The sequence below is a fragment of the Hydrogenophaga palleronii NBRC 102513 genome, from assembly GCF_001571225.1.
Lineage (GTDB): Bacteria > Pseudomonadota > Gammaproteobacteria > Burkholderiales > Burkholderiaceae_C > Hydrogenophaga > Hydrogenophaga palleronii.
In genome coordinates this window covers 1-55,223 of record NZ_BCTJ01000003.1, presented here as the reverse complement: position 1 = coordinate 55,223, position 55,223 = coordinate 1, and the positions used below count along the sequence as shown (strand labels likewise).

Annotated in this window: 55 protein-coding genes and 1 tRNA gene (1 of these 56 running past the window's edge); 37 read left to right on the top strand and 19 right to left on the bottom strand. The window is 66.9% G+C overall.

Annotated features, from left to right (window positions below; genetic code table 11):
• The 6 genes from miaB to HPA01S_RS03790 all read right to left on the bottom strand — a co-directional run.
• Window positions 1–1,077: the 5' portion of a tRNA (N6-isopentenyl adenosine(37)-C2)-methylthiotransferase MiaB gene (gene miaB / locus HPA01S_RS03815; RefSeq protein WP_066266893.1), read on the bottom strand. 267 nt of this gene lie to the left of the window's left edge; the window shows 1,077 of its 1,344 coding nt (coding positions 1–1,077); the start codon lies at window positions 1,075–1,077; its stop codon lies beyond the left edge, outside the window.
• A 99-nt stretch (window positions 1,078–1,176) separates the two neighbouring features.
• Complete coding sequence (locus tag HPA01S_RS03810; protein WP_084360444.1) at window positions 1,177–1,614, bottom strand: hypothetical protein; 438 nt, start codon at window positions 1,612–1,614, stop codon at window positions 1,177–1,179.
• 127 nt (window positions 1,615–1,741) lie between these two features.
• The gene (locus HPA01S_RS03805) at window positions 1,742–2,383 is read right to left on the bottom strand and encodes a class I SAM-dependent methyltransferase (RefSeq protein WP_066266886.1); all 642 of its coding nucleotides are present in this window, start codon (window positions 2,381–2,383) and stop codon (window positions 1,742–1,744) included.
• A 6-nt stretch (window positions 2,384–2,389) separates the two neighbouring features.
• Window positions 2,390–2,950 carry a YaeQ family protein gene (locus HPA01S_RS03800; protein WP_066266884.1) on the bottom strand — a complete coding sequence of 187 codons (561 nt, stop codon included), beginning with the start codon at window positions 2,948–2,950 and terminating at the stop codon, window positions 2,390–2,392.
• Window positions 2,951–3,010: 60 nt separating this feature from the next.
• Window positions 3,011–3,087, bottom strand: a tRNA-Met gene (locus HPA01S_RS03795).
• Window positions 3,088–3,128: 41 nt separating this feature from the next.
• Complete coding sequence (locus HPA01S_RS03790) at window positions 3,129–3,920, bottom strand: enoyl-CoA hydratase (RefSeq protein WP_066266881.1); 792 nt, start codon at window positions 3,918–3,920, stop codon at window positions 3,129–3,131.
• A 141-nt stretch (window positions 3,921–4,061) separates the two neighbouring features.
• On the opposite strand from HPA01S_RS03790, the gene HPA01S_RS03785 reads away from it, so the two are divergent.
• Genes HPA01S_RS03785 through paaK form a run of 3 tightly spaced genes read left to right on the top strand, consistent with a single transcriptional unit; the run spans window position 4,062 to window position 6,582 of the window.
• Window positions 4,062–4,856 carry an enoyl-CoA hydratase-related protein gene (locus HPA01S_RS03785; protein ID WP_066266878.1) on the top strand — a complete coding sequence of 265 codons (795 nt, stop codon included), beginning with the start codon at window positions 4,062–4,064 and terminating at the stop codon, window positions 4,854–4,856.
• Window positions 4,856–5,296: a hydroxyphenylacetyl-CoA thioesterase PaaI gene (gene paaI / locus HPA01S_RS03780; RefSeq protein ID WP_066267266.1), complete on the top strand. Its 441-nt coding sequence runs from the start codon at window positions 4,856–4,858 to the stop codon at window positions 5,294–5,296. The genes HPA01S_RS03785 and paaI overlap by 1 nt, the downstream gene beginning before the upstream one ends.
• Window positions 5,293–6,582, top strand: coding sequence for a phenylacetate--CoA ligase PaaK (gene paaK / locus HPA01S_RS03775; protein WP_066266874.1), 1,290 nt, complete (start codon window positions 5,293–5,295; stop codon window positions 6,580–6,582). Before paaI ends, paaK begins: the two co-directional genes overlap by 4 nt.
• Window positions 6,583–6,609: 27 nt before the next feature.
• Here the strand turns inward: paaK and HPA01S_RS03770 are convergent, their stop codons facing one another.
• From HPA01S_RS03770 to HPA01S_RS03760, 3 genes are read right to left on the bottom strand one after another with little or no spacing between them, the layout of a single operon-like run.
• Window positions 6,610–8,481 (bottom strand): M61 family metallopeptidase, encoded by a 1,872-nt coding sequence (locus tag HPA01S_RS03770; protein WP_084360443.1) that lies wholly within the window; start codon window positions 8,479–8,481, stop codon window positions 6,610–6,612.
• Window positions 8,478–9,191: a DsbC family protein gene (locus HPA01S_RS03765; protein ID WP_066266872.1), complete on the bottom strand. Its 714-nt coding sequence runs from the start codon at window positions 9,189–9,191 to the stop codon at window positions 8,478–8,480. Before HPA01S_RS03765 ends, HPA01S_RS03770 begins: the two co-directional genes overlap by 4 nt.
• 32 nt (window positions 9,192–9,223) lie before the next feature.
• On the bottom strand, window positions 9,224–10,393 hold the full coding sequence (locus HPA01S_RS03760) for an FAD-dependent monooxygenase (protein ID WP_066266869.1): 1,170 nt from the start codon (window positions 10,391–10,393) through the stop codon (window positions 9,224–9,226).
• Between the two features lie 138 nt (window positions 10,394–10,531).
• Here HPA01S_RS03760 and HPA01S_RS03755 point away from each other — a divergent pair, with 138 nt between their 5' ends.
• Window positions 10,532–11,428: an MOSC domain-containing protein gene (locus tag HPA01S_RS03755; RefSeq protein ID WP_066266867.1), complete on the top strand. Its 897-nt coding sequence runs from the start codon at window positions 10,532–10,534 to the stop codon at window positions 11,426–11,428.
• A gap of 17 nt (window positions 11,429–11,445) precedes the next feature.
• Here HPA01S_RS03755 and HPA01S_RS03750 read toward each other — a convergent pair whose 3' ends face one another.
• Window positions 11,446–12,180, bottom strand: coding sequence for a GntR family transcriptional regulator (locus HPA01S_RS03750; protein ID WP_066266864.1), 735 nt, complete (start codon window positions 12,178–12,180; stop codon window positions 11,446–11,448).
• Window positions 12,181–12,183: 3 nt separating this feature from the next.
• Window positions 12,184–13,869: a sigma-54-dependent Fis family transcriptional regulator gene (locus HPA01S_RS03745; RefSeq protein ID WP_066266862.1), complete on the bottom strand. Its 1,686-nt coding sequence runs from the start codon at window positions 13,867–13,869 to the stop codon at window positions 12,184–12,186.
• A gap of 263 nt (window positions 13,870–14,132) precedes the next feature.
• Here HPA01S_RS03745 and HPA01S_RS03740 point away from each other — a divergent pair, with 263 nt between their 5' ends.
• The 17 genes from HPA01S_RS03740 to HPA01S_RS03660 all read left to right on the top strand — a co-directional run bounded on the left by HPA01S_RS03740 (window position 14,133) and on the right by HPA01S_RS03660 (window position 27,819).
• Window positions 14,133–14,342 carry a phenol hydroxylase subunit gene (locus HPA01S_RS03740; protein WP_066266861.1) on the top strand — a complete coding sequence of 70 codons (210 nt, stop codon included), beginning with the start codon at window positions 14,133–14,135 and terminating at the stop codon, window positions 14,340–14,342.
• A gap of 55 nt (window positions 14,343–14,397) precedes the next feature.
• Entirely contained in the window at window positions 14,398–15,393 is a 996-nt protein-coding gene (locus HPA01S_RS03735; RefSeq protein WP_066266859.1) for an aromatic/alkene monooxygenase hydroxylase subunit beta, read from the top strand.
• Window positions 15,394–15,422: 29 nt separating this feature from the next.
• A complete protein-coding gene (locus tag HPA01S_RS03730) occupies window positions 15,423–15,692 on the top strand; it encodes an MmoB/DmpM family protein (protein WP_066266857.1) in 270 nt (89 codons plus the stop codon).
• A 29-nt stretch (window positions 15,693–15,721) separates the two neighbouring features.
• Window positions 15,722–17,281, top strand: coding sequence for an aromatic/alkene/methane monooxygenase hydroxylase/oxygenase subunit alpha (locus HPA01S_RS03725; protein WP_066266856.1), 1,560 nt, complete (start codon window positions 15,722–15,724; stop codon window positions 17,279–17,281).
• Window positions 17,278–17,634: a phenol hydroxylase subunit P4 gene (locus tag HPA01S_RS03720; protein WP_066266854.1), complete on the top strand. Its 357-nt coding sequence runs from the start codon at window positions 17,278–17,280 to the stop codon at window positions 17,632–17,634. The genes HPA01S_RS03725 and HPA01S_RS03720 overlap by 4 nt, the downstream gene beginning before the upstream one ends.
• An 18-nt stretch (window positions 17,635–17,652) precedes the next feature.
• Window positions 17,653–18,717 carry an NADH:ubiquinone reductase (Na(+)-transporting) subunit F gene (locus HPA01S_RS03715; RefSeq protein WP_066266852.1) on the top strand — a complete coding sequence of 355 codons (1,065 nt, stop codon included), beginning with the start codon at window positions 17,653–17,655 and terminating at the stop codon, window positions 18,715–18,717.
• A gap of 17 nt (window positions 18,718–18,734) precedes the next feature.
• Window positions 18,735–19,094, top strand: a complete 360-nt coding sequence (locus HPA01S_RS03710; RefSeq protein ID WP_066266850.1) for a 2Fe-2S iron-sulfur cluster-binding protein — start codon at window positions 18,735–18,737, stop codon at window positions 19,092–19,094.
• Between the two features lie 19 nt (window positions 19,095–19,113).
• Window positions 19,114–20,058 carry a catechol 2,3-dioxygenase gene (locus HPA01S_RS03705; RefSeq protein WP_066266847.1) on the top strand — a complete coding sequence of 315 codons (945 nt, stop codon included), beginning with the start codon at window positions 19,114–19,116 and terminating at the stop codon, window positions 20,056–20,058.
• Between the two features lie 70 nt (window positions 20,059–20,128).
• Window positions 20,129–20,563, top strand: a complete 435-nt coding sequence (locus tag HPA01S_RS03700; protein WP_066266844.1) for a GlcG/HbpS family heme-binding protein — start codon at window positions 20,129–20,131, stop codon at window positions 20,561–20,563.
• A gap of 26 nt (window positions 20,564–20,589) precedes the next feature.
• A complete protein-coding gene (locus HPA01S_RS03695) occupies window positions 20,590–21,426 on the top strand; it encodes an alpha/beta fold hydrolase (protein WP_066266841.1) in 837 nt (278 codons plus the stop codon).
• Between the two features lie 13 nt (window positions 21,427–21,439).
• On the top strand, window positions 21,440–22,894 hold the full coding sequence (locus HPA01S_RS03690) for a 2-hydroxymuconic semialdehyde dehydrogenase (protein ID WP_066267262.1): 1,455 nt from the start codon (window positions 21,440–21,442) through the stop codon (window positions 22,892–22,894).
• A 13-nt stretch (window positions 22,895–22,907) separates the two neighbouring features.
• On the top strand, window positions 22,908–23,690 hold the full coding sequence (gene dmpE / locus HPA01S_RS03685) for a 2-oxopent-4-enoate hydratase (protein ID WP_066266840.1): 783 nt from the start codon (window positions 22,908–22,910) through the stop codon (window positions 23,688–23,690).
• Window positions 23,691–23,840: 150 nt separating this feature from the next.
• Entirely contained in the window at window positions 23,841–24,629 is a 789-nt protein-coding gene (gene dmpH / locus HPA01S_RS03680) for a 2-oxo-3-hexenedioate decarboxylase (protein WP_066266839.1), read from the top strand.
• A gap of 14 nt (window positions 24,630–24,643) precedes the next feature.
• A complete protein-coding gene (locus HPA01S_RS03675) occupies window positions 24,644–25,555 on the top strand; it encodes an acetaldehyde dehydrogenase (acetylating) (protein ID WP_066266833.1) in 912 nt (303 codons plus the stop codon).
• A gap of 13 nt (window positions 25,556–25,568) precedes the next feature.
• Entirely contained in the window at window positions 25,569–26,621 is a 1,053-nt protein-coding gene (dmpG, locus tag HPA01S_RS03670; protein ID WP_066266831.1) for a 4-hydroxy-2-oxovalerate aldolase, read from the top strand.
• 10 nt (window positions 26,622–26,631) lie between these two features.
• Window positions 26,632–26,823 (top strand): 2-hydroxymuconate tautomerase, encoded by a 192-nt coding sequence (gene thmT / locus HPA01S_RS03665; protein WP_066266828.1) that lies wholly within the window; start codon window positions 26,632–26,634, stop codon window positions 26,821–26,823.
• 78 nt (window positions 26,824–26,901) lie between these two features.
• Window positions 26,902–27,819 (top strand): type I restriction enzyme endonuclease domain-containing protein, encoded by a 918-nt coding sequence (locus HPA01S_RS03660; RefSeq protein WP_218005321.1) that lies wholly within the window; start codon window positions 26,902–26,904, stop codon window positions 27,817–27,819.
• 21 nt (window positions 27,820–27,840) lie between these two features.
• Here HPA01S_RS03660 and HPA01S_RS03655 read toward each other — a convergent pair whose 3' ends face one another.
• Window positions 27,841–28,200, bottom strand: a complete 360-nt coding sequence (locus HPA01S_RS03655) for an Arm DNA-binding domain-containing protein (protein WP_066266824.1) — start codon at window positions 28,198–28,200, stop codon at window positions 27,841–27,843.
• 42 nt (window positions 28,201–28,242) lie between these two features.
• Complete coding sequence (locus HPA01S_RS22980; RefSeq protein ID WP_157084893.1) at window positions 28,243–28,917, bottom strand: hypothetical protein; 675 nt, start codon at window positions 28,915–28,917, stop codon at window positions 28,243–28,245.
• A gap of 551 nt (window positions 28,918–29,468) precedes the next feature.
• Here HPA01S_RS22980 and ychF point away from each other — a divergent pair.
• Window positions 29,469–30,560, top strand: a complete 1,092-nt coding sequence (ychF, locus tag HPA01S_RS03650) for a redox-regulated ATPase YchF (RefSeq protein WP_066266822.1) — start codon at window positions 29,469–29,471, stop codon at window positions 30,558–30,560.
• 30 nt (window positions 30,561–30,590) lie between these two features.
• On the opposite strand, the gene HPA01S_RS03645 is transcribed toward ychF, so the two are convergent.
• On the bottom strand, window positions 30,591–31,190 hold the full coding sequence (locus HPA01S_RS03645; protein ID WP_066266820.1) for a TetR/AcrR family transcriptional regulator: 600 nt from the start codon (window positions 31,188–31,190) through the stop codon (window positions 30,591–30,593).
• A 115-nt stretch (window positions 31,191–31,305) separates the two neighbouring features.
• Here HPA01S_RS03645 and HPA01S_RS03640 point away from each other — a divergent pair, with 115 nt between their 5' ends.
• Both HPA01S_RS03640 and HPA01S_RS03635 read left to right on the top strand, forming a co-directional pair.
• Entirely contained in the window at window positions 31,306–32,532 is a 1,227-nt protein-coding gene (locus HPA01S_RS03640) for an MFS transporter (protein ID WP_066266818.1), read from the top strand.
• 116 nt (window positions 32,533–32,648) lie between these two features.
• Window positions 32,649–33,422, top strand: coding sequence for an RNA pseudouridine synthase (locus HPA01S_RS03635; protein WP_066266816.1), 774 nt, complete (start codon window positions 32,649–32,651; stop codon window positions 33,420–33,422).
• Here the strand turns inward: HPA01S_RS03635 and HPA01S_RS03630 are convergent.
• Window positions 33,407–34,576 (bottom strand): MFS transporter, encoded by a 1,170-nt coding sequence (locus HPA01S_RS03630; protein WP_066266814.1) that lies wholly within the window; start codon window positions 34,574–34,576, stop codon window positions 33,407–33,409. The genes HPA01S_RS03635 and HPA01S_RS03630 overlap by 16 nt on opposite strands.
• Window positions 34,573–35,055 (bottom strand): YqaA family protein, encoded by a 483-nt coding sequence (locus HPA01S_RS03625; protein WP_066266812.1) that lies wholly within the window; start codon window positions 35,053–35,055, stop codon window positions 34,573–34,575. The genes HPA01S_RS03630 and HPA01S_RS03625 overlap by 4 nt, the downstream gene beginning before the upstream one ends.
• Before the next feature lie 187 nt (window positions 35,056–35,242).
• On the opposite strand from HPA01S_RS03625, the gene dusB reads away from it, so the two are divergent.
• From dusB to purH, 3 genes are all read left to right on the top strand, one after another.
• Window positions 35,243–36,286, top strand: a complete 1,044-nt coding sequence (gene dusB, locus HPA01S_RS03620; RefSeq protein WP_084360442.1) for a tRNA dihydrouridine synthase DusB — start codon at window positions 35,243–35,245, stop codon at window positions 36,284–36,286.
• Window positions 36,283–36,519 carry a helix-turn-helix domain-containing protein gene (locus HPA01S_RS03615; protein ID WP_066266811.1) on the top strand — a complete coding sequence of 79 codons (237 nt, stop codon included), beginning with the start codon at window positions 36,283–36,285 and terminating at the stop codon, window positions 36,517–36,519. Before dusB ends, HPA01S_RS03615 begins: the two co-directional genes overlap by 4 nt.
• 164 nt (window positions 36,520–36,683) lie before the next feature.
• Complete coding sequence (gene purH / locus HPA01S_RS03610; protein ID WP_066266809.1) at window positions 36,684–38,270, top strand: bifunctional phosphoribosylaminoimidazolecarboxamide formyltransferase/IMP cyclohydrolase; 1,587 nt, start codon at window positions 36,684–36,686, stop codon at window positions 38,268–38,270.
• Between the two features lie 69 nt (window positions 38,271–38,339).
• On the opposite strand, the gene hemL is transcribed toward purH, so the two are convergent.
• Window positions 38,340–39,644, bottom strand: a complete 1,305-nt coding sequence (gene hemL / locus HPA01S_RS03605; RefSeq protein WP_066266804.1) for a glutamate-1-semialdehyde 2,1-aminomutase — start codon at window positions 39,642–39,644, stop codon at window positions 38,340–38,342.
• Between the two features lie 114 nt (window positions 39,645–39,758).
• Window positions 39,759–40,706, bottom strand: a complete 948-nt coding sequence (gene thiD / locus HPA01S_RS03600; protein WP_066266802.1) for a bifunctional hydroxymethylpyrimidine kinase/phosphomethylpyrimidine kinase — start codon at window positions 40,704–40,706, stop codon at window positions 39,759–39,761.
• A 157-nt stretch (window positions 40,707–40,863) separates the two neighbouring features.
• On the opposite strand from thiD, the gene HPA01S_RS03595 reads away from it, so the two are divergent.
• The 6 genes from HPA01S_RS03595 to HPA01S_RS03570 all read left to right on the top strand — a co-directional run bounded on the left by HPA01S_RS03595 (window position 40,864) and on the right by HPA01S_RS03570 (window position 50,983).
• Window positions 40,864–41,037, top strand: coding sequence for a rubredoxin (locus HPA01S_RS03595; protein ID WP_066266800.1), 174 nt, complete (start codon window positions 40,864–40,866; stop codon window positions 41,035–41,037).
• 99 nt (window positions 41,038–41,136) lie between these two features.
• Window positions 41,137–41,532 (top strand): response regulator, encoded by a 396-nt coding sequence (locus tag HPA01S_RS03590; protein ID WP_066266798.1) that lies wholly within the window; start codon window positions 41,137–41,139, stop codon window positions 41,530–41,532.
• Entirely contained in the window at window positions 41,532–41,897 is a 366-nt protein-coding gene (locus HPA01S_RS03585) for a response regulator (protein WP_066266796.1), read from the top strand. The genes HPA01S_RS03590 and HPA01S_RS03585 overlap by 1 nt, the downstream gene beginning before the upstream one ends.
• 33 nt (window positions 41,898–41,930) lie before the next feature.
• Window positions 41,931–42,482 carry a chemotaxis protein CheW gene (locus HPA01S_RS03580; RefSeq protein ID WP_066266794.1) on the top strand — a complete coding sequence of 184 codons (552 nt, stop codon included), beginning with the start codon at window positions 41,931–41,933 and terminating at the stop codon, window positions 42,480–42,482.
• 62 nt (window positions 42,483–42,544) lie between these two features.
• Window positions 42,545–44,797, top strand: coding sequence for a methyl-accepting chemotaxis protein (locus tag HPA01S_RS03575; protein ID WP_066266792.1), 2,253 nt, complete (start codon window positions 42,545–42,547; stop codon window positions 44,795–44,797).
• Window positions 44,798–44,833: 36 nt separating this feature from the next.
• Entirely contained in the window at window positions 44,834–50,983 is a 6,150-nt protein-coding gene (locus HPA01S_RS03570) for a hybrid sensor histidine kinase/response regulator (protein WP_066266789.1), read from the top strand.
• Window positions 50,984–51,019: 36 nt separating this feature from the next.
• Here HPA01S_RS03570 and HPA01S_RS03565 read toward each other — a convergent pair whose 3' ends face one another.
• On the bottom strand, window positions 51,020–52,549 hold the full coding sequence (locus HPA01S_RS03565) for a cryptochrome/photolyase family protein (protein WP_066266787.1): 1,530 nt from the start codon (window positions 52,547–52,549) through the stop codon (window positions 51,020–51,022).
• A 65-nt stretch (window positions 52,550–52,614) separates the two neighbouring features.
• Here HPA01S_RS03565 and HPA01S_RS03560 point away from each other — a divergent pair, with 65 nt between their 5' ends.
• The 4 genes from HPA01S_RS03560 to HPA01S_RS03545 are packed head-to-tail and all read left to right on the top strand — an operon-like array spanning window position 52,615 to window position 55,125.
• Complete coding sequence (locus tag HPA01S_RS03560; RefSeq protein WP_066266786.1) at window positions 52,615–53,205, top strand: YqgE/AlgH family protein; 591 nt, start codon at window positions 52,615–52,617, stop codon at window positions 53,203–53,205.
• Entirely contained in the window at window positions 53,202–53,630 is a 429-nt protein-coding gene (gene ruvX / locus HPA01S_RS03555; RefSeq protein WP_066266784.1) for a Holliday junction resolvase RuvX, read from the top strand. The genes HPA01S_RS03560 and ruvX overlap by 4 nt, the downstream gene beginning before the upstream one ends.
• Entirely contained in the window at window positions 53,627–54,166 is a 540-nt protein-coding gene (pyrR, locus tag HPA01S_RS03550; protein ID WP_066266782.1) for a bifunctional pyr operon transcriptional regulator/uracil phosphoribosyltransferase PyrR, read from the top strand. The genes ruvX and pyrR overlap by 4 nt, the downstream gene beginning before the upstream one ends.
• Window positions 54,163–55,125 carry an aspartate carbamoyltransferase catalytic subunit gene (locus HPA01S_RS03545; RefSeq protein WP_066267256.1) on the top strand — a complete coding sequence of 321 codons (963 nt, stop codon included), beginning with the start codon at window positions 54,163–54,165 and terminating at the stop codon, window positions 55,123–55,125. The genes pyrR and HPA01S_RS03545 overlap by 4 nt, the downstream gene beginning before the upstream one ends.
• Window positions 55,126–55,223 lie beyond the last annotated feature (98 nt).

Genomic DNA, 55,223 nt, shown 5'->3' with positions numbered 1-55,223 from the left:
CTTGAGCTTGACCTCGTGCGGCGTGTCGTCCGTGAGGTTGGCCGCCGGCGTGCCGGGGCGCGGGCTGAAGATGAAGCTGAAGCTGGTGTCGAAGCCGACGTCGGTGATGAGCTTCATCATCTTGTCGAAGTCCTCGTCGGTCTCGCCGGGGAAGCCGACGATGAAGTCGCTGCTCATCGCAAGGTCGGGCCGGATCGCGCGCAGCTTGCGCACCGTGCTCTTGTATTCCATGGCGGTGTAGCCACGCTTCATGGCCATCAGGATGCGGTCCGAACCGTGCTGCACCGGCAGGTGCAGGTGGTTCACCAGCTTGGGGATCTTGCCGTAGGCCTCAATGAGGCGCGGCGTGAACTCGTTCGGGTGGCTGGTGGTGTAGCGGATGCGCTCGATGCCCGGGATGTCGGCCACGTATTCCAGCAGCAGCGCGAAGTCGGCGATGTCGGCGGTGTCGCCCATGGTGCCGCGGTAGGCGTTCACGTTCTGGCCCAGCAGCGTCACTTCGCGCACGCCCTGGTCGGCCAGGCCCGCGACTTCCACCAGCACGTCGTCGAACGGCCGGCTCACCTCTTCACCGCGGGTGTAGGGCACGACGCAATAGCTGCAGTACTTGGAGCAGCCTTCCATGATCGAGACGAAGGCCGAGGCGCCTTCGACCTTGGCCGGCGGCAGGTGGTCGAACTTCTCGATTTCGGGGAAGCTGATGTCCACCTGCGGCAGCGCCTGCAAGCGGCGCTGGTTCAGCATGTCGGGCAGGCGGTGCAGGGTCTGCGGGCCGAACACCACGTCCACGTAGGGCGCGCGTTTGATGATCTCGGCACCTTCCTGGCTGGCCACGCAGCCGCCCACGCCGATCAGCACACCCTTCTGCTTCAGGTGCTTGACGCGGCCGAGGTCGCTGAACACCTTCTCCTGCGCCTTCTCGCGCACCGAGCAGGTGTTGAACAGGATCAGGTCGGCCTCTTCCACGTCCTGCGTGGGCTCGTAGCCCTGCGCCGCGCCCAGCACGTCGGCCATCTTGTCCGAGTCGTACTCGTTCATCTGGCAGCCGAAGGTTTTGATAAAGACTTTTTTGCTCATGGGGAAATTCCGGTCGGAGAGGGGGCGGGCATCACGCGGTGCGCGCAAAACGCCATGGGCGCGGCCGCGGCCCGGGGCCGCAGCGCGCCGCGAGAAGGCTCAGTTGCTGTTGCGTGCCGGCGTGCCGGCGGGCGCGGTCTGCTGCGACTCGAAGACGAAGTTGCGCTGCACGCCCATGCCGGGGCGTTTTTCCTTCGCCTCGGCCTCGCTCAGGATCCACACCTGGTGCACCTGGCCGCGCTGGTCGAGTGTGTAGTTCACCACCAGCGCCTGGCTGACCAGGGTGGCCGGGCGCACCAGCCGGTTGTCGGGGTCCAGGATGCGGGCGCCGGGCGAGAGGCGCGTCGGGTGGTCGTCCATCGCCACCAGCGGCGGCTGCGCCACCACCATCAAGCCACGCAAGGCCTTGGGCGGGAAGTTGCGTTGCACGGCTTGCGCCTGGGCCGCGCCGGCCGGCAGCAGGGCGGTGACGAGCAGGGTGCTCAGGGAAACGAGCGAGTCGCGCCGGGTCAGGGCGGTGGGGTGGCAGCGGTTCATGGTATGTGTCCAGAGGCTGTGGGGAAGGGGCGCGGCACGCGTGCGCGCGAGGCCCGGATTGTCTCACGCAGCCACCGGCGCCATCGGTGCGCCGGGCCGCACAGGCGCACCGCCGGGCGGGTGGCCGTCAGGCCGCCGCGGGCTTGTGCATCAGCACCACGTTCGGGCAGGGCACCTCGGCCTGCCAGCCGTGGTGATGCGCCAGCCAGCGCAGCGTGGTCTCTCGGTAGAACACCACGTGGGTCGGATCGCGCCGGTAGTGCCAGTGGGCAAAGCGCGCATCGTCGGTCTGGAAGCGTGTCATCAGCGCCAGCCAGCCGCCCGGGCGCAGCAGCGCGTCCAGCCGGCGGAACTCGGCGGCGGGCTCGTGGAAATGCTCGGTCACCTCGGTGCAGGTGATGAAGTCGTAGGTGGTGCCGAGCGCCGCGCCGTCCGGGTGGAAGAGCGGGTCGTACAAGGCCACCGTGTGGCCCGCCTCGCGCAGCATGGCTGCCAGCACCGGCCCGGGGCCGCAGCCGAAGTCCAGCCCGTGCTGCGCAGGCGCCAGGCGCTGCAGCAGGGGGGTGGCGAGGCGCGCCAGGAAGGCTCGGTAGCCGACGTCGCCGTCGGTGTTCTGGTGCAGCGCGTACTCGGCGCGCTCGGCCTCCAGCGACGGTCGCTGCTCCGGAAAGAGGAAGGTCGCCTCGCAGCGGGTGCAGCGGCCATAGGCGCGGTCTCCGACCACCTGGAACGGCCGGCCGTCAGGGCCTTCGCAGACGGGGCAGCGCATGGTGGCCTATTTCCAGCGCAGCGGCTCGATGTGCACGCTGCCTCGCTCGCTGGAGAGCGTGAGCGCGCCCTCCTGCACCGTGGCCTGCAGCTGCATGCTGCGTTCGGCAAGCGCGGCCAGGGCCGGAGCCACCTCGGTCGGCAGGCGCCAGGCCTGCAGGCGGTCGAGCCGGGTGAGCTTGTTCTCGATGCCGCGCCACCAGACGTCGGCCGCGCTGCCGAAGGCGTAGACCACCACCGCGTCGGCCTTGCTGCAGGCTTTGGACAGCGGCTTGTCTTCTGGCTGGCCGACCTCGATCCACAGGCGCTTGCGGCCGGTGAAATCGGTCAGGGACACGTCCGGATCGTCCGGGTCGGACAGGCCGGCGCCAAAGGCCAGCGTACCGTCACCGCGGCAGGTGTCCTGCAGCTCGTGGGCGTGCAGCGCCAGCGCCACCAGCCGGACCATCATGCGCTCATCGGTCTCGCTCGGGTGGCGGGCCAGGGTGAGTGCGTGGTCGGCGTAGTACCCGTGGTCGATGTCGGCGATCTGCAGGTTCGCCTTGAAGATGGTGGATTTCAGCGCCATGGAGTAGACCGGAAAAGAAAAAGGCGGGCTCCGTTGCCGGAACCCGCCTTTTCGAGATGCTGGTGGCGATAGGTGGACTTGAACCACCGACATCAGCATTATGAATGCTGCGCTCTAACCAACTGAGCTATATCGCCAGCGAAGCGCGCATTATAGCCAGAATTTTTGGAGGCCTCGTTCAGCGGTTCTTGAATTCGGGTTTGCGCTTGTTCACGAAGGCGTCCATGCCTTCCTTCTGGTCTTCGGTGGCGAAGAGCGCATGGAACATGCGGCGTTCGAACATCACGCCGTCGGACAGCGAGCCCTCGAACGAGCGGTTCACCGCTTCCTTGGCGGCCATCACGCTGGGCAGCGAGAGGTTGCAGATGGACAGCGCGGCGCCCAGGGTTTCGTCCATCAGCTTGTCCAGTGGCACCACGCGGCTGACCAGCCCGGCGCGTTCGGCCTCGGTGGCGTCCATCATGCGGCTGGTGAGCACCATGTCCATGGTCTTGGCCTTGCCGACCGCGCGCGGCAGGCGCTGCGTGCCGCCGGCGCCGGGGATGATGCCGAGCTTGATCTCGGGCTGGCCGAACTTGGCGTTGTCGGCCGCGATGATGAAGTCGCACATCATCGCCAGCTCGCAGCCGCCACCCAGCGCGAAGCCGCTGACCGCCGCGATCACCGGCTTGCGGATGCTGCGGATGGTTTCCCAGTTGCGGGTGATGTAGTCGCCGTTGTAGACGTCGGCGAAGCTGTAAGTGGCCATGGCGCCGATGTCGGCACCGGCGGCAAAGGCTTTTTCGCTGCCGGTGATGACCATGCAGCCGATGCCTTCGTCCGCATCGAAGGCCTTGAGCGCCGCGCCCAGCTCGTCCATCAGCTGGTTGTTGAGCGCGTTGAGCTGCTTGGGCCGGTTGAGCGTGACGATGCCCACGCGTCCTTCGGTGCGCACGACGATGCATTCGGGGGAGTGGCTGGTCTCGGTCATGGTGTCTCCTGGGCGGTGGCGGGGTGTTGAAAGCCCACCACTATATCGGTGCACCTGCAGGGAAAACATTGGCCGACCGATTGGTTGGTTAATGGTAAATTGCGTTCGACACCAACAAAAACCCCAGGAGACAAGCCGACCATGAGCAACGCCACCGTTGTCTATGAGGAGCGCGGGGCCGTGGCCCTGGTCACGCTCAACCGCCCTGAAGCGCTGAACAGTTTCACCCGCCAGATGCACAAGGAGCTCTGGGCCGCCTTGGACCAGGCCGAGGCCAACCGGCAGGTGCGTGCCCTGGTCATCACCGGTGCCGGGCGCGGTTTCTGTGCCGGTGCCGACCTGGCCGAGTTCGACTTCGAGCCCGGCCCCGACCTGGTGAAGCGCGCCGACCCGGGCCCGGTGATCGACCAGGCCTTCAACCCCACGGCACGCCGCCTGCAGAGCCTGCGCATGCCGACCATCGCGGCGGTGAACGGCGTGGCGGCCGGTGCCGGCGCTTCGCTGGCCATGACCTGCGACATCGCCATTGCCGCCACCGGCGCGAGCTTCATCCAGGCCTTCAGCAAGATCGGGCTGGTGCCCGATGCGGGTGGCAGCTGGTTCCTGGTCGAGCGCCTCGGTCTGGCGCGCGCCATGGCGCTGGCCATGACGGGCGACAAGCTGCCCGCCACGCAGGCGAAGGAGTGGGGCTTGGTCTGGGACGTGTCCGACGACTGCGTGGGCGCAGCCCTGGCCCTGGCCGAACGCCTGGCCAGCATGCCGACCAAGGCCCTGGTGGCCACGCGCGGCCTGCTGCGCGACGCCAGCACGCGCACGCTGGACCAGCAGCTCGACGCCGAGCGCGACACGCAGTCGGCGCTGGGCCGCACGCACGATTACATCGAAGGCGTGACGGCCTTCCGCGAGAAGCGCCCGGCGCAGTTCAAGGGCGAATGATGAGCCCCGACGAGCGCGCGAAAAAGGTCGGTGAAACCATGTTTGCCGCCGACAACGCGAGCAAGCACACCATGGGCATGGAACTGCTGGCTTGCGAGCCGGGCCGTGCGGTGATGCGCATGGCGGTGCAGCCACTGCACCTCAACGGCCACCAGATCTGCCACGGCGGTTTCATCTTCACCCTGGCCGATTCCACCTTTGCCTTTGCCTGCAACAGCCACAACAAGAACGCCGTGGCCGCCGGCTGCGGCATCGAATTCCTGCGCCCGGCACATGCCGGCGACGTGCTGACCTGCGAGGGCGTGGAGCAGACCCTGTCGGGCCGGCACGGCATCTACGACATGCGGGTGAGCAACCAGCGCGGCGAAGTGGTGGCGCTGTTCCGTGGCAAGAGCACGGTGATTTCCGGCACGGTGTTTCCCGAGGAGTCTGCGGCATGAACAGCTTTGCGCTCGAGCCGATCGAAAAGGCCAGCATCGACGAACTGCGTGCCCTGCAGCTCAAGCGCCTGCAGGCCACGCTGCGCCATGCGTACCAGCACTCGCCGGTGTACCGGGCGAAGTTCGATGCGGCGGGCGTGCACCCGGACGACTGCCGCAGCCTGGCCGACCTGGCGAAGTTTCCCTTCACCACCAAGCAGGACCTGCGCGACAGCTACCCCTTCGGCATGTTCGCGGTGCCGCGCACGCAATGCGCGCGCATCCACGCCAGCAGCGGCACCACCGGCAAGCCGACGGTGGTGGGCTACACGCTGAAGGACATCGACACCTGGGCCACGGTGATGGCGCGCAGCATCCGCGCCAGCGGCGCCCGCCCGGGTGACCTGGTGCACGTGAGTTATGGGTACGGCCTGTTCACCGGCGGGCTGGGCGCGCACTACGGCGCGGAAAAACTCGGCCTCACCGTGGTGCCCTTCGGCGGCGGCCAGACCGAACGCCAGGTGCAGCTGATCCAGGATTTCCGGCCCGACATCATCATGGTCACGCCGAGCTACATGCTGGCGATTGCCGACGAGTTTGAGCGGCAGGGGCTGGACCCGCGCGAGAGCAGCCTGCGCCTGGGCATCTTCGGCGCCGAACCCTGGACCAACGACATGCGGCGCGCGATCGAACAGCGCATGGGGCTGGACGCGGTCGACATCTACGGTCTGTCCGAGGTCATGGGCCCGGGCGTGGCCAACGAGTGCGTGGAAACCAAGGACGGCCCGACCATCTGGGAAGACCACTTCTACCCCGAGATCATCCACCCCGAGACCGGCGAGCCGGTGGCCGACGGCGAGATGGGTGAGCTGGTGTTCACCAGCCTCACCAAGGAAGCGCTGCCCATCATCCGCTACCGCACGCGCGACCTCACGCGCCTGCTGCCGGGCACGGCGCGCAGCATGCGCCGCATGGAGAAGATCACCGGCCGCAGCGACGACATGATGATCGTGCGCGGCGTCAACGTGTTCCCGACGCAGATCGAAGAACTCATTCTCAAATGCGCCGAATTGAGCGCCCACTACCAGTGCGTGCTGACGCGCGAAGGCCCGATGGACGACCTGACGGTGGTGGTGGAGACCCGCGCCGGCCTGGCGCCCGAGAGCGAGGCGGCGGTGCGCGCGGCGGCCCGGTTGCAGCACGACATCAAGGTGTTCGTGGGCAGCAGCGTGCTGGTGCAGCTCCGGCCCGAGGGGGGTGTCGAGCGCAGCCAGGGCAAGGCCAAACGCGTCGTGGACAAGCGGTAGGTCACCCCCGCGGCGCAGCGCGCCGGCTCAGGCGGTCTTGTCGGTGTGCAACCAGCCGGCCAGTGCCGCCGCGTCGCCCACGCCCAGCCGCACTGCGAGCGAGGCCGTGGGCCAGCGCAGCGGCAGGCGCAGCAGGCGCTTGTCGCGCGAGACCAGGGCGGTGAGCAAGGGGCGTTGCGCGCGCAGCGGTGGCACTTCGTCGAGCTTGTGGATGCGCCAGGCCTCGGCCACGCCGCCGCGTTTGGCCGGCGCAAATTCCACACCCAGCCATTCGTCGTTGGCCGCCATGCCGGCGGCTTCGGCGGCACCGCCGCGCAGCACGGTTTTGAGCACCAGCGCACCGCCGGCTTCGCTCACACGCAGGCCGAGCTGCTGCGCCAGCGGCGCCTTGTCGTGCGACAGCTTGGCGCCGCGTGCCTGCAGCAGGGACGACAGCGGCAGCTCGTCGGTGCCGTGCACCCAGGCGGCAATTTCGGCCTCGTAGCTGCGCTGGCCCAGGCGTTTGAGGGCGCGCAGCAGATCGGCCTCGCGCATCGGGCCGCCTTCGCAGCGTTGCCAGAGTTCGCGCATCACCGCGTCCAGCGTGCTGCGGCCTTCGGCGCGCAGCGTCAGGTCGAGGCACAGCGCCACCAGCGAGCCCTTGGTGTAGTAACTCACCGTGGCGTTGGGCGTGTTCTCGTTCATGCGGTAGTACTTCACCCAGGCGTCAAAGCTGGCCTGCGCCACGCTCTGCACCAGCCGGCCCGGGCTCTGCTGCACCTGGTTGATGGTCTTGGCCACCAGCTGCAGGTAGGTGGCGTCGTCGATCAGGCCGGCGCGGCGCAGCATCAGGTCGTCGTAGTAGCTGGTGAAGCCTTCGAAGAACCAGAGCAGCTCGGTGTAGTTTTCCTGGCTGTAGTCGTAACGCTTGAACTCGGCCGGGCGCAGGCGCTTGACGTTCCAGGTGTGGAAGTACTCGTGGCTGATCAGGCCCAGCAGCGTGGTGTAGCCGTCGGTGGCCTTGAGCGCTGCCACGGTCTCGCCGGGTGCGCGTGGGCGCGGCAGGTCGGCACGCTGGCAGATCAGCGCGGTGGAGTTGCGGTGCTCCAGGCCGCCGTAACCGTCGGCGCTGGCGTACAGCATGAAGACATAACGCGAGAACGGTGGCGCCTCGCGCTGGCCGTGCCAGAACTGGATCTGGGTTTCGCAGATGCGGCGCGTGTCGGCGATCAGGCGTTCGCCATCCATCCAGGCACCGGCCCCGGCGACCACGAAGCGGTGCTCCACGCCGGCGGCGGTGAAGCTGGCGCTCCAGAAGCGGCCCATTTCCACCGGGCAGTCGGCCAGTTCGTCGTAGTCGGCGGCGAGGTAGTGGCCGAAGCCTGCGTCGTCCAGTGCCTGCGGCGTGAGGCCGGTGGCAACCTGCCAGCCGCTGGTGGCTTCGCCGGCCACGAGTTCGAGTTCGTGCGGGCTGTCTTCCTGGCCGAGCACCTGCAGGCACAGGCTGGTGGCGTTGAAGAAGCCGCGCTCGGCGTCCAGAAAGGCGGTGCGCACCGAGGCGTCGAAGGCGTAGACCTCGTAGCGCAGTTCGAGCGGCTGGCCGGCGTCGTTCAGGGCCTGCCAGCGGTGTTTGTCGAGCTGCTTCAGGGCCACCGGCTGGCCGTCGTGGCTGGCGCTCAGGTTTTGCAGGTTCTGCGAGAACTCGCGCACCAGGTAACTGCCGGGAATCCACACCGGCAGGGCCAGGCGCTGGTTCCGGGCCGCCTGGTCGATGCGCAGGGTGACAGCGAACAGGTGGCTGTGGGCGTCGAGCACCGCCACGCTGTAGCGCACACCGGCGCGTGCGGTCTTGCGGGCGCCGCGGGCGCGGGGTGAGGCGGGGGCTGCGACAGCCTTGACAGCCTTGGCGCGCGGGCTCAAGGCTTGGCTTCCGCGAGCTGTTTTTCGATCTGCGCGGTGCCGATGGCGCCCGGTACGCGCGAGCCGTCGACGAAGAAGATGGTCGGGGTGCCGGTGATGCGCGCCTTCTTGCCGTACTCGAAGTTGCGCGCCACGGCGGCGGCGTCGCAGTTGGCCTTGGCGGGCGTGACGTCGCGCACCATCCAGTCGAGGAAGGCCTTGCCCTTGTCCTTGGCGCACCAGATGTCGCGCGATTTTTCGCCCGAGTCCGCGCTCAGGATGGGGTAGAGGAACACGTGCACGGTGACGTTGTCGATCTTGGCCAGGTCGCGCTCGAAGCGCTTGCAGTAACCGCAGTTGGGGTCTTCGAACACCGCCAGCTTGCGCTTGCCGTTGCCGCGCACGATGGTGAAGGCGTCTTTCAGCGGCAGGTCCTTGAAGCTGATCGCGGTGAGCTTTTCAACGCGCTGCTCGGTCAGGTCCACACGCGCCTTGGTATCGATCATCGAGCCCTGGATCAGGTAGTTGCCTTCGGCGTCGGTGTAGAAGATGTCGCTGTGGTTGATGCGCACCTCGTAGATGCCGGGCATCGGTGTCTTGCTGACCTCGTCGACGGCGGGCAGGTTGGGCAGGCGCTCGGCGAGGTTCTTGCGGATGGTCGCTTCCTGGGCCAGGGCCGCCACGGAGACGGCGGCGAGCAGGGCGATCAAAAGGGTCTTGAGGAGTTTCATGGCGTTCGAGGTGTCGGAAGAAGGGCGGGCGCTCAGGCGGTGGGTTGGCCCATGGCCTGGCGGGCGATCCAGCGCTTGAGCGGGCCGCTGCGGTCGAAGCCCGAGAGGCCCCAGTTGCGCAGCGACTGCACGCGCGCGTCGCTGTGGGAGAAGAGGCCGAACAGGCTGTCGGTGACCCAACCCATGGCGCCCACCTCGGCGGCACGCGCGCGCTCGTAGCGGCGCAGCAGTTTGAGGTCGCCCAGCTCGCGCCAGTACTCGCGCGCCTGCAGCACGCGGGCCAGTTCGGCGGCGTCGGCCAGGCCGACGTTGAGGCCCTGGCCGGCCAGCGGGTGCAGGGCGTGGGCGGCATCGCCAGCCAGCGCCACGCCGCCCTGCGGGGTGCGGGCGATCCAGCGCTGGGCGCGGGAGAGTTCGAGGGGCCAGGCCTGGGCGGGGCTTTCCATGTGCATGTGGCCCAGGGCCTGTGCGCAACGTTCTTGCATGGCCTGGGTGAAGGTGGTCGGGTCGGCTTGCAGCCAGGTGTCGGCCTGCTGTGCAGGGACTGACCACACCAGGGCGACGGAGTTCCCGTTCGCGCCACCCAGCGGCAGCAGCGCCAGCACCTCGCCGTTGCTGAACCACTGGCGGGCGATGCCTCCATGCGGCTGGTCGCAGCGCAGGCGCGCCGCTACCGCCTTGTGCGGATAGGGGCGCACGTCGAACTCCAGGCCGAGTTCGTCGCGCGTCTGGCTGCGCTTGCCTTCGCAGACCACGGTGAGCGCGGCGGCGGGCGCTTCGCTCATGCGTTCGATGCCGGACTGGAAGCCGATGGCGTCGTTCAGCCGCTGCTCCAGCGCGGGCACGTCGACGATCCAGGTGAGCGCGTCGGCGCCCTGCTCGTCGGCGGAAAATTCCAGCGCACCGCCGTCGTCGCCCCAGACCTGCATGCCGCTGACCGCGGTGACCGGCAGCACACGCGGGTCTTGCGGATCGGCTTCCGGCCAGGCGCGCACCGAGCGCAGCAGCTCGCGCGAAGCGGTGTTGAGGGCATAGGCCCGCACGTCGGGTTTGTCTTGCGGGCCACGCGGCGTGCCGACCAGGGCCACGCGCAGGCGCTCACGGGCCAGCAGCAGGGCCAGGGTCTGGCCGACCACACCGGCGCCGCGGATGGCGACATCAAAACGCCGGGTCGAGCCGGAGCGGGGAGCGGGGGAGTTCATGCGGCGATTTTAGGAGCAGGGCACAATCCGGGCCTGTTCGGGACGATACCCCCGCCCGCACCCCAGAAACCACCCGGTACCGACGTGTTGCCCGCCGGGCGGCGCGAGTGGCCTTTGACCCGCCCTGGATCCATCACCATGAGTGCAGACAGCTCCGCCGCCGACGTGCAGGCCACCATCGCCCAGCTCTGGGTTTACCCGGTCAAATCCTGCGCCGGCATTCCGCTCACCGAGGTCGAACTGACCGACACCGGCCTGCTTTACGACCGCGCCTGGATGGTGGTGGACGCGCAGGGTGAGTTCGTCACCCAGCGGGAGCTGCCGCGCATGGCGCTGATCCAGACCGCCTTCAAGATGGGCCAGCTGGTGCTGCGCGCGCCCGGCATGCTGGCCCTGCACCTGGCGCTGGACGCGGCCGAAGGCCCGCTGAAGGTGCGGGTATGGGGCGACGAGGTGATGGCCTGCGACATGGGCGACCTCGCGGCGCAATGGTTCAGCGACTTCCTCGGCCCCGAGGCGCCGGCCCACCTGAAGCGCCTGCGCCTGGCGCGTTTTGATCCCGAGGTGCGGCGCGTGAGCAGCCTGAAGTGGACCGGCGGGCGCGAGGCCGTCACGCAGTTCGCCGACGGCTTCAGCCTGCTGGTGACCAGCACCGCCTCGCTCGACGAACTCAACAGCCGCCTGGGCGCGGCCGGCCATGCGGCGGTGGACATGCAGCGCTTCCGGCCCAACATCGTGCTGGCCGGCATCGAAGCCCACGACGAAGACCGCATCGGCGCCATGCGCATCCACACCGGTGACGGCGCGGGCGCGTTGATCGACCCGGTGAAGCCCTGCGGCCGCTGCCCGATTCCCAACATCGACCCCGCCACCGCGACCTCCAGCCCCGAGGTGAGCGACACCCTGCAGGGCTACCGGCAAGACCCGCGGCTGGACGGTGCCATCACCTTCGGCATGAACGCCATCGTGCTCGAAGGCGACGCGCAGATGCTGCGCGTCGGGCAGGCGGTGGGCGCGGACTGGAAGTTCGACTAAGGCTTTTTCTTCGTTGGTCAGAACCCGCCGATGCCGGCCTGCTGCGCGCGGGCCAGCAGATCCGGCGTCGCGCGGATGTGCGCCTCCAGGGCCAGCGCCGCCCGCGCTTCGTGCCCGGCCATGGCCATCTCGAAGATCTGGCGGTGCTCCGCGTGCACGTCGCGGTTGCTGTCCGGCAGGTCGATCGAGTAGCGCCGGTAACGTTCGCTGTGGCGGCTGAGCAGGCGCAGCACCTTCATCGTCCAGGGTGAGGCGCACGCACCGATCAGCGCTTCGTGAAAGCGCACGTTGCATTGTTCCCAGTGCGCGCGCCGGTGCGGCTGGATCGGCTGCTCGAAGGCCGACAGCTCGTCGAACGCCTTCTGCAACTGGGTGCGCCACTCGGCGTCGCCGTGCCGGATCGACTGCCGCAGTGCCTCGATCTCGATGTGCAGGCGCAAGCGCGTGAGGTCTTCGAGGTCGGCCATGGCCATCGGCGCCACGCGAAAACCGCGCTGGCCTTCGGCAACCACCAGTGCGTCGCTCACCAGCCGCGTGATGGCCTCGCGCAGCGTGCCGGCCCCGACCTGGTAACGCGTGCGCAGGTGTTCGACGCGCAGCTTCTCGCCGGGCGCCAGGCGGCCCTCGACGATGTCGTCGCGCAACTGCGCGTAGCTGCGTTCGATCAGGGTGCGCGAGGCGGCGTCGTTGCCGTTGTCGCCGAGGCCGCCGTCGGCATCGCCCACGAGAGATAGAAAAACCCGTTTGGCCATGGTTTATGCCTTCGCGCGGTCGTGCACGCGCTGCAAGCGGTAGCTCAGCTGCGGGCGCGTGAGGCCGAGCGCGCGCGCGGCGGCGGCGAGGTTGCCGCCGGCACGCTCCACCGCCTCCTGAATCAGTGCGTCTTCCAGCTGGTCCAGGCTCAGGTTGCGCGCGAGCACTTCGTCGTACAGCGCCGGGCCGCTGCTGGGCGCGCTGCGCGTGAGCTCGCCGGCCGCGTTCACCGTCACCGGTGCGCGCTCCTGCAGTGTGGGGAACAGCTCGTGCACATCAACCGGTTCACCCGGGCTGGCGAGGATCACCCCGCGCTCGATCAGGTTTTCCAGCTCGCGCACGTTGCCGGGCCACGGGTAGCCGCGCATCGCGTCGAGCGCGCGGTCGGTGAAGCCGGGCACTGACTTGCCGTGCAGCGCACCGAAGCGGTTGAGCAGGTGCGACGCCAGCGGCTCGATGTCGTCCACACGCTCGCGCAATGGCGGGATGCGGATCGGATACACGTTCAGGCGGTACATCAGGTCGCTGCGGAAACGGCCGCTGGCCACCGCCGCTTCCAGGTCCACGTTGGTCGCCGCGACCACGCGCACATCCACCTTGCGGGTCTGGGTGCTGCCCAGGCGCTCGATCTCGCCGTGCTGCAACACGCGCAGCAGCTTGGCCTGCGCCGTCAAGGGCATTTCGCCCAGCTCGTCGAGCATCAACGTGCCGCCATCGGCGCGCTCGAAGCGCCCGGGCCGCGCCGCGCCCGCGCCGGTGAAGGCGCCTTTCTCGGCGCCGAACAATTCGCTCTCGATCAGCTCGGCCGGCAGCGCGGCGCAGTTGACCGCCACAAAGGGCTTGCCCGCGCGGGGGCTCATGGCGTGCAGCGCGCGCGCGAAACGCTCCTTGCCCACGCCCGTCTCCCCGGTCAGCAGCACCGTCACCTGCGTGGCGGCGGCCTTTCTCAGCAGGCGGGCGGCGGCGTCGAAGGCCTTGGAGCGGCCGATCAGCTCGCCCAGCTCGTCGGCCGGCTGCAGCGTGGAACGCAGCGTGTCGACCTGCGCCTGCAGGTCTTCCAGGCGCACGATCATCGAGTCGGCGGCGTAGTCGGCGGCCATGGCCTCCGCATCGGGCCAGTCGGCGAGCACCCGGCCTTCGATCCGGCACGCCGGCTCGCCGCAGGCGGCGCAGGCAACCTCCTTGTACAGCGTCGGCTGGCCCATGAAGGCGCTGGTGTAACCCGAGGCGTATCCAAGCAGCATCCAGCACACCGGCGCCTCCTGCGGACCGAAATCGCGCACATGCGCCTCGACTTCCCAGGAGTGGTCCCAGCGGAAGATGCCGTGGAAGCGGCCGGCCGCGATGTCGATCTCGCACACCTCGGGCGTGACCTGCGCCGCACCCTCCAGCATGTGCATTTGCGGCCCGACGGCAAACATGTCGAGTACCGACGCGTCGCCACGCACCTGGCGCGCCAGGGCCGCGTCGCGCTCGCCCGAGGCATAACCCGCCCGCATCAGCATGCGGCGCGTGTGCTCGGGGCCGATGGTGCCCATGATCTCGCGCCGCAAGGCGCTGAGCCCGGCCATGTGGATGAGCAGCATGCGCTGGCCTGCCAGCCAGATGCGGCCGTCACCGGCCGAGAAATGCACCATGCGGCGCAGGTCGGCATCGGAGGGCAGCGATGGGGGGATGGGGGCGGTCATCGGCAAATTATCGATAAGTCTGCTAGATCTGTCGAGGCCGTGTTGAAGCCTGCTGCCCGCAGAAGTTTCATCAATTGATCAATTTGACCCGCCGAAGCTTGATGAAAACCACATATTGCACTGCACAAAGCCCCTGTGCCATGCCGGGGCATGTGAGGGTGAATGGCGGGAAAGGCGCGCAGCCAGCCCACAAAACTCAGGACAAACCCTAGGTTTATCGAGATTTATGCCGGGTTGGCACGCACCCTGCGATAGGGGTCGGCATGTCAACGCACACCCTCCCCACCCCCGTCTCGCTGCCCGCTGTCGACACCACCCTGCGTTTTGTGCGCGTGCTGGAGCAGCGCCCGGACGGCCTGATCGCGTTCGAGTTCGCGATTGGCTGGCCCGAGCTGGCGGTGGAGTTGCTGCTGCCCGAAACCGCGTTTGAAGCCTTCTGTGCCGCCAACCAGGTGCAGCGGCTCGACGCCTGAATCCACCCGAACGCCACCCCCGCACACCACACACAAACACAACAGGAGACAGCCCATGAACATCGACTTGCAGGCGCGTGAAATCCAGACACTGCGCAACACCTACACGCATGTGGCCAAGCACATCGGCCACGAGAAGCCGGCGTCGCGGTACCAGGAGGCCACCTACGGCGCGCAGCCGATGGCCAACTTCCACTACCGCCCGACCTGGGACCCGGCGCACCAGATCTTCGACGCCTCGCGCAGCCAGGTGGTGCTGGCCGACTGGGCCGTGCTCAAGGACCCGCGGCAGTTCTACTACGCCAGCTGGACGATGGCGCGCGCACGCCAGCAAGACACGATGGAGGCCAACTTCCAGTTCGTCGAATCGCGCGGCATGGTCGACAAGATGCCCGACGCCTTGCGCCGCAAGGCGCTGCAGGTGCTGATGCCGCTGCGCCACGCCGCCTGGGGCGCGAACATGAACAACGCGTCCATCTGCGCCTACGGCTACGGCAACGTGTTCACCGCGCCAGCCATGTTCCATGCGATGGACAACCTGGGCGTTGCGCAGTACCTCACGCGCCTGGGCCTCGCGCTGGACGAGCCCTCGGTGCTCGACGACGGCAAGGCCGCCTGGCTGAACGACCCGCATTGGCAGGGCCTGCGCCGCTGCGTTGAAGACACGCTGGTGGTGAAAGACCCGTTCGAGCTGTTCGTGGCGCAGAACCTGGTGCTCGACGGCCTGCTGGTCCCGCTGATCTACGGCAGCTTTGTCGACGACCACGTGGCGCTGCAGGGCGGCACCGCGGTGGCCATGCTCACCGCCTTCATGCCCGAGTGGCACGACGAAAGCGCGCGCTGGATCGACGCCGTGGTCAAGACCGCCGCCGCCGAATCCGACGCCAACCGCGCCCTCATCAGCACCTGGGTTCAGAGCTGGACCGAGCGCGCACTCGAAGCACTCGCACCCGTTGCCCGTCTCGCGCTGGGCGAAGCCGGTGACGCGGCGCTCGAAGACGCACAGGCCCTGCTGACCGAGCGCTGCCGCAAGGCCGGCGTGCGCGGCTGACCCCCACGACCCCAACGAGGAACCACTCCATGTCCAACGTGTTCATCGCCTTCCAGCACAACGAGGAGTCGCGACCCGTGGTCGACGCCATCGTCGCCGACAACCCCGCCGCCGTGGTGGTGCATTCGCCCGGCCTCGTGAAGATCGACGCGCCCAACCGCCTGCAGATCCGCCGCGCCACGATCGAAGAGCAGACCGGCCGCCCCTTCGACCTGCAGCAACTGCACGTCAACCTCGTGACGCTCTCGGGCTACATCGACGAAGACGACGACCAGCTCACCCTGAGCTGGCAACACTGAAAACCATCCCCCCGCACAGGAGACAACGCATGGACACCCGCGTCACCAAGAAGAAGCTCGGTCTGAAAGACCGTTACGCCGCCATGACCCGTGGCCTCGGCTGGGAAACCAGCTACCAGCCGATGGACAAGGTTTTCCCGTACGACAAGTACGAGGGCATCAAGATCCACGACTGGGACCAGTGGCAGGACCCGTTCCGCCTGACCATGGACGCCTACTGGAAGTACCAGGGCGAGAAGGAGAAAAAGCTCTACGCCGTGATCGAGGCCTTCGCGCAGAACAACGGCCAGCTCGGCGTGAGCGATGCGCGCTACATCAACGCGCTCAAGCTTTTCATCCAGGGCGTGACGCCGCTGGAGTACTACGCGCACCGGGGCTTTGCCCACGTCGGCCGCCAGTTCACCGGCGAAGGCGCACGGGTTGCGGCGCAGATGCAGAGCATCGACGAGCTGCGCCACTACCAGACCGAGACGCATGCCCTCTCGCACTACAACAAGTACTTCAACGGGTTGCACCATTCGCACCACTGGTTCGACCGCGTGTGGTACCTCTCGGTGCCGAAGTCGTTCTTTGAAGACGCCATCACCGGCGGCCCGTTCGAGTTCCTCGTGGCGGTCAGCTTCTCGTTCGAGTACGTGTTGACCAACCTGCTGTTCGTGCCCTTCATGAGCGGCGCGGCGCACAACGGCGACATGTCCACCGTCACCTTCGGCTTCTCGGCGCAAAGCGACGAGTCGCGCCACATGACGCTGGGCATCGAATGCATCAAGTTCCTGCTGGAGCAGGACCCGGCCAACGTGCCGATCGTGCAGGGCTGGATCGACAAGTGGTTCTGGCGCGGTTACCGCCTGCTCACGCTGGTGGCGATGATGCAGGACTACATGCTGCCCAAGCGCGTGATGAGCTGGAAGGAAGCCTGGGAGATGTACGCCGAGCAGAACGGCGGCGCGCTGTTCAAGGACCTCGCGCGCTACGGCATCCGCGAACCCAAGGGCTGGAAGGACGCCTGCGAAGGCAAGGACCACATCAGCCACCAGGCCTGGAACACCTTCTACAACTACAGCGCCGCCGCGGCCTTCCACACCTGGGTGCCGAGCGACGAAGAGATGGACTGGCTGGCCGAGAAGTACCCGACCAGCTTCAACCAGATGCACCGCCCGCGCCTGGAGCACTACCGCGAGCAGCAGCAGGCCGGCAAGCGCTTCTACAGCAAGACGCTGCCCATGCTGTGCAACACCTGCCAGATCCCGATGTTCTTCACCGAACCGGGTGACCCGACCAAGATCTGCTACCGCGAAAGCGACTGGCGCGGCAACAAGCACCACTTCTGCAGCGACCACTGCAAGGAGATCTTCGACCACGAGCCGGAGAAGTACGTGCAGAGCTGGCTGCCGGTGCACCAGATCTACCAGGGCAACTGCTTCGAACCGGGCACCGACCCGACCGCCGAAGGCTTCGACCCGTTGATCGCCGTGCTCCAGCACTACCAACTCAACATCGGCGCGGACAACTTCGATTTCGAAGGTTCGCAAGACCAGAAGAACTTTGCCGCCTGGCGCGGCGAGGCGCCCCAAGGAGAACAAGCATGAGCGTCGTTGCACTCGCTCCCTACGACTTTCCCGCGCGCGACGTGCGCGAGAACTTCCCCGCGCCCCTGCTCTACATCGGCTGGGAAGACCACCTGATGTTCTGTGCCCCGGTGTGCCTGCCGCTGCCGCCCGACATGCCGTTCGGTGCGCTCTCCACGGCCGTGCTGCCCGGCGTCTACGGCGAGCACCCGGACTTCGAGAAGATCGACTGGGCACAGGTGCAGTGGCTCAAGTCCGGCCAGCCCTGGACGCCCGACCCCGCCAAGTCGCTGGCCGACAACGGCCTGGTGCACAAGGACGCGATCCGCTTCCGCACGCCGGGCCTCACGGGCATTCGCGGTTCGTTCAACTGAGCCTCGGGCGCGTCTGACATGGCTTACCAACTCACCATCGAACCGCTGGGCACCACCATTGAGGTGGAGGAAGGCCAGAGCCTGCTCGACGCCGCGCTGCGCCAGGGCATCTACATTCCACACGCCTGCGGCCACGGCTTGTGCGGCACCTGCAAGGTGCAGGTCTGCGATGGTGAGGTGGACCATGGAAACGCCAACCCGTTTGCCTTGATGGAAGTCGAGCGCGACGAGGGCAAGACCCTGGCCTGCTGCGCCACGCTGCAGTGCGACACCACCATCGAGGCCGACATCGAGGACGAACCCGATGCGCGCGTGATCCCGGTGCGCGATTTCGCCGGCACGGTGCGCCGCATCTTGGATCTCACGCCGACTATCAAAGCCTTGCACATCGCCATCGACAAGCCGATGGTGTTCCAGGCCGGGCAATACGTGCAGCTGGAGATTCCGGGCCTGGGCGAGAGCCGGGCCTTCTCCATCGCCAACGCACCCGCCGAGGTGCAGGGCGGCAGCGAGATCGAGCTGAACGTGCGCATCGTCGCCGGTGGCAAGGGCACCGGTTACCTGCACGAACAGCTGAAGGAGGGCGACCGCCTGCGCCTGGCCGGCCCCTACGGTCGCTTCTTCGTGCGTGGCTCGGCGCGTCGCCCGATGGTCTTCATGGCCGGTGGCTCGGGGCTCTCCAGCCCGCGTTCGATGATCCTGGACCTGCTCGACGGTGGCTGCACGCTGCCGATCACGCTGGTCTATGGCCAGCGCACGCGCGAGGAGCTGTACTACGACGCCGAATTCCGCGCGCTCGCCGAGCAGCATGCGAACTTCACCTACGTGCCCGCGCTCTCGGGTGAAGCCGAAGGCTCGGACTGGGGCGGCGCACGCGGCTTCGTGCACGAGGCGGCGAAGGCGCACTTCGACGGCACGTTCGCCGGCCACCAGGCCTACCTGTGCGGCCCGCCGCCGATGGTCGAGGCCTGCATCGCCACGCTGATGCAGGGTCGGCTGTTCGAGCGCGACATCTTCACCGAGAAGTTCCTCTCGGCCGCCGACGCGCAGGGCGCGCGCAGTCCGCTGTTCCAGCGCCTGTGACACCGAACAGGACCAGCATGTTTTTTGATACCCGACCCAAGGTGAACGTGTGTGTCGCGCAGACCGGCGAGACCTACGCCTGCGCCACCGACGAAAGCCTGTTGCGCGGCATGTTGCGCCTGGGCCGCCGGGGCATCCCGGCCGGCTGCGTCAACGGCGGCTGTGGTGTGTGCAAGGTGCGCATCGTCGAAGGCGATGTCACCGTGCTCGGCCCGGTCAGCCGCGCACACGTGAGCGAAGACGAAGCCGGCGCCGGCATCACGCTGGCCTGCCGCGTGGCGCCGAAATGCGCCGTGACGCTGGAGATCGCCGGCAAGTTGCAAAGACCTTTTTCCCGGGCAGCGGGCCCCACGCCCGCCGCCCCCAGCCAGCAGTAAACCAACCAGGAGACAGATGATGGGTGTGATGCGAATTGGACATGTCAACCTGCGGGTGATGGACATCGACGCGGCGGTCAAGCACTACGAGAACGTGCTCGGCCTCAAGACGACCATGGTCGACAAGGCCGGCAACGTGTATTTGAAATGCTGGGACGAGTGGGACAAGTTCTCCCTCATCCTCACGCCTTCGGACCGTGCCGGCATGGAGCACATGGCCTACAAGGTCGAAAAGGATGCCGACCTCGACACGCTGAAGGAAAAGATCGAAGCCTGGGGCGTGAAGACCACCCTGCTGCCCGAGGGCTCGCTGCCCGCCACCGGCCGCATGCTGCAGTTCAACCTGCCCAGCGGCCACGAGATGCGTCTGTACGCCATGAAGGAATACGTGGGCACGGACGTGGGCACCCAGAGCCCCGACCCCTGGCCCGATGGCCTCAAGGGTGCCGGTGCGCACTGGATGGACCACATCCTCCTCATGTGCGAGCTGAACCCGCCCGAAGGCGTGAACACCGTGGCCGAGAACACGCGCTTCATGGCCGAAGCGCTGGACTTCTTCCTCACCGAGCAGGTGGTGGCGGGCCCGGACGGCAGCATCCAGGCCGCCACCTGGATGGCCTGCACGACCACGCCGCACGACATCGCCTTTGTCGGCGCGCCCACCAGCGGCCTGCACCACATCGCCTACTTCCTCGATTCGTGGCACGACGTGCTGAAGGCGGCCGACGTGATGGCCAAGACCAAGACGCGCATCGACGTGGCGCCTACGCGCCACGGCATCACGCGCGGCGAGACGATCTACTTCTTCGACCCGAGCGGCAACCGCAACGAAACCTTTGCCGGCCTGGGTTACCTGGCGCAGCGCGACCGGCCTGTGACCACCTGGAGCGAAGACCGACTGGGCAGCGGCATCTTCTTCCACACCGGCGACCTGGTGCCCTCGTTCACCGAGGTGTACACATGATTCCCCGTCGCGCGCCTGCGGCGCGCCTTGCCGGGCCGTGCGGCCTCCACGCAGTTGGTGGAGGCCTGCAATGACCCACTCGGTGAACGTGGCCGTCATCGACTGGCCGGCCTCGCAAACCGCCCTGGCGGCGGCGGTGCAGGCCGCGCAGGCGATGGGCGTGCGCGTCAACGTCGCGCTGGTCGATGCCAGCGGTGTGCTCGCGGGCTTCATGCGCATGCCGGGCGCGCCGCTGCACTCCATCGACATCGCCATCGACAAGGCGTACACGTCGGCGAGTTTCGGCCTGCCCACGGCGCGCTGGACCGAGGTGCTGCAGTCGCACTCGGTGGCGGTGCGCGAGGGCCTGGTGCAGCGGCCGCGTTTCGTCGCCTTTGGCGGTGGCGTGCCCATCGTCGAAGACGGCCGCTGCATCGGCGCCATCGGCGTCTCGGGTGGCAGCGAGCAGCAGGACGAACAGATCGCCCGCGCCGGCCTGGAGGCGCTGGGCCTGGCCCAGGACTGACATCGAAGACCCGCAGAGAACCCCGCATGACGAACCCTGAAATCGGCCGCTCGGTGATGGCCGCCGGCATCCGCACCAACCTGCACGACATGGGCACCGGCTCGCCCGTGCTGATGATCCACGGCTCGGGCCCGGGCGTGTCCGCCTGGGCCAACTGGCGTTTGAGCATGCCGGTGCTCGCCCGGCACTTCCGCGTGGTCGCGCCCGACATGGTGGGCTTCGGTTTCAGCGACCGGCCGCAGGGCCACGCCTACACCATGGACAACTGGGTCGCGCAGGCGGTCGGCGTGCTCGACGCGCTGGAGATCGAACGCGCCGACCTGTTGGGCAATTCCTTCGGCGGCGCGCTGGCCCTGGCGCTGGCGATCCGGCACCCGCAGCGCGTGCGCCGCCTGGTGCTGATGGGTTCGGTCGGCGTGCCGTTCGACATCACCCCCGGCCTCGAAGCCGTGTGGGGTTACGAGCCCTCGCTGACGGCGATGCGCGCCCTGCTCGACGTGTTCGCCCACAACCCCGCGCTGGCGACCGACGAGCTGGCGCAACTGCGCTACGAAGCCAGCGTGCGCCCCGGCTTCCACGAATCCTTTGCGGCCATGTTCCCCGCGCCACGCCAGCGCTGGGTGGACGCGATGTGCAGCGCCGCCGCAGACATCCGCGCCCTGCCGCACGAGACGCTGGTGCTGCACGGCCGCGAGGACCGCGTGATCCCGCTCGCCAACTCGATCACCCTGGCGCAACGCATTCCCAACAGCCAGCTGCACGTGTTCGGCCACTGCGGCCACTGGACACAGATCGAACACGCGGCGCGCTTCAACCGTTTGCTGCTGGATTTCTTCACCGAGGCCGATGCAAACACCCCCTGACCAGATGATGACCATGAAAAACTACCTCAACTTCATCGGCGGCGAATTCGTCGCCACCGACAAAACTTTCGAGAACCGCGCGCCGGTCGACAACCGCGTCATCGGCCAGGTGCACGAAGCCGGCAAGGCCGAAGTGGACGCCGCGGTGAAGGCCGCGCGCGCCGCGCTCAAGGGCGAGTGGGGCCGCATGAGCGTGAACCGCCGCGTCGAGCTGCTGTACGCGGTGGCCGACGAAATCAACCGCCGCTTCGACGACTTCCTGGCCGCCGAGATGGCCGACACCGGCAAGCCGAAGTCGCTCGCCTCGCACATCGACATCCCGCGTGGTGCGGCCAACTTCAAGGTGTTCGCCGACATCGTGAAGAACGTGCCCACCGAGAGCTTCGAGATGACCACGCCCGACGGCGGCACCGCCTTGAGCTATGCGCTGCGCTCGCCGGTGGGCGTGATCGGCGTGGTGTGCCCGTGGAACCTGCCGCTGCTGCTCATGACCTGGAAGGTTGGCCCGGCGCTGGCCTGCGGCAACACGGTGATCGTCAAGCCGTCCGAAGAAACCCCCGCCACGGCCACGCTGCTGGGCGAGGTGATGAAGGCGGTGGGCATTCCCGATGGCGTCTACAACGTGGTGCACGGTTTCGGGCCGAACTCGGCCGGTGCCTTCCTCACCCAGCACCCGGACGTGGACGCGATCACCTTCACCGGCGAGACGCGCACCGGCGAGGCCATCATGGCCGCTGCCGCGCAGGGCGTGCGCCCGGTCAGCTTCGAGCTTGGCGGCAAGAACGCCGGCATCGTGTTCGCCGATGCCGACTTCGACAAGGCCGTGGCCGGCATCACGCGAAGCGCGTTCGAGAACTGCGGCCAGGTCTGCCTGGGCACCGAACGCGTGTACGTGCAGCGGCCGATCTTCGACAAGTTCGTGCAGGCGCTCAAGGCCAAGGCCGAGGCGCTGAAGATCGGGCCGTCGGAAGAACCCGGCGTGGGCCTGGGCCCGCTGATCTCGCGCGAGCACCAGCAAAAGGTGCTGGGCTACTACCAGAAGGCCAAGGACGCCGGCGCGACCGTGGTCACCGGCGGCGGCGTACCCGAGATGCCGGCTGTATTGGCCGAGGGTTACTGGGTGCAGCCCACGATCTGGACAGGCCTGCCCGAGACCGCGAGCGTGGTGCGTGAAGAGATCTTCGGCCCCTGCTGCCACATCTCGCCCTTCGACACCATCGACGAGGCCATTGCCCTCGCCAACGACACCGACTACGGCCTGGCCACGACCGTGTGGACGCAGGACCTGTCCACCGCGCACCGCATGGGCCGCGAGATCAACGTCGGCCTGTGCTGGATCAACAGCTGGTTCCTGCGCGACCTGCGCACCGCGTTCGGCGGCAGCAAGGCCTCGGGCATCGGCCGCGAGGGCGGTGTGCATTCGCTCGAGTTCTACACCGAGCTGCGCAATGTGATGGTCAAGCTCTGAAGAAAGAAAACCCATGAACGACACGAAAATCCAACAGTACGGCGACGAGCTGTACCAGGCGCTGCTCGACCGCAAGCCGGTTGCGCCGCTCACCGACCGCGAACCCTCGATCACGCTCGACGACGCGTACCGCATCCAGTTGCGCATGATCCAGCGCCGGCTGGACGCGGGCGAGACCGTAGTGGGCAAGAAGATCGGCGTCACCAGCAAGGTGGTGATGGACATGCTCAAGGTGGACCAGCCCGACTTCGGCCAGTTGCTCTCGGGCATGGTGGTGCACGAAGGTGAAGCGATCCGCGCCGACAGCATGATCGCGCCCAAGGCCGAGGCCGAGGTCGCCTTCGTGCTCAAGAGCGACCTGCAGGGACCGGGTGTGACGGCGGCCGACGTGCTGCGTGCCACCGCCTTCGTGATGCCGTGCTTCGAGATCGTCGACTCGCGCATCCAGGACTGGAAGATCAAGATCCAGGACACCGTGGCCGACAACGCCTCCTGCGGTGTGCTGGTGCTCGGCGGCACGCGCCGCGACCCGCGCGACCTGGACCTGGCGCTGGCCGGCATGGTGCTCGAGAAGAACGGCGAGATCGTCAGCACTTCCACCGGGGCGGCGGTGCAGGGCTCTCCGGTGAATGCCGTGGTCTGGCTGGCCAACACCCTGGGCCGCCTGGGCATCGCGCTCAAGGCCGGCGAAGTGATCCTGTCGGGCTCGCAGTCGCCACTCGTGCCGGTGAAGGCCGGCGACAGCCTGCACTGCAGCGTGGGCGGGCTGGGCAGCACCAGCGTCCGATTCATATGAAACACCCCCTGCGCCGCTGCGTGGTGTCCCCCTCTCTGGTGCCTTCGGCCTGGCGGGGGACGCACCCCGCGGACCGGCCAAGCCGGTTCCGCGGCTGCCCTGGACGGGACCGTGGCGTGCGGGCGATGTGCAACACCCTGGAGAACTGAGATGAAACTCGATGCAAAAACCATCGCCGATCTGGCGGCACACCTCGAAGACGCCGAGCTGAAAGCGCAAGACGTCACCAAGATCACCGACGACCATCCGCAGATGGACTGGGACGACGCCTACGCGATCCAGGATGAGATCCGCCGCCGCAAGGAAGCGCGTGGCCAGCGCACGGCCGGCCTGAAGGCGGGCCTGACCTCGTTCGCCAAGATGAAGCAGATGGGCGTGGAAACGCCGGTGTTCGGCTTCGTCAGCGACTACATGGCGCGCCCCGATGGCGGCGAGATCAAGACCTCGGAACTGATCCACCCCAAGGTGGAAGCCGAGATCTGCATCGTCACCAAAGCACCCTTGCGCGGCCCGGGCTGCCATGTGGGCGCGGTGCTGGCGGCGATCGACTTCGTCGTGCCGGCGGTTGAAATCATCGACAGCCGTTACCGCGATTTCAAGTTCGACCTGAAGAGCGTGGTGGCCGACAACACCTCCGCCTCGCGCTTCGTGGTGGGCTCGCGCATGCGCGCGGTGGAGGGCCTGGACCTGCGCACGCTCGGCGTGGTGCTGGAGAAGAACGGCGAGATCGTGGCCATGGCCGCCGGCGCCGCGGTGCTGGGCAACCCGCTCACCGCCGTGGCCATGCTGGCCAACCACCTGGGCGCGCGCGGGCAGGAGATTCCGGCCGGCACCTTCGTGATGACCGGCGGCGTGACCGAGGCGATCTCGGTGGCGGCGGGTGACCACGTGAACGTGCGCTTCCAGGACCTCGGCTCGGTGTCCATGCGCTTCGTCTGAACAGGAGAAACCCCATGAAAAAGATCAAATGCGCCTTGATCGGGCCGGGCAACATCGGCACCGACCTGCTGGCCAAGCTGCAGCGCAGCCCGGTGCTGGAGCCGGTGTGGATGGTCGGCATCGACCCCGCGTCCGACGGCTTGAAGCGCGCCCGTGAAATGGGCATCAAGACCACCGCCGAAGGTGTTGACGGCCTGCTGCCGCACGTGCTGGAAGACGGCGTGCAGATCGCCTTCGACGCCACCAGCGCCTATGTGCACGCCGAGAACTCGCGCAAGCTCAACGAGCTCGGCGTGATGATGATCGACCTCACGCCCGCGGCCATCGGCCCCTACTGCGTGCCGCCGGTGAACCTGAAGGAACAGGTGGACGGTCGCGCGATGAACGTCAACATGGTCACCTGCGGTGGCCAGGCCACCATCCCCATGGTGTACGCGGTGAGCCGCGTGCAGCCGGTTGCCTACGGCGAAATCGTCGCCACCGTGTCGAGCCGCTCGGTGGGCCCGGGCACGCGCAAGAACATCGACGAGTTCACGCGCACCACCGCCGGTGCGGTGGAGAAAGTGGGCGGCGCGCAAAAGGGCAAGGCCATCATCGTGATCAACCCGGCCGATCCGCCGCTGATCATGCGCGACACCATCCACTGCCTCACGGTGGACGAGCCCAATGTGGCGCAGATCGAGGCTTCGGTGCACGCCATGATCCGCGAGGTGCAGAAGTACGTGCCCGGCTACCGGCTGGTCAACGGCCCGGTGTTCGACGGCAAGCGCGTCTCCATTTTTATGGAGGTTGAAGGCCTGGGCGACTACCTGCCCAAGTACGCCGGCAACCTGGACATCATGACCGCCGCCGCCGCCCGCACTGCCGAGATGTTTGCCGAGGAAATCCTCGCCGGCAAGCTCGTGCTCGAACCCGCCACCGCCTGAAGGAGACCTCGACATGAAAAGCACATTGCAGGGAAGGCAAGTCACGCTGCACGACATGACGCTGCGCGACGGCATGCACCCCAAGCGGCACCAGATGTCGCTCGACCAGATGAAGGCCGTGGCCTGCGGCCTGGACGCCGCGGGCGTGCCGCTGATCGAAGTCACCCATGGCGACGGCCTGGGCGGCAGCTCGGTCAACTACGGTTTCCCGGCCCACACCGACGAGGAATACCTCTCCACCGTGATCCCGCTGATGAAGCAGGCCAAGGTGTCGGCGCTGCTGCTGCCCGGCATCGGCACCGTGGACCATCTGAAGATGGCGCACGAACTGGGTGTGAACACCATCCGCGTCGCCACGCACTGCACCGAGGGGGATGTGTCCGAGCAGCACATCGTGGCCGCGCGCAAGCTCGGCATGGACACGGTGGGCTTTCTGATGATGGCGCACATGAACACGCCCGAAGGCCTCGTCACGCAGGCGAAGCTGATGGAAGGCTATGGCGCGAACTGCGTCTACATCACCGATTCGGCGGGCTACATGCTGCCGGAAGATGTGAAGGCGCGCCTGCGCGCCGTGCGCGATGCGCTCAAGCCCGAGACCGAGCTGGGCTTTCACGGTCACCACAACCTGGCCATGGGCGTGGCCAACAGCATCGCGGCCATCGAGGCCGGTGCCACCCGTGTCGATGCCGCCTCGGCTGGGCTGGGCGCCGGCGCGGGCAACACGCCGATGGAAGTGCTGGTGGCGGTGTGCGACCGCATGGGCATCGAAACCGGCGTCGACGTCTGGAAGATCCAGGACGTGGCCGACGACATCGTGGTGCCGCTGATGGATTTCCCCATCCGCATCGACCGCGACGCGCTGACCCTGGGTTATGCGGGCGTGTACGGCAGCTTCCTGCTGTTCGCCAAGCGCGCCGAGAAGAAGTACGGCGTGCCCGCGCGCGACCTGCTGGTCGAACTCGGCCGGCGCGGCATGGTCGGTGGCCAGGAAGACATGATCGAAGACACCGCGCTCACGATGGCCCGCGAACGCGGCCTGCTGTCGGCCCGCGCGGCCGCCTGAGGAGCGGACGATGCCATTCGCTCAGATCTACATGCTCGAAGGCCGCACCGAAGCACAGAAACGGGCGGTGATCGAGAAGGTCACGCAGGCGCTGGTGGAGGCCACCGACGCGCCGGTGGCCAACGTGCGCGTCTGGATTCAGGACGTGCCGAAAGAGAACTGGGGCATCGCCGGGGTGAGTGCCAAGGACCTGGGGCGCTGAAACCACCTCGCAGGCCGGATCCTCCGGTCTGCCCCCATCCCCGGCCCGCCAGCCGCCGGGCCGGGCCTGCGGTACCCGGTGCGTCGTGATCGCTGGCCACACGCGCCACGCGCCACGCGGTCTTCGGGCAGCGACGAGCAGCGCAAGTCCTTCAATGTGTACGAAAACACCATCTCCTCGCTCTATGAGGCTTGCAAACCGGAAGTGCTGGACCGCAAGCTGGGCCGCGTGGTGTCGGCCTTCCAGTACCTGCGCGGCGTGATGGACAGCATCGTCGAGCAGGCCGACATCGACAGTGCGGTGCAGCGCATCGAGGCGCTGTTGGATGCCAGCGTGGTGGTGGACAACGCCGAGGCCTTCTCTGCCAAGGAGTTCGAGGCGCAGTACAAGATCGTGCAGCGCGGCAAGGCCTGGGACCTGAGCAAGGTCAACGTCGAGAAGCTGCGCGAGGAGTTCAAGCAGGCGCCGTTCAAGAACATCGAGATTGCCGACCTGCAGGCTTTCCTGCAACGCAAGCTGGCCGAGATGCTGGCTCAGAACAGCACACGAACGGACTTCATCCAGCGGCTGCAGAAGGTGATCGACACCTACAACTCCGGAGCCACGTCTACCGAGAACTACTACGACGAGCTGACCGCCTACGCCCAGGAGTTGAAGGAAGAGGCCGAACGCCACATCCGAGAGGGCCTGACGGAAGATGAGCTAGAGCTATTCGATCTGCTCAAGAAAGAGTCACTGACCCAGGACGAGACCCAGCGCGTGAAGCTGGCGGCGAAGCACTTGCTGAAGCGCCTGGTGGAAGAACAGCCCAAGGTGATGATCCAGAACTGGCATCAGAGCGCGCAGACGCAGAAGCAGGTGCGGGCAGAGATCGAGCGCGTGCTGGATGCAGACCTGCCCGATAGCTATGACCGCACGACGTTCAAACAGAAGTGCGACAACGTCTATGACCTGGCGGTCGAGTATGCGATTCGAGGCAGAAAGTGGGCCGCGTAACCTCAGAGGGTTGCGGAATTTTTAAGGAAGCGGTCCTAGCAGGTTGGACATCATCGACCGGTTGGCCTCGCAGTAGTCCGCCATGACCGTGCGCAGCGTGGGGAGCACTTGGGGCGCCACAGGCCGGGCAGGGCGCTCGCCTCGCCGGCGCTGCGCCAGCACCTGCATGGCCCGGACGCGGGCCTCCTCGACGCTCATGAGAGGCCAGTACCCCAGATTCATGCGGAACTGCTTACCCGCGACGCTCGTGGCGATCCTGAAGGTGCGCTTGCGCGCGTTCATGCGGACGCAGAAGCCGCAGAGCATGCGGTCGCGCAGGATACGCCCGTCAGCCGCAGTGCTGCGACGGAGCAGAGATTCACTGATCACAACAACCGGCATGTCATGGGCCTCACCTGCTTCCACGCAACGGTCTAGTCAAAATCATTTTTTGAAAGAATTAAGCACTCTGTATTCGATGGACCTGTTCGTTGAGGAAATTATTTCTAATCTCGCGCCCTTAAAACCAATAACACTTCCCTCCGAGAGGTCGTATTGAATCTCTTGCGTGAATGGCGCGCGCATATATCCAGAGGTCAGTTCTCTATATAGGAATTTAACGTTGTTTCCGACTTTTCCGTTATAAATTAGCTCTTGTCTGAATTGAGGCAGCCGTATGTCTATGTAGTCTTCAGGTGCAACTTTCACAGGCCCGGAGTTGAGTACGGCTTTGCCGATGCTGTCGCAAGCTCCGAAGCCGTTTGGAATGAAGAAAATGCTATCTGCCGGATCATAGCAAACCTTTTTAAAAACGTTAGGTGTGTCAGGTGGCGTTTCATCAATGTAAAACAGAGAAACTCTTTCGCCCGTGCCTATCGGGCGTAGTGTTTGGGGGGCAAGGTTTTTCTTCTTGCTGCTAATGCCCCATTGCTCGAGAACTCTTATGCTCGCTTGGCTGCTTGAAATAAAGTACTCAATTAGCGTATTGCCTAGCTCTTCCGTTTGGTTGGTATTGATAGGCGGCTTTTCGACGATCTTTGTGGTCGTCGGTATGGGTGCAGTGGTTGTGCATCCTGTTGTAAATATCACAATGATTGGAGTTGCAAATTTTAGAATCATTTTCCGTCTCAAGATTTACTCTGTCGCCAAGGTTATTGTAATGGAAGGACCCCGGCTTCATCTCGGGGTCTGTTCACTTAGGCGTTCTGATGGCTTCCCTGTTCAGCGACGCATTTCAAACCATCACGGATGACTGTTTATTTGGCCTAGTTTGGCGACCGTAAAGGACTGCGCTCGTATGTTCTGGGTTTGTCTCCGGAAGGAGGGGCGTCAGCGTGGAGATTCAACGGAAGCTGTTCTGGCAAGCCTAGTCGATACCGAATGGCTCGCCTTTGGGCGGGGACTACACACATTGCGGTAGTTGTTAAAAGCGGGCAGCGCCGGACGTCCGTGTTTACCGTTGTCTCGTGCAGCGGTGGCACTTCACCAGTCGGTACAATCGGCAGCAGTTTCCCCTTGGAAAAACGAGGACAACATCCTCAGAAAACAGACTTGCCGACACCCGGTTCGCTCTGATCGCCGGCTGCGCACGCCACGCGCAAATCGGGCACCTCCACCACGCCGGTGTTGGGCTCGATGGTGCAAAAGGGGTTGATTCATAAGGAACTTCCATGAGCCTCCAATGCGGCATCGTGGGCCTGCCCAACGTCGGCAAGTCCACCCTTTTCAACGCGCTGACCAAGGCCGGCATCGCGGCCGAGAACTACCCGTTCTGCACCATCGAGCCCAACACCGGCGTGGTGGAGGTGCCCGATCCGCGTCTGGCGCAGTTGGCCGAGATCATCACGCCCGAGCGCATCGTGCCGGCCATCGTGGAGTTCGTGGACATCGCCGGCCTGGTGGCGGGCGCGAGCACGGGTGAAGGCCTGGGCAACAAGTTCCTGGCCCACATCCGCGAGACCGACGCCATCGTCAACGTCGTGCGCTGCTTTGAAGACGACAACGTGATCCACGTCGCCAACAAGGTCGACCCGATTGCCGACATCGAAGTGATCCAGACCGAGCTCTGCCTGGCCGACCTCGCCGCCGTGGAAAAGGCGCTGCACCGCGTGAGCAAGACCGCGCGCTCGGGCGACAAGGAGTCGATCAAGCAGGTGGCGATTCTGGAGAAATGCCAGGCCGCGCTGAACGACACGCAGCCGGTGCGCACCATCGACTTCAGCAAGGAAGAACAGGCGCAGCTGAAGCAGTTTTTCCTGATCACCGCCAAGCCCGCGATGTTCGTCGCCAACGTGTCGGAAGACGGTTTCGAGAACAACCCGCTGCTCGATCGCCTGAAGGAATTTGCCGCCAAACAAAACGCGCCGGTGGTGGCCATCTGCGCCAAGATCGAAGCCGAACTGTCGGAGATGGACGACGCCGACCGGCTCGAATTCCTCAAGGAACTCGGCCAGGAAGAGCCCGGCCTGAACCGCCTGATCCGCGCGGCTTACCAGCTGCTCGGCCTGCAGACCTACTTCACTGCCGGTGTGAAGGAAGTGCGCGCCTGGACCATCCGCGTCGGCGACACCGGCCCGCAAGCGGCCGGCGTGATCCACACCGACTTCGAGAAGGGCTACATCCGCGCCCAGACCATCGCTTTCGACGACTTCATCACGTTCAAGGGCGAACAGGGCGCGAAGGACGCAGGCAAGATGCGCGCCGAAGGCAAGGAATACGTCGTCAAGGACGGCGACGTGATGAACTTCCTGTTCAGCAGCTGAAGTGCCGGCCTGCGCCCCGCGCCGCCCGCATCAGGTGCTGGGCGGTGGGCGCAACAGGCCGGTGAGCAGCAGGCGAAAACTCGCCACCGCCTGCTTCGAGGTTTCTTCGGGATCGGCCGAGCTGGCAATCCACGCTGCGGCGTGGCTGCTGGCGCCATTGATCAGGCGCGCCAGCGCGGCCGGTTCGGCGTCGATCAGCGAACCGTCGGCCTTGAGCTTGGCCAGGCTGTCGGTCAGGGCTTCGAGGCAGTGCTGCGCGCTGGGTCTGAGCGACAGGTCCCCGAGCACCGCCGGTCCATCGCGGAACATGATGCGCTGGATCTCCGGCTCCAGGGCCATCTCGATGTAGGCCACCCACTCGTCCATCACGGCCTGCCAGGGGCTGCTGGCACGGGCCGAAATCGCCTGCAGGCGGTTGCACATCTCGGTGTCGATCTCGTCGACCACCGCTTCCAGCAAACCCTTCTTGTCGCCGAAGTGGTGGTACAGGGCGCCGCGCGTCAGGCCCACGCCAGCGGTGAACCCGTCCATGGGCGCGGCCGCATAACCGACCGTGCCAAAGGCGAGACGTGCGGCCGCGATGAGCTTGGCTCGCGTCTCGACCACCATGTCCTTGCGGGGTTTGCGCATTGTTCGGGCTCCTTTGTCCATACGAGGCGTATGTGAATTGACGTACGCGCCGTATGTCAATACGATGCATACGCCGCGTATGTTAACGCGACACAGCCGAAACAAGGACCTTCCCATGTCGAACCCCTATTCCAGAATCTTCAGGGAGCCCGGTGCCAAGGGGTTTTCTGCCGCGGCGTTTTTCGGTCGCCTGCCATTTGCCATGGCGCCCATCGGCATCGTCGCCATGCTGTCGCAGACCTTGGGCGCGTACTGGCTGGCCGGCGCCGTGGCGGCCACTTATGCGCTCACCAACGCCTTTCTCGCGCCGCAGATTTCCCGCCTGGTCGACCGTTTTGGCCAGCCGCGGGTGGCCGCACCGGCCACCGTGTTGTCGGTGGTGGCGTTTGTGCTGCTCATGCTGTCGGCCAGCCAGCGCTGGCCGAGCTGGACGCTCTTTGCGGCCGCGGCCGGCGCCGCCACCATGCCCAGCCTCTCGGCGCTGGTGCGTGCCCGCTGGGTCGAGTTGTTCCGCGACCGGCCCGAACTCAACACCGCGTTTGCTTTCGAGTCGGCCGCAGACGAGCTGATCTATATCGCGGGCGCATCGCTCTCGGTGGGGCTGGCCGCTTCGCTGTTTCCCGAAGCCGGTGTGCTGGTCTCGACCCTTTTTCTCGCGATGGGCAGCGCGGCTTTCCTGTTGCAGCGCAAGACCGAACCCCGCGTGCGCCCGCGCGATGCCAACGGGCCAAAGGGCTCGGCCATTCGCCTGCCGGCGGTACAGGTGATCACGCTGGCTCTGGTGTTTGTCGGCATGGTGTTCGCCACCGCCGAGGTCAGCGCGATCGCCATCACCAAAGAACTGGGGCAGCCGGGCGCGGCCAGTTTCGTGATCGGCGTTTACGCCGTCGGCTCCTTCGTGGTGGGCCTGGTGCTCGGCGCGCTGCACCTCAAAGTGCCGCTGCAGCGACAACTGCTGGTGGCGGTCAGTGTGCTGGCGGTCACGACCTTGCCGCTGCTGGTGGCGGGCTCCTCGGTGGCTTTGCTGGCTGCCGCAGTGTTCCTCAGCGGCGTGGCCATTTCACCGACCTTCATCACCGCCTTCGGCCTGGTCGAGCGCCTGGTGCCCGAGTCGATGTTGACCGAGGGCGTGACGTGGGTGATGACAGGCATTGGCATCGGCATGGCACTGGGGGCTTTTGCCACCGGCTGGGTGGTGGACCACTTCGGCACGCAGAACGGCTTCTGGATCTCGGTGATCGCGGTGGCCGCCACGGTGACCACCGTGGCGCTGGGACAGCGCACGCTCTCCGCCGAGCGGGTGTCCGTATCGGTCAACGGCATCGCTGCTGCGGCCGAGTGAGGTGGGCCCGGCGGTGATGGCCGGGTGCACGAAGACGTGCACCCGAGGCGGCACCTGTTTGTGAAGGTGGTAGCCTCCGTGCCCTCCGTTGCAAGAATCCTTTGTTCAGTTCACCCATGTCCCCGCAATCCAACGCCGAACCCCAGCGCCTGGCCAAACGCCTGGCGGCCCAGTTGCCGTGCTCGCGCAGCGATGCCGAGAACTACATCGCCGGGGGCTGGGTGCGGGTGGATGGCTTGGTGGTGGAAGAACCCATGGAGCGGGTGCGCGACGACCAGTCCGTGCAACTCGACCCCAGGGCCAAGCTGGAGCCGCTGGCGTCGATGACGCTGATCTGGCACAAGCCCGCCACCCGCGTGCTGCCCGACGAGCCGCTGCTGCCCGACGCACTGGCCGCCAAGTGGTTCACCCAGAGCAACCGCTTCAAGGGTGACCGCTCCGGCGTGCGCCCGCTCAAGGCGCACCTGCACAAGCTGCTGCCGGTGTCCCCGTTGGGCAACAAGGCCAGCGGGCTGATGGTGTTCACGCAGAACCCCAGCGTGGCGCGCAAGATGACCGACGACGCCGGCCAGCTGGAGCACGAATGGCTGGCCGACGTGGCGGCCGATCCCGAACTGGAAGACGAGGCCCGGCGCGATGCGGTGCTGAAGTCGCTCGGCAAGGCGCTGTTTTTTGATGGCTGGGCCGTGCCCTCGGCGCGCGCCAGTTGGCAGAGCGAGCTGCGCCTGCGCCTGGCCATCAAGGGCAACCAGCCCGGACAGGTGGCCCACCTGTGCGAACGTGCCGGCCTGCAGCTCAGCGGCTTGCGCCGCCTGCGGCTGGGCCGCATCTCGCTGGCCGGCTTGCCGGTGGGCGAGTGGCGTTACCTGCTGCCCTACGAACGTTTCTGAAGCCGCGCGGCCCACACGCTCAGGGCCATTGCCAGCACCATCACCACCAGGCCGACCTGGTGCAGGTCCAGCATGCGGCCCTGGGCAATCATCACGCCGCCCAGCGCCGCGCCAAGCGCCTGCCCGCCGTACATGGCCGAGGTGTTCAAGGCCACGGTGGCCGAGGCCAGTTCGGGCGATATCTGCACCAGCCGCGCCTGTTGCGCCGAGTTACTCGAGAAGCAGCCCAGCGCCCACGGAATCAACACCAGCGCCTGGGCCCAGAAACCGTGGCGACCCAGGGGCCAGAGCAGCAGGCACAGCACCATGAGCCCGAGGGTGATGAACACCGCGTTCGGCGCACCGATGCGGTCGATGGAGCGCGTGACCACCACGTTGCCCGCCAGGCCGAACACGCCGAACCACAGGAACATCAGCGAGAGCGCGGCGCCCCCGGCGCCCAGCGTCTGCGCGAAGTAGGGCGCGAAGTACGAGAACAGCGTGAACTGCCCGAAGGCCGACAGCAGCGTCACCGCCACGGCGGACATGAGCGCCGCCGATCCCACCGTGCGCCCCCAGGATTCGCGCGACAGCGCCGCCGGCTTGATCCCGTCAGGCATTGCCCGCCACACCCATGCACCGCTGACGAAGGACATCAAGGCCACCAGCCCGAAGGCCCAGCGCCAGCCCATCTCGCCACTGATCCACGCCGACAGCGGCATGCCCATGACCGAGGCCACCGACCAGCCCAGGAAGATGAAGGTGATGGCGCGCCCGCGCTGCGCCGGCCCCACGAGCAGGCCCACGCTGGCGGCGGCCTGCGGGGTGAACACCGCGGGCGAGATGACGGCGAGCACGCGCAGCGGCAGCAAGGCGCCGTAGTTGGGCGCCAGCGCGCAGGCCACCATGAGCACGCCGTACCAGATCATCGAGAGCGTGAGCAGGCGCCGCCGATCCCAGCCCGCCACCAGGCCGGCGAAGACCGGTGCGCCCACGCCCATCAGGATGGCGGCGGCGGTGATCAACTGGCCGGCCTGCGGGATCGACACGCCAAGCGACTGGCTCAGATCGTTGAGCGTGCCGGGCACCACCATCACGCCGGTGCCGATCACGAAGTTGCCCACCATCAAGGCCCAGAGGGCTTGCGGCAGGCGCGGGCTGCGGGCAGCGCTCATGGGTGCAGGGCGCCGGGGAAGAACCACAGCAGCGTGGCCGTCATCACGAGGTAGCGGGCGAACTTGCCGATCGCCATGTACATGAGGCAGGGCCAGAACGGAAACTTCAACCAGCCGGCCACGGCGCACAGCGGGTCGCCCACCACCGGCAACCACGAGAGCAGACAGGCCTTGGGGCCGAAGCGTTCCAGCCAGCGCAGCGCACGCACGTCCACATGGCTGCCGCGCGCGCGGTCCACCGCCTTGTGCGTGCCCAGGCCCATCAGCCAGCTCACCGCACCACCCAGGGTGTTGCCCGCGGTGGCCACGAGGATGGTGGGCCAGAACAGGGCCGGGTTGAGTTTGATCAGGCCGAACACCGCCGGCTCCGAACCCAGGGGCAGCAGCGTGGCCGACAGGAAGGACACCAGGAACACCGTGCTCAACCCGAATTCGGGCAAGGCGAGCATTTGCATCAGGTGGTTGAGCCAGTCGGGCATGCGGGATGAGGAGCGCGGTGCCAGGCACCGGTGGGTTGAGGGGGAATGACGTGGAGATACAAAAAGAACAAAAAGAAGGGAGTCATCTTGCCTGCTGAAAAAACAGGCAGATACAATCCCTTTCCTCCAGCCCGAGCCATTCGGGTCTGCTGCAGTCCCTCCGTCCGACACCGATTCTCCCACCGCCATGCAACTCGGGGCCTTCACCCTGCCCAATTCCCTGTTTGTCGCGCCCATGGCGGGTGTGACGGACCGGCCGTTCCGCAAGCTCTGCAAGCGGCTGGGTGCGGGCTATGCGGTCAGCGAGATGGTGACCTCGCGCCCCGACCTGCAGGACAGCCTGAAGAGCTCGCGCCGCGCCAACCACGAGGGCGAGGCCGCGCCGATCTCGGTGCAGATTGCCGGCACCGACGCGCAGATGATGGCCGACGCCGCGCGCTACAACATCGACCGCGGCGCGCAGATCATCGACATCAACATGGGCTGCCCGGCCAAGAAGGTCTGCAACAAATGGGCCGGCTCCGCCCTGATGCAGGACGAGGCTCTGGCCATCGAGATCGTGCAGGCCGTGGTGACCGCCTGCGAACCGCACGGCGTGCCGGTCACGCTCAAGATGCGCACCGGCTGGTGCGCCAGCGCGCGCAACGCGCCCACCCTGGCACTGGCCGCTGAAGCCGCCGGCGTGCAGATGCTCACCGTGCACGGTCGCACGCGCGAACAGGGTTACAAGGGCCAGGCCGAACACGACACCGTGGCCCACATCAAGAGCCGCGTGCGCATTCCGGTGGTGGCCAACGGCGACATCCACAGCCCGGAGCAGGCGCGCGAGGTGCTGCGCCGCACTGGTGCCGACGCCATCATGATCGGCCGCGCCGCGCAGGGCCGGCCCTGGATCTTCCGCGAGATCGCCCACTTTCTCGCCACCGGCGAGCACCTGCCGCCGCCCTCGCTGGCGGACGTGCGCGTCTGGTTGCTCGACCACCTGCACGACCACTACGACCTGTACGGCGAAGCCACCGGTGTGCGCAGCGCGCGCAAGCACCTGGGCTGGTACGCGCAGTCGCTGCCGCTGCCGCCCGGCGCAGCGGCGCTGTTCCGCTCTCGCGTCAACACCACCACCACGGTGGAAGACCAGCTGCGCTGCGTCAGCGAGAGCCTGGACACGTGGACCTACGACACCCCCACAACAACAACGACCCTCTCGAGCGACAACTGGAAGCTGGCCGCATGAAACAGAACAAATTGCACGAATGCGTACGTGCCAGCATGGAAGAGTTCTTCCAGGACCTCAGCGGCACCGACCCGGCCAACCTGCACGACATGCTCGTCAAGGCGGTCGAGAAACCGCTGCTTGAAGTGGTGATGGCGCAGGCGCAGCACAACCAGTCGCGCGCGGCGCAATGGCTGGGCCTGAACCGCAACACGCTGCGCAAGAAGTTGCTCGAACACAAGCTGATTGATTGAAGTGAACACCCCCGCCGCGCTGCGCGCGACCCCCTCAAGGGGGCAACACCTGCGGCCCGGCGAAGCCGGTTCCGCCGTGTTCCTGGCCTGCACCCCGTCGTGCGGTGCGGGCCGCGCGCCGATGCCATGAACAACCGATTCAAAACCTCCTGAAGTACCTCCCCATGCGCGCACTCATCTCCGTTTCCGACAAGACCGGCATCGTTGAACTCGCCCAGGCCCTGCACGGCCTCGGTGTGGCCCTGATCTCCACCGGCGGCACCGCCAAGCTGCTGGCCGACAAGGGCCTGCCGGTGACCGAGGTGGCCGAAGTCACCGGTTTCCCCGAGATGCTGGACGGCCGCGTGAAGACGCTGCACCCCAAGGTGCATGGCGGCCTGCTGGCGCGGCGTGACCTGCCCGAGCACATGGCCGCACTCAAGACGCATGGCATCGATACCATCGACCTGCTCATCGTCAACCTCTACCCGTTCGAGGCCACGGTGGCCAAGGCCGGTTGCACGCTGGACGACGCGATCGAGAACATCGACATCGGCGGCCCGGCCATGGTGCGCAGCGCCGCGAAAAACTGGAAAGATGTGGCGGTGCTCACCGATGCCGCGCAATACCCGGCCGTGATCGACGAGCTCAAGGCCAGCGGCAAGCTCAGCCTGAAGACGCGCTTCGCGCTGTCGGTCGCCGCCTTCAACCGCATCAGCAACTACGACGCCGCCATCAGCGACTACCTGTCGGCGATCGAATTCGACGAAACCGCCAGCGTGCCGCAGCGCAGCGCCTACCCGGCGCAGAGCAACGGCCGCTTCGTCAAGCTGCAAGACCTGCGCTACGGCGAGAACCCGCACCAGAGCGCCGCCTTCTACCGCGACCTGCACCCCGCGCCCGGCTCGCTGGTCACGGCGAAACAGCTGCAGGGCAAGGAGCTGAGCTACAACAACATCGCCGATGCGGACGCCGCGTGGGAATGCGTCAAGAGCTTCGACACGCCGGCCTGCGTGATCGTGAAACACGCCAACCCCTGCGGCGTGGCCGTCGGCAAGGATGCGCTGGAGGCTTACAGCAAGGCTTTCCAGACCGACCCGACCAGCGCCTTCGGCGGCATCATCGCGCTCAACCGCGTGCTCGATGGCGCGGCGGCGCAGGCGATCAGCAAACAGTTCGTCGAGGTGCTGATGGCGCCCGGCTACACGCCCGAAGCGCTGGAAGTCTTCAAGGCCAAGGCCAATGTGCGCGTGCTCGAAATCGCGCTGCCGCCCGGCGGCCCGACCGCCTGGGACCAGGGCCTGAACCTGAGCGACGTGAAGCGCGTCGGCTCGGGCCTGCTGATCCAGAGCGCCGACAACCATGTGCTGCAGCGCGCCGACCTCAAGGTCGTGAGCAAGCTGCAGCCCACCGAACAACAGATCGAAGACCTGCTGTTCGCCTGGAAGGTGGCGAAGTTCGTGAAGTCCAACGCCATCGTCTTCTGCAAGGACGGTATGACCATGGGCGTGGGCGCGGGCCAGATGAGCCGTCTGGATTCGGCACGCATCGCCAGCATCAAGGCTGGCCACGCCAAGCTCACGCTGCAAGGCACGGCCGTGGCGAGCGACGCCTTCTTCCCGTTCCGTGACGGCCTGGACGTGGTGGTGGACGCCGGTGCGACCTGCGTGATCCAGCCCGGTGGCTCGATGCGCGACCAGGAAGTGATCGACGCGGCAGACGAACGTGGTGTGGTGATGGTCACCACCGGCGTGCGCCACTTCAGGCACTGAACGCGCGGTGCAACGCCATGAAAAAAGGCCGGTGATCCACCGGCCTTTTTTTTGTTGTTACGTGCGCGTTCAGCGGCCGAGTTGTTTGAACACCTCACGCGCCGCCGCCACCGTGTCCGCAACGTCCTGCTCGGTGTGCGCCGCGCTCACGAAGCCGGCTTCGTACAGGGCCGGCGCGATGTACACGCCACGGTCCAGCAGGCCGTGGAACAGGGTGTTGAAGCGCGGGCCGTCGGTGGTCATCACCTTGGCGTAGTTCTGCGGCAGTTCGTCGAACAGGAAGAAGCCGAACATGCCGCCTTCGCTGTCGCCGCTCAGCGCCACGCCTTCAGCCGCCGCAGCGCCCTTGAGGCCCTCGACCAGCGAGCGCGTGCGCGCGCCGAGCTGTTCGTAGAAGCCGGGCTTGCGGATCTCTTTCAGAGTTGCCAGGCCGCAGGCCGTGGCCACCGGGTTGCCCGACAGCGTGCCGGCCTGGTACACGCCGCCCAGCGGCGCGAGCTGTTCCATCACCGCGCGCTTGGCGCCGAAGGCCGCCAGCGGCATGCCGCCACCGATCACCTTGCCCATCACCGTCATGTCGGGCTCGAAACCGGGAATGAGCTTGGCGTAGACGCTCTGCGCGCCACCGAGCGCGACGCGGAAACCCGTCATCACCTCGTCGAACGCGAGCAGGGCACCGTGCTGCGTGCACAGCTCACGGCAGCGCTTCATGAAGGGCACGCTGGCGCGCACGAAGTTCATGTTGCCCGCGATCGGCTCGATGATCAGGCAGGCGACGTCGGCACCGTGCTCGGTGAAGGCGGCTTCCAGCTGCTCGATGTTGTTGTACTCGAGCACGAGGGTGTGCTGCACCACCTCGGGTGGCACGCCCGAGCTGGTCGGGTTGCCGAAGGTGGCCAGGCCAGAGCCGGCTTTCACCAGCAACGCATCGGCGTGGCCGTGGTAGCAGCCTTCGAACTTGATGATCTTCTTGCGGCCGGTCGCACCACGCGCGAGCCGGATCGTGCTCATGCCGGCCTCGGTGCCCGAACTCACCAGGCGCACCATGTCGATGCTGGGCATCAGCTCGACGATGGCCTCTGCCAGTTCCACCTCGCGCTCGGTCGGCGCGCCGTAGGAGAAACCTTCCAGCACCGCCTGCTGCACCGCCTCGACCACCGCGGGGTGGCCATGGCCGAGGATCATCGGTCCCCAGGAGCCGATGTAGTCGATGTAGCGCTGGCCGTTGGCGTCCCAGAAATACGCACCTTGCGCGCGCTGCACGAAACGCGGCGTGCCGCCGACGGCGCGGAACGCGCGCACGGGGGAGTTCACGCCACCGGGTATGAGGGCCTTGGCGCGGTCGAAGAGTTGCTGGTTGCGGTCGGTGGTCATGGTCCTGTTGGAAACGTCAGAGAGGAGTGGCCTGTCAAGGCACAGCGCGGAACCGGCTTGGCCGGGCCGCAGCTGTTGCCCCGCGCCATGCGCGAGCGACAGGGGCGGGTTGCTTCAATGCCGCGTGGTGTCGAGCGGGAAATCGTCCACGTCCAGCGTGCTCTCGGTGCCGCTGCCCGGTGCGGCTTCATCCTCGTCGTCGCTGCCGTCGTCATCGTGGGCCCAGAACAGGCGGTCCGGCACGGCATGGCCCATGCCGGGCTGGAAGCCGGCGTCCAGGCACTGGTCGAGGTAGGTGAGCGCTTCGGCACAGGCCGATTGCAGGTCGTTGCCGCCCGCGATCAACGCACACAGCGCGGCCGACAGCGTGTCGCCGGCGCCGGTGAAGGTGGCTTCGAAACGTTCGTAACGCGCCGTGGCCAGCACCGATTCGGGCGTGGCGAGGTGGCTTTCCAGGTACTGGTCGGCGGCATTGAAGCCGGTCACCAGGGTGTAGGGCACACCGTGCACCGCGGCCGCACGCGCCACCTCGCGCGCCGTTGGCGGCCGGTCGCTTTCCCACTCGGGCAACAGCCAGCGGCACAAGGTGCTGTGGTTGCCCACCAGCACGGTGGTCTGCGGCAGCAGCAGTTCGGCGCAGGCGTCGAGGTAGGTCTCGATCGCGAGCTCGTCCCACCACGACAGGTCCGGCATGTAGGTGATCACCGGCACTTCGTTGTAGTCGGAGGTGATCTCGGCGACCGCGCTCAGGTTCTCCGGGCTGCCCACGAAGCCGACCTTGAAGGCCTGCACCGGCATGTCTTCCAGCGCGCAGCGCGCCTGGTCGGCCACCGCTTCTTCATCGAAGGCGATGTGGTCGTGGATGTCCGAGGTGTCGCGCACATAGGCGCCGGTGACCACAGACAGCACATGCGCCGACGCGCTCGACATGGCGGTGATGTCCGCGCTCAGTCCGCCCGCGCCGCTGGGGTCGTTGGCGTTGAACGTCATGACACAGGGAAGGGAGTTTTCGCCCGGGCCCTCCACCACGGTGGAGACTGGGACTTCGGGTGTATCGGGCATGGGGATTTGTGCGGAGGGGATGGTGCTGTGATGCCCGAGCCGTGAGGCATGTTGCGCAGGGCGCCGGACAGGAGCGACAGCCGGTGTGAATGGCTCGCGGAGCGGTGTAGGTCGCTCGATACAATCGTTGTATTCTAAGACATGCCCCCTATAAACCATGACCGAAACCAAGACGTGGATGTGCCTGATTTGTGGCTGGATTTACGATGAAGCCGAAGGCGCTCCCGAACATGGTGTGGCCGCCGGCACGCCCTGGGCCGAAGTGCCAATGAACTGGACCTGCCCCGAATGCGGAGCCCGCAAGGAAGATTTTGAAATGGTTCAGATCTGAAGCCTGAGGGCTGACGCCCGGCTTCGTGGCCAAGCCCTCACGCGGGGCCTCGCCAACTGTCCTCTGACTGTTCTCTTACCACTCTGGAGCCAGTGAAACGTGAGCACAACGCCCGCCCTCAAAGTCCTGGTGGTTGACGACAGCAACACCATCCGGCGCAGCGCCGAGATTTTTCTCAAGCAGGGCGGGCATGAAGTCCTGCTGGCCGACGACGGCTTCGATGCCCTCGCCAAGATCCATGACTACCAGCCCGACCTGGTGTTCTGCGACATCCTCATGCCGCGCCTGGACGGTTACCAGACCTGCGCCATCATCAAGCGCAACCAGCGCTTCGCCAATATCCCGGTGGTGATGCTGTCCTCCAAGGATGGCGTTTTCGACAAGGCCCGTGGCCGCATGGTGGGCTGCCAGGACTATCTCACCAAGCCCTTTACCAAAGACCAGTTGCTGCACGCGGTGCAGCAGTTCGGCGCCAACCTCACCGGAGCACTGTGATGCCCATTCGGAAAATTCTCGTGGTCGACGATTCGAAAACCGAACTCATGGTCCTGTCGGATTTGTTGGGTAAAAATGGCTACACAGTGACCACCGCCGAGAATGCGGACGAGGCCTTTCGTCGTCTAACCGAGGAAAAGCCCGACCTGATCCTCATGGACGTTGTGATGCCCGGTCAGAATGGCTTCCAGCTCACGCGAGCCATCACGCGTGACCCCCAATTCTCGAGCATTCCAATCGTCATGTGCACAAGCAAAAGCCTGGAGACCGACCGCGTATGGGGCATGCGCCAGGGTGCACGTGACTACGTCACCAAACCGGTGGACGCCGAAGAGCTGCTGTCGAAAATCCGGGCGCTGGGTTGAGCGCCCGCGCCCACTGAATTCGCAGCAACCAGCATGGCCAAGCGTCAATCCCTCAAGGAGCTTCAGGAGCGATTGGCGCAGCGACTGACAGCCGCCAAGACCGAGGCGGTCACCGCCACCTGGCTGGCCGTCGAGGCCAGCGGCCAGCGTTACCTGTTGCCGCTGGTGCAGTCCGGCGAAATCTTTCCCTGGTCCCCGCTGCAACGTGTGCCCTACACCAAACCCTGGTACGCCGGGGTGGCCAGCCTGCGCGGCGGTCTGCATGGGGTGATCGATCTTGCGCGCCTGGTGGACGAAGCCGTCAGCCGCCCCGATGCCAGCCCGGCGCTGCCCGCCAGCGAGCGGGTCTCGTCCGAAGCCCGTCTGGTCAGCCTGCACACCGCATTGGGCGTCAATGCGGTGATCTGGATCGACCGCCTGCTCGGCTTGCGCAACCCCGCCATGTTTTCCGCCGTCGGGTCCAACCCCGAAGGCGCTCCCGCGTACTTCATCCGGTCCCTGGTGGACCTGCAGGGCCAGTCCTGGCAAGAGCTGGATCTGCAGGTTCTGGTGGCCGAACCCGAGTTTCTGGCGATCGCGGCCTGAAGGCTCTCCCGCGGACCCTGGGTCCATTCGTCATCATTCTGTTTCAGTGAGAAGGTGTTTACATGGCCATGCTTGATCGATTCCAGGGTATGTTCAAGAAGCAAGCCGGTGACGAGCCCGACCTTGCCAACACCACCGACCAGGAGTTCGCCGAACTCGCTGCGGCCCGTCTTGCACCCAGCCCGGGTGGCGGCGCTTATGCGGGTGCAGCCATGGTCGACGAGGAGGGCGGCAGTGCCGACCGCACCGGCCTGGTGACCCTGCCTCTGCTGGGCCGCAAACTCGCCGAGCAGCACCAGCGCACGCTGGCCGTGTTGCTGGCCGTGGGCCTGGTGGTGCTGGGTGGTGTCACCCTCTACACCCTGAACCAGGCCGAAAAGGTCGGCCAGCAAGTGGCCGCCAGCGGGCAGTCACTGATGCAGTCGCAGCGTCTGGCCAAGAGCGTTTCGCAGGCCCTGATCGGCAGTCCGGCCGCGTTCCCCGAGGTGCGCGACAGCTCGACCGTGATGGCGCGCAACTTCCGCGGCCTCAAGGGCGGCGACAGCGATCTGTCCCTGTCCGCCCTGGGCCCTGTCTACGAGGCCCAGCTGGAAGCGCTCACGCCCAAGATCGATCTGGCCGAACGCAACGCCGCAGCGGTGATGGCGCAGGAAGCCATCCTGACCCAGGTCGGCAACGCCTTGCGCACCGTCAACCGCCAGTCGTCCGACCTGCTGGAGATCGCCGAAACGGTGTCGTCGCTCAAGCTGCAGCAGAACGCGCCCGCCGCCGAAATCTCCGCCGCCGGCCAGCTGGTGATGTTGACCCAGCGCATCGGCAAGTCCGCCAACGAATTCCTGACCATGGAAGGCGTGAGCCCGGAAGCCGTGTTCCTGCTCGGCAAGGACTTGAACACCTTCAAGGAAATCGCCGAAGGCCTGCTCAGTGGCAGCGATGAGCTGCGCCTGGCGCCGGCCCGCGACGCCCAGGTGCGCGAGCGCCTGGACGCCCTGCTCAAGCTGTACGAAGCCACGCGCGTCGAAGCCGGCGCCATCCTCGGCAACCTGCAGGGCCTGGTGTCGGCGCGTGAAGCGCAAGCCAGCATCATTGCCGACAGCGAGCCGCTGCGCCTGGGGCTGGAGCAACTGCAAGGCGAACTGTCCTCGCGCTCCGGCGTGGGTGGTGGTGCGCTGCTGGCCCTGGCACTGGCTGCCCTGTTCTCGCTGCTGTGCGCCGGTGGTCTGGCCTATGTGCAGCTCCAGGACAGCCGCCAGCGTCAGCTCACGGCCGAAGCGCAACGCCTCTCGGCCGAGTCGCAGGAGCAGGACGCCAAGCGCGTCAACGACGCCAACCAGGCCGCCATTCTGCGGCTGATGAACGAACTGCAGACGGTGGCCGAAGGCGATCTGACGCAGGAAGCCACGGTGACCGAAGACATCACCGGCGCCATCGCCGACTCGGTGAACTACACGGTGGAAGAACTGCGCTCGCTGGTGGGCAACGTGCAGGCCACGGCGACGCGCGTGGCGCAAACCACCTCGGCGGTGGAAAGCACGTCCACCGAGCTGCTGGCCGCTTCCACGGAACAGCTGCGCGAAATCCGCGAAACCGGCCAGTCGGTGCTGGACATGGCGCAGCGCATCAACCAGGTGTCGGGCCAGGCACAGGAATCGGCCACGGTGGCGCGCGCTTCGCTGCAAGCGGCCGAGTCCGGCCTGCAGGCGGTGCAAGACACCATCGGCGGCATGAACGCCATTCGCGACCAGATCCAGGAAACCTCCAAGCGCATCAAGCGCCTGGGCGAGTCGTCGCAGGAGATCGGTGAAATCACCGAACTGATTTCGGACATTACCGAACAGACCAACGTGCTGGCACTCAACGCCGCCATCCAGGCCGCGTCCGCCGGTGAAGCCGGCCGCGGCTTCTCGGTGGTGGCGGAAGAAGTGCAGCGGCTGGCCGAACGTTCGGCCGACGCCACGCGCCAGATCTCGGCGCTGGTGAAAGCGATTCAGACCGACACGCAGGATGCGGTGGCCGCCATGGAGCGCTCCACCCAGGGTGTGGTCGAAGGGGCCAAGCTGTCCGACAACGCCGGTACCGCACTGAGCGAAATCGACCGCGTGTCGCGCCGACTGGCCGAGCTGATCGAGCAGATTTCCGCTGCCGCCTCCCGCGAAGCCGACTCGGCCAACGAGGTGGCCGACAACATCCAGCACATCTTCGCGGTGACCGAGCAGACCGGTGAAGGCACACGTTCCACGGCGCAGCAGGTGCGTGAACTCTCGGCCATGGCCGAGGAGCTGCGCCAGTCGGTGGCACGGTTCAAGATCGCTTGAACCCGTTCCGTGCCTGTCTAACCTCATTGGAAGAACATGCTCGACATCGCCAACGAAGCAGACAGCCCTCACGCGGACACAGCGGTTGCCGACCTCGGCCCGCTGGCGTGGGTCTTTGAAGAGCTGCGCAAATCGCTCGACGGGGCCAACAAGGCCATCAAACGTTTTGTGCGCGAGACCGAACAGTCGCGCAACAACGACCTGGAAGCGGTCGACCCGGTGTCGCTGCGGCTCGCCCGCCAGCAGCTGCACCAGGCGGTCGGCGCGCTGGAGATGGTCGGCCTGAGCTGCCCGGCCCAGGTGTTGCTGGCCATGGAGGCTGCGGTGCAGCGCTTCGTGCAACGCCCGGCCACCTGCACCGAAGCCGCCGCCGCCAAGGTCGAGCGCGCCAGCTTCGCGCTGATCGAATACCTCGAAGCGGTGCTCAACAACAAGAGCGTGCAGCCCGTGGCCCTGTTCGCGCAGTACCGCGACGTGCAGGAACTCGCGGCCGCCGAACGTGTGCACCCGGCAGACCTCTGGCCCTTTGAGCACCGAGGCGTGGAAATCGGTGCGCCCGAGAAAGCCACACCGCTGGAAGCCAATGCCGCCATCCGGTCTTTGTTCGACCGCCTGGTGTTGCTGGTGGTCAAGACCCAGAGCACCGCCGCGGCCCAGCAACTGGCCAAACTCAGTGCCGGTCTGTCGGCCGGTGCCAACGAGGTGCGCGCCCGCACCTTCTGGCGCGTGTCCGCCGCGTTCTTCGAGGCCCAGGCGCAGCGCCTGCTGGCTCCCGACGTTTACGTGAAGCGCGCCACCTCGCGCATCCTGCTGCAGTTCGTGCACATCCTGCAGGGCAAGCGCCAGGTCTCCGAGACCTTGCTGCACGACCTGCTGTTCTTCTGCGCCCAGCCCGCTGCGGTGCCGGCGGCCAGCGCCCCGCACCTCGCGGCGGTGCGCCAGCGTTTTGAACTCGACAACCTGCCATCGGTGGACTACCACCAGGCCACGCTGGGCCGTTACGACCCGGCGGTGCTGGCACAGGCGCGCAAGCGCATCCACACGGCCAAGGAAGTCTGGTCGCTGTTCTCGGGTGGCGACACCAGCCGGGCGCGCCAGGTGGCCGACCAGTTCAGCCTGATCGGCGACTCCCTGCTCAAGCTGCACCCGGCCAGCACCGTGCTGGCCCAGGCCCTGGTGAAAGCGGCTGACCATGCGCTGAACGAAGGCAGCAGCGTGCGCCCCGAACTCGCGATGGAGGTGGCCACCACCACGCTCTACCTTGAAGCCGCTTTTGAAGACTTCGACCCCAGCGCTCCGGAACTGACCGAACGCACCCAGGCCCTGGCCTCGCGCCTGGAAAACGTGTTGGCCGGCCAGCCCGCGCAGCCGCTGGACGCCTGGATGGAGCAGCTCTACCGCCGCGTGAGCGACCGCCAGACCATGGGCAGCGTGGTGGGTGAACTCAAGGTCTCGCTCGGCGAGGTGGAGAAGTCGCTCGACCAGTTCTTCCGCAACCCGGCCGAAAAGGCCGGCCTGCACGTGGCCGTGTCCCACCTCGGCCAGATGCGTGGTGTGCTCTCGGTGCTGGGCTTGCCGCAGGCGGTGCACACCGTGGGGCGCATGCGCGCCACGGTGGACCAGATCCTGGACACCGAGGTGGACGAAGAGCTGGCGCGCGAAGCCGGCACCTTCCAGCAACTGGGCAACAACCTCAGTGCGATGAGTTTCCTGGTCGACATGCTCAACTACCAGCCCGGGCTGGCCAAGAAGCTGTTCGTATTCGACGAAAACAAGGGCGAGCTGCAGCCGCTCATGGGCCGCACCATCGGCGCCAGCACCCTGTACGCCCCGGCGCGCGAAGAAGCCGAAGCCATCAGCCACGGCGTGCAGCGCGTGGTGGATGGCGTGCAGGGCGGGCTCAGCTTGGTCGATCTCAGCGAACAGCTGGGCAGCCTGGCCGACCAGGCGTCGCTGGCCGAACAATCGGGCGTGGCGCGTGCCGCGCGCGACGCCGCCGAAGCGGTGGTCAACCACAACCCCAGCGCTGGTGCACAGGCGCTGGTGGAACTGAGCGAGTCTTCCGGCCCGATGCCGCTGGAAGAGCCGGAGGCCACGCGCAACGGAGACAACGAAGAAGACGACCTGCTGGACATCTTCCTGGAGGAGGCCCGCGAAGTGGTCGACAACGGCCTGGAAGCGGTCTCGCACCTGCAGGTGCAGCCGGCCGATCTGGAACACCTCACCACGCTGCGCCGTGCCTTCCACACCCTCAAGGGCAGCTCGCGCATGGTCGGCCTCGACGAGTTCGGGGAAGCCGCCTGGGCGATGGAGCAGTTGATCAACACCGTGCTGGCCGAACAGCGTCCGGCCAGTCCGCCGCTGCTGACCCTGGCCGGCGAGGCCATGAACGAGTTCGGCCGCTGGGTGCGTGACATCTCGGCGCGCAACGCCGACGCCTGGCGCGCCCAGCCCTTCCGCAGCAGTGCCGAAGCCCTGCGCGACCAGGGGCAGTACCTGCCGCTGGCCCAGCCCGCGGTGACACCGCCGCCGGCCGGTCTGTGGGCCGAGGATGTGTTCGAACCCCAGGTGGCCGAGGCCGCCCCGGTGGTGGAGGCGGTGGCCGCCCCGAACTTCGACCTCAACCTCGATGCCGTGATGGACGTGGCGCCGGCGGACAGCGCAACGCCGGCATCTGCCGACGACGGCAAGGTCGCGCAGACCGTGGCTCTGGTGCCCGAACTGCCTGAAGTACCCGAGGTGCCTGAGGCGTTGCCCGAAGTGCTGGAGGTGCCGGCGTCCGCACTGGACACTCCCGCCGGTGCGGCAGCGCTGGACGCGGCTCCCTTGCTGGCCGACATCGACTTCGGCAGCCTGGCCGCGTTCTCGTCTGCGGCGCAGGCGGAGCCCGAGCCCGCTGCGCCAGCGCCCGAACCCGTTGCGGCCGATGCCGTGGAGGCCCTGGAGCCGGCACCGCTGTTGGACGACGCGGCAGCCGACATCGAATGGCTGTCCGAGCCGGTGTCCGAATCGGTGCCCGAGCCGGTTCAAGTGGCAGACACGACAGACGCACTCGCCGAAACCTTTGACATCCCGTCCGCCGAAGCGGCCGAGGCCGTGACGGCATCCGAACCCGAAAGCCCGGTGGCCGAGGAGGTCAACGATCCGCTGCCCGCAGCGGCGTCCGTCGAAGCCATCGAACCGCCCGCCACGCCAAGCGCATTCGAAACCGAAGCGTCGATTCCCGACGAGCAGACGCGTGTCATCGGCTCCCTGCGCATCGGCATCAAGCTCTACAACGTCTACCTGAACGAAGCGGACGAGTGGTCGCGCCGTCTCAGCACGGTGCTGGCCGAGTGGGCACTGGAGCGCCATGAAGCGGTGCCCGAACAGGCCGAGGCGCTGGCGCATTCGCTGGCCGGCAGTTCGGCCACGGTGGGCTTCCAGTCTCTGTCGAACATCGCGCGCGCGCTGGAACACGCCATCGGCTCGGTCGGTCTGCACCAGCAGGCCGGCACGCCGGCGCTGGCCGAACACGCAAGCCTGTTTGTGGACGCGGCCGACGACATCCGCCGCCTGCTGCACCAGTTCGCGGCCGGCTTCCTGAAGGAGCCCCAGGCCGAGCTGTTGGCCGCGCTGTACCGCGTGGTGCACGACCCACGGCCCGAGCCCTCGCAGACCGATGAGGCCGCGGAAGCCGAGCCGGTGGCCGATGCCGCGCCCGTGTTGCCCCTGACCGGTTTTGAAGCACCCGGTCTGGAGCAAGGCACGGCGTTCACCGCGCCGCACACCGACCATCGCCGTCCCCACGGCGCCGTGCAGGACATCGACGACGACATCGACGCGGTGGACACGATCGACGTGGACCTGTTCCCGATCTTTGTCGAAGAAGCGCAGGAGCTGATGCCGAAACTCGATGGCGCCCTGCGCCAGTGGGTGGCACGGCCCGACAACGGCAGCGCGCGCGCCGAAGTGCTGCGCAACCTGCACACGCTCAAAGGCAGTGCGCGCCTGGCCGGTGCACTGCGCCTGGGTGAAATGGCGCACCGCATGGAGACCACGGCCGAGCGCCTGGGCTCCGATGTGCAGCGCAGCGCCGACATCGAGCCGCTGCAAGGCGCCTTCGACGCCATCAGCGCACGTTTTGAACTGCTGCGCCACGCCGACCAGCAAACCGCCGAAGCGGTGCAGGTCGTGCAGACCGCGCCCGAACAACTGCCGGTGGCCGAGGTGGTGGCACCCGAGCCCGTCGAAGCCCCGGCAACGGTCGTGGCCGAAGCAGGTACCGGCCTCAGCGGCCTGTCGCTGCCGCAGGCACCGGCCGCGCTGCACACCCGTGCGGGTGCTGCCGTGCGTGTGCGTCCCGAGCTGCTGGACCGCCTGGTCAACCAGACCGGCGAGGTGATGATCACCCGCTCGCGCATGGAGTCCGAGCTGGTGACCCTGCGTGGTTCCCTCAAGGATCTCACCGGCAACCTGGACCGCCTGCGTGGTCAGCTGCGCGACATCGAGCTGCAGGCCGAAACGCAGATGCAGTCGCGCCTGGCCCAGGCGCGTGATGCCGACCAGTCGTTCGACCCGCTGGAGTTCGACCGCTTCACCCGCGTGCAGGAACTCACCCGCATGATGGCCGAGTCGGTCAACGACGTGGCCACCGTGCAGCGCAACCTGCAGCGCGCGGTGGAAGCCACCGAAGACAGCCTGGTCGCCCAGGCGCGCCAGACGCGTGAACTGCAGCGCGACCTGCTGCGCACGCGCATGGTGGAATTCGAAGGCATTTCCGAGCGCCTGTACCGCGTGGTGCGGCAGGCGTCCAAGGAAACCGGCAAGCAGGTGCGGCTGGACATCACCGGCGGCAACATCGAAATGGACCGCGGCGTGCTCGACCGCATGACCGGCGCGTTTGAACACCTGTTGCGCAACAGCGTGGTGCACGGCATCGAAGCCCCCGAGCGGCGCCAGCAGGCCGGCAAGGTGGCCGAAGGCCAGATCGAAATCGTGCTCGGCCACGAACTGAACGACGTTTCGCTGGTCTTCACCGACGACGGCGCCGGCCTCGACCTCGCGCGCCTGCGCGAAAAAGGCCTGGCCCAGGGCCTGATTGCGCCCGGCACGCAGTTGAGCGACGAAGAGGCCGCCCATCTGGTGTTTGAGCCCGGCATCAGCACCGCCAGCGAAGTGTCCGAACTCGCCGGCCGTGGCATCGGCATGGACGTGGTGCGCAACGACGTGATCGCCCTCGGCGGCCGTATCGAGACCGCCACGCAGGCCGGTCGTGGCAGCAGCTTCAAGCTGGTGTTGCCGCTGACCACCGCCGTCACCCAGGTGGTGATGCTGCGCGCCGGTTCGCTCACGCTGGGCGTGCCGTCCAACCTGGTCGAGGTGGTGCGCCGCCTGAGCAGCGACGACCTGAGCAAGGCCTACGCCAGTGGGCACCTCAACGTGGCCGGCGAAGAGGTGCCGTTCTACTGGTCCGGTGCGCTGCTGCAATCGTCGCCGCATTCGACCGAGCTGCAGGGCCGTACCCAGCCGGTGGTGATCTTCCGCAGCGCGGCCCAGCGGGTCGCCATGCACGTGGACGAAGTGCTGGGCAACCAGGAAGTGGTGGTCAAGAACCTGGGCTCGCAGCTCTCGCGCCTGCCCGGTCTGGCCGGCATGTCGGTGCTGGCCTCCGGCGCCGTCGCCCTGATCTACAACCCGGTGGCCCTGGCCACGGTGTATGGCGCGCAGGTGCCGGAGTGGGTGGCCGGCCAGCAGCGCCTGGCGCCGCAGGCCACCCACTCGCACGATGCCGCGCTCGCGCCCACTGGCGCGATGGAGGTCAACGCCGTGCCGTTGGTGCTGGTGGTGGACGACTCCATCACCGTGCGCCGCGTCACGCAGCGCCTGCTGCAGCGCGAAGGCTACCGCGTGACGCTGGCCGCTGACGGCCTGCAGGCGCTGGAGAAGCTGCAGCTGGAGCGGCCCACCGTGGTGCTGTCGGACATCGAGATGCCGCGCATGGACGGTTTCGACCTCGTGCGCAACATCCGCAGCGACGTGCGCCTGTCCGATCTGCCGGTGATCATGATCACCTCACGCATCGCGGAAAAACACCGCGAGCACGCGCGTGAACTGGGCGTGGACCACTACCTTGGCAAGCCGTACTCCGAAGACGAGCTGCTGGCCCTGATCGGTCACTACGCCAAGGCGGCGGCCGAAGCCTGAGCCTGCCGGCGGCTAGGCCGCCGTTTGCCGCATCGATCAGGCGCCTCCGGGCGCCTTGGTCTTTCTGGTGCTTGCGCGCGGGGCGTCGATCTTGTTGGGCTGTTTCACCACCGCATAACGCAGCAGCGTGCGTTCGCGCGCCTCGGCGTGGTCCACGATCGGCTGCGGATAGTTCTCGCCCAGCACCACGCCGGCCGCGGCCAGCTCGATCTCGTTGGCTTTCCAGGGCGCGTGGATCACCGCGTCGGGCAGGCCGGCGAGCTGCGGCAGGTAGCGGCGGATGAACTTGCCCTGCGGGTCGAACTTCTCGCTCTGCGTCACCGGGTTGAAGATGCGGAACCAGGGCTGGGCGTCGCAGCCGCTGGAGCTCGCCCACTGCCAGCCGCCGTTGTTGGCCGCCAGGTCGAAGTCGATCAGGTGCTCGGCGAAATAACGCTCGCCCCACTGCCAGTGGATGCCCAGGTCTTTCACCAGGAAACTCGCCACCACCATGCGCAGGCGGTTGTGCATGTAGCCGGTCTGGTTGATCTGCGCCATCGCCGCGTCCACCAGCGGGTAACCCGTGCGCCCTTCGCACCAGGCCGCGAACTGGGCCTTGGCGTGTTTGTTGTGCTCGAACTTGATGGCGTCGTACTCGGCCTTGAAGGCCTTCTCCACCACATGCGGAAAGTTGGCCAGCACCTGGTGGTAGAAGTCGCGCCAGACCAGTTCGGACAGCCAGGTGCTCGCACCGGTGATGCCCTGCAGGTGCATCTGGTAGGCCACCGAGGCCAGGGTGCGGATCGAGATGGTGCCGAAGCGCAGGTGCGCGCTGAGGTAACTCGGGCCCTTCACGGCCGGGAAGTTGCGCGCCTCGTCGTAGCGGTCGATGCGCTCGACGAAGTCCTCGAACAGCTGGTGCGCGCCGCTGGTGCCGGTGGGCATGGGGAGTTGCGCCAGGTTGCTGGGCTCAAACCCGATCTCGGCCAGGCTCGGCACCGGCCGGGCGAGTTCGGCCGGCACGGTGGCCAGGGTGGCGGCGTAGCGGCCCACCGGGTAGGTCTTGAGGTGGAAGGGCGTGAGCGCCTTCAGCCAGGCGTTTTTGTAGGGCGTGAACACACCGAAGGCCTGGCCGGCCTGGGTCAGCACCTCGCGCCGCTCGAAGATCACGTGGTCCTTGTGGCTGTGCAGCAGGATGCCGGCGTGCGCCAGGTCACCGAACACCCTGGCGTCGCGCGCCAGCGCTGCCGGTTCGTCGTCGTGGTTGGCAAACACCGCTTGCACACCCAGCCGCTGCGCCAGCGCCGGCAGCGCCTGCAAGGCCGGCGCATGCAGCACGATCAGGCCGGCACCGGCCTTGCCATGCTCTTCGCCCAGCGTGCGCAGCCGCGCGTCCAGCTCCACCAGCGATTCGCGGATGAACGCCACCCGCCGGTCCTGGCGCGGCAGCGGGTCCAGGATCTCGGTGTCGAACACGAACACGCACCAGACCTGGCGGCATGCCTTGAGCGCGTGGTACAGCGCCGCGTTGTCTTCTGCACGCAGATCGCGGCGGAACCACATCAGACCTTTGTCGTAGCTGTTCATGGGCCAGAGCGGGGGTTGCCCCTGCCTCCCGGAGAGCGGCAGAGTCGGCGGCTTAAAATCGCGCCATGTCCGCTGATTCTGCCTCCATCAACCTGACCAATCATTTCCTGATTGCGATGCCCGGCCTCAGCGACGAGCTTTTTGGCCGCAGCGTCGTTTTCATGTGCGAACACAGCGAACGCGGCGCGCTCGGCCTGGTGATCAACAAACCGAGCGACATCCTGCTGCCGCGCCTGTTCGAGAAAGTCGACCTGCCCATGGGCCGCGACGACCTGAACGAGCTGCCTGTGTTCCAGGGCGGCCCGGTGCAGACCGAACGTGGCTTCGTGCTGCACGACGCCATCGTCGGCGAAGAGGGCGAGTCGGTCTACGCCTCCACCCTGTCGATCCCGGGCGGCCTGGAGATGACCACCTCCAAGGACGTGCTCGAAGCCATGGCCGCCGGCGCCGGCCCGCGCCGTGTGTTCGTGTCGCTGGGGTATGCCTCCTGGGGCGAGGGTCAGCTCGAATCCGAGATCACCGAAAACAGCTGGCTCACGGTGGAAGCCGACCCGAGTGTGATCTTCGACGCACCGGTGGCCGAGCGTTACGAACGCGCCATGGCCCTGCTCGGCCTGCAACCGTGGATGTTGTCGCCAGACGCAGGCCACGCATGACCGTGAACACGCCTGCGCCCACGACCCATGAAGTCCCGGCGCATTGCCAGTTGTTCCTGGCGTTCGACTTCGGCCTGAAGCGCACCGGCGTGGCCAGTGGCAACCGCCTCACGCGCAGCGCCACGCCGCAGGCCACCATCGCCGCCGAAGGCGACGCACGGTTTGTGCAGATCGCCGCACGCCTGAAAGAATGGCAACCCGACGCCCTGGTGGTCGGTGTGCCTTACCACCCCGACGGTGCACCCCACGAGAACACCGCGCGCGCGCTGAAGTTCGCACGCCAGCTGCGCGGGCGCCACGGCCTGCCGGTGTTCGAGGTCGACGAGCGTTACAGCACCACCGAGGCGCACAGCCTGGGTGCCAAGGACGCCGACGCCGCATCGGCCTGCATCATCCTGGAACAGTTTTTGAGGAGCCTGCCTTGACGTCGCCGCCGCCCACTTCTTCTTCGCCTGCCACCCCGCCCGACGCCGAGGCGCTGTACGCCGCGCTGCTGCCGGCGGTGCGGCAACTGCTGGCGGATTCACCGCACCCGCTCGCGCTGGCCGGCATCACCTCGGGTGGCGCCTGGCTGGCCGAGCGCCTGCAGCGTGACCTGGGCCTGCCCGGCAACGCCGGCGTGATCTCCTCCAGCCTGCACCGAGACGACTTCGCCCAGCGCGGCCTGGCCGCCAGCGCGCAGACCGTGCTGCCGTTCGAGATCAACGGCGCCCACGTGCTGCTGGTGGACGACGTGCTCTACACCGGCCGCACACTGCGCGCCGTCATCAACGAACTGTTCGACTACGGCCGCCCGGCCAGCGTGCAGCTGGCGGTGCTGGTGGACCGTGGCGGGCGCGAACTGCCGATCGAAGCCAACCTGTGCGCCGCCCGGCTCGAGCTGCCCGCGGGCAGCTCGCTGGAACTCGCGCGCGACGACAGCGGGCGCCTGAGCTTCGTGCTGGAAACCAAGGAAGCCTGACCGTGCGACGCAACCCCCAGCTCAACAAGAACGGTGAACTGATTCACCTGCTGTCCACCGAAGGACTCTCGCGCGAGATCCTCACGCAGATCCTGGACACCGCCGCCAACTTCGTCAGCGTGAGCGACCGCGAGGTGAAGAAGGTGCCGCTGCTGCGTGGCAAGAGCGTGTTCAACCTGTTCTTCGAGAACAGCACGCGCACCCGCACCACCTTCGAGATCGCGGCCAAGCGCTTGAGCGCCGACGTGATCAACCTCGACATCGCGCGCAGCTCCACCGCCAAGGGCGAGTCGCTGCTCGACACCATCGCCAACCTGAGCGCGATGGCCGCGGACATCTTCGTCGTGCGCCATTCCGAGTCGGGTGCGCCCTACCTGATCTCGCAGCACGTGGCACCGCATGTGCACGTGGTCAACGCCGGCGACGGGCGCCATGCGCACCCGACGCAGGGCCTGCTCGACATGTACACCATCCGCCACTACAAGAAGGACTTCACCCAGCTGTCGGTGGCCATCGTCGGCGACGTGGTGCATTCGCGCGTGGCGCGCTCCGACATCCACGCACTCACCACGCTCGGCTGCCCCGACGTGCGCGTGGTCGGCCCGCGCACCCTGGTGCCGGGGGATCTCTCGCACATGGGCGTGCGCGTGTGTCACACGCTGGAAGAGGGCATCAAGGACTGCGACGTGGTGATCACGCTGCGGCTGCAGAACGAGCGCATGAGCGGCGCGCTGCTGCCGTCGAGCCAGGAGTACTACAAGAGCTTCGGCCTCACGCCTGAGCGCCTGCGCTGGGCCAAGCCCGACGCGATCGTGATGCACCCGGGCCCGATCAACCGCGGTGTGGAAATCGACTCGGCCGTGGTGGACGGGCCGCAGAGCGTGATCCTGCCGCAGGTGACCTACGGCATTGCGGTGCGCATGGCGGTGATGGGCATCGTGGCGGGGAACGAGGCTTGATCTTCTTGAGCACTCCTCGCCTTTGCTCCTTCTCTTTGGGAGGGGATGGGGAGAGGGCTCTTTTGCGTTTGCCGTGGTGTTTCTTCTTTCGTGGCGTG

Bases quoted from the DNA above. Each gene is read 5' to 3' on its own strand.
- HPA01S_RS03640 (WP_066266818.1), top strand. From the start codon at position 31,306: ATGTCGAACCCCTATTCCAGAATCTTCAGGGAGCCCGGTGCCAAGGGG.
- HPA01S_RS03570 (WP_066266789.1), top strand. From the start codon at position 44,834: ATGCTCGACATCGCCAACGAAGCAGACAGCCCTCACGCGGACACAGCG.
- HPA01S_RS03720 (WP_066266854.1), top strand. From the start codon at position 17,278: ATGAGCGTCGTTGCACTCGCTCCCTACGACTTTCCCGCGCGCGACGTG.
- HPA01S_RS03725 (WP_066266856.1), top strand. From the start codon at position 15,722: ATGGACACCCGCGTCACCAAGAAGAAGCTCGGTCTGAAAGACCGTTAC.
- dmpE (WP_066266840.1), top strand. From the start codon at position 22,908: ATGAACGACACGAAAATCCAACAGTACGGCGACGAGCTGTACCAGGCG.
- HPA01S_RS03805 (WP_066266886.1), bottom strand. From the start codon at position 2,383: ATGCGCTGCCCCGTCTGCGAAGGCCCTGACGGCCGGCCGTTCCAGGTG.
- HPA01S_RS03705 (WP_066266847.1), top strand. From the start codon at position 19,114: ATGGGTGTGATGCGAATTGGACATGTCAACCTGCGGGTGATGGACATC.
- HPA01S_RS03730 (WP_066266857.1), top strand. From the start codon at position 15,423: ATGTCCAACGTGTTCATCGCCTTCCAGCACAACGAGGAGTCGCGACCC.
- paaK (WP_066266874.1), top strand. From the start codon at position 5,293: ATGAACAGCTTTGCGCTCGAGCCGATCGAAAAGGCCAGCATCGACGAA.
- HPA01S_RS03755 (WP_066266867.1), top strand. From the start codon at position 10,532: ATGAGTGCAGACAGCTCCGCCGCCGACGTGCAGGCCACCATCGCCCAG.
- HPA01S_RS03675 (WP_066266833.1), top strand. From the start codon at position 24,644: ATGAAAAAGATCAAATGCGCCTTGATCGGGCCGGGCAACATCGGCACC.
- HPA01S_RS03645 (WP_066266820.1), bottom strand. From the start codon at position 31,190: ATGCGCAAACCCCGCAAGGACATGGTGGTCGAGACGCGAGCCAAGCTC.
- HPA01S_RS03750 (WP_066266864.1), bottom strand. From the start codon at position 12,180: ATGGCCAAACGGGTTTTTCTATCTCTCGTGGGCGATGCCGACGGCGGC.
- dusB (WP_084360442.1), top strand. From the start codon at position 35,243: ATGCAACTCGGGGCCTTCACCCTGCCCAATTCCCTGTTTGTCGCGCCC.
- ychF (WP_066266822.1), top strand. From the start codon at position 29,469: ATGAGCCTCCAATGCGGCATCGTGGGCCTGCCCAACGTCGGCAAGTCC.
- HPA01S_RS03630 (WP_066266814.1), bottom strand. From the start codon at position 34,576: ATGAGCGCTGCCCGCAGCCCGCGCCTGCCGCAAGCCCTCTGGGCCTTG.
- dmpH (WP_066266839.1), top strand. From the start codon at position 23,841: ATGAAACTCGATGCAAAAACCATCGCCGATCTGGCGGCACACCTCGAA.
- HPA01S_RS03700 (WP_066266844.1), top strand. From the start codon at position 20,129: ATGACCCACTCGGTGAACGTGGCCGTCATCGACTGGCCGGCCTCGCAA.
- purH (WP_066266809.1), top strand. From the start codon at position 36,684: ATGCGCGCACTCATCTCCGTTTCCGACAAGACCGGCATCGTTGAACTC.
- HPA01S_RS03615 (WP_066266811.1), top strand. From the start codon at position 36,283: ATGAAACAGAACAAATTGCACGAATGCGTACGTGCCAGCATGGAAGAG.
- paaI (WP_066267266.1), top strand. From the start codon at position 4,856: ATGAGCCCCGACGAGCGCGCGAAAAAGGTCGGTGAAACCATGTTTGCC.
- HPA01S_RS03580 (WP_066266794.1), top strand. From the start codon at position 41,931: ATGGCCAAGCGTCAATCCCTCAAGGAGCTTCAGGAGCGATTGGCGCAG.
- dmpG (WP_066266831.1), top strand. From the start codon at position 25,569: ATGAAAAGCACATTGCAGGGAAGGCAAGTCACGCTGCACGACATGACG.
- HPA01S_RS03740 (WP_066266861.1), top strand. From the start codon at position 14,133: ATGTCAACGCACACCCTCCCCACCCCCGTCTCGCTGCCCGCTGTCGAC.
- HPA01S_RS03595 (WP_066266800.1), top strand. From the start codon at position 40,864: ATGACCGAAACCAAGACGTGGATGTGCCTGATTTGTGGCTGGATTTAC.
- HPA01S_RS03625 (WP_066266812.1), bottom strand. From the start codon at position 35,055: ATGCCCGACTGGCTCAACCACCTGATGCAAATGCTCGCCTTGCCCGAA.
- HPA01S_RS22980 (WP_157084893.1), bottom strand. From the start codon at position 28,917: ATGATTCTAAAATTTGCAACTCCAATCATTGTGATATTTACAACAGGA.
- HPA01S_RS03575 (WP_066266792.1), top strand. From the start codon at position 42,545: ATGGCCATGCTTGATCGATTCCAGGGTATGTTCAAGAAGCAAGCCGGT.
- HPA01S_RS03715 (WP_066266852.1), top strand. From the start codon at position 17,653: ATGGCTTACCAACTCACCATCGAACCGCTGGGCACCACCATTGAGGTG.
- thmT (WP_066266828.1), top strand. From the start codon at position 26,632: ATGCCATTCGCTCAGATCTACATGCTCGAAGGCCGCACCGAAGCACAG.
- HPA01S_RS03800 (WP_066266884.1), bottom strand. From the start codon at position 2,950: ATGGCGCTGAAATCCACCATCTTCAAGGCGAACCTGCAGATCGCCGAC.
- hemL (WP_066266804.1), bottom strand. From the start codon at position 39,644: ATGACCACCGACCGCAACCAGCAACTCTTCGACCGCGCCAAGGCCCTC.
- thiD (WP_066266802.1), bottom strand. From the start codon at position 40,706: ATGCCCGATACACCCGAAGTCCCAGTCTCCACCGTGGTGGAGGGCCCG.
- HPA01S_RS03745 (WP_066266862.1), bottom strand. From the start codon at position 13,869: ATGACCGCCCCCATCCCCCCATCGCTGCCCTCCGATGCCGACCTGCGC.
- ruvX (WP_066266784.1), top strand. From the start codon at position 53,202: ATGACCGTGAACACGCCTGCGCCCACGACCCATGAAGTCCCGGCGCAT.
- HPA01S_RS03560 (WP_066266786.1), top strand. From the start codon at position 52,615: ATGTCCGCTGATTCTGCCTCCATCAACCTGACCAATCATTTCCTGATT.
- HPA01S_RS03695 (WP_066266841.1), top strand. From the start codon at position 20,590: ATGACGAACCCTGAAATCGGCCGCTCGGTGATGGCCGCCGGCATCCGC.
- HPA01S_RS03710 (WP_066266850.1), top strand. From the start codon at position 18,735: ATGTTTTTTGATACCCGACCCAAGGTGAACGTGTGTGTCGCGCAGACC.
- HPA01S_RS03655 (WP_066266824.1), bottom strand. From the start codon at position 28,200: ATGCCGGTTGTTGTGATCAGTGAATCTCTGCTCCGTCGCAGCACTGCG.
- HPA01S_RS03810 (WP_084360444.1), bottom strand. From the start codon at position 1,614: ATGAACCGCTGCCACCCCACCGCCCTGACCCGGCGCGACTCGCTCGTT.
- HPA01S_RS03690 (WP_066267262.1), top strand. From the start codon at position 21,440: ATGAAAAACTACCTCAACTTCATCGGCGGCGAATTCGTCGCCACCGAC.
- HPA01S_RS03585 (WP_066266796.1), top strand. From the start codon at position 41,532: ATGCCCATTCGGAAAATTCTCGTGGTCGACGATTCGAAAACCGAACTC.
- HPA01S_RS03760 (WP_066266869.1), bottom strand. From the start codon at position 10,393: ATGAACTCCCCCGCTCCCCGCTCCGGCTCGACCCGGCGTTTTGATGTC.
- HPA01S_RS03785 (WP_066266878.1), top strand. From the start codon at position 4,062: ATGAGCAACGCCACCGTTGTCTATGAGGAGCGCGGGGCCGTGGCCCTG.
- HPA01S_RS03735 (WP_066266859.1), top strand. From the start codon at position 14,398: ATGAACATCGACTTGCAGGCGCGTGAAATCCAGACACTGCGCAACACC.
- HPA01S_RS03790 (WP_066266881.1), bottom strand. From the start codon at position 3,920: ATGACCGAGACCAGCCACTCCCCCGAATGCATCGTCGTGCGCACCGAA.
- HPA01S_RS03765 (WP_066266872.1), bottom strand. From the start codon at position 9,191: ATGAAACTCCTCAAGACCCTTTTGATCGCCCTGCTCGCCGCCGTCTCC.
- HPA01S_RS03565 (WP_066266787.1), bottom strand. From the start codon at position 52,549: ATGAACAGCTACGACAAAGGTCTGATGTGGTTCCGCCGCGATCTGCGT.
- HPA01S_RS03635 (WP_066266816.1), top strand. From the start codon at position 32,649: ATGTCCCCGCAATCCAACGCCGAACCCCAGCGCCTGGCCAAACGCCTG.